Origin of the sequence: Neorhizobium populisoli (genome assembly GCF_019430945.1) — a bacterium.
GTDB lineage: Bacteria > Pseudomonadota > Alphaproteobacteria > Rhizobiales > Rhizobiaceae > Neorhizobium > Neorhizobium populisoli.
In genome coordinates this window covers 1-57,269 of record NZ_JAHYCB010000003.1, presented here as the reverse complement: position 1 = coordinate 57,269, position 57,269 = coordinate 1, and the positions used below count along the sequence as shown (strand labels likewise).

General features: G+C 60.2%; 52 protein-coding genes and 2 pseudogenes (1 of these 54 running past the window's edge). 31 read left to right on the top strand and 23 right to left on the bottom strand.

The genetic code is table 11. The features are described from left to right. From KX729_RS08050 to KX729_RS08020, 7 genes are all read left to right on the top strand, one after another. Nucleotides 1-435: the 3' portion of a sarcosine oxidase subunit gamma gene (locus tag KX729_RS08050; RefSeq protein WP_312990603.1), read on the top strand. The gene continues 72 nt to the left of window position 1, outside the view; only the last 435 of its 507 coding nucleotides appear in the window; the start codon falls outside the window, past its left edge; it ends in the stop codon at nt 433-435. A 291-nt stretch (nt 436-726) separates the two neighbouring features. Next, on the top strand, nt 727-1,629 hold the full coding sequence (locus KX729_RS08045; protein ID WP_219741934.1) for a branched-chain amino acid ABC transporter permease: 903 nt from the start codon (nt 727-729) through the stop codon (nt 1,627-1,629). A gap of 1 nt (nt 1,630) precedes the next feature. Continuing rightward, nucleotides 1,631-3,019: a high-affinity branched-chain amino acid ABC transporter permease LivM gene (livM, locus tag KX729_RS08040; RefSeq protein WP_219741933.1), complete on the top strand. Its 1,389-nt coding sequence runs from the start codon at nt 1,631-1,633 to the stop codon at nt 3,017-3,019. After that, nucleotides 3,019-3,885, top strand: a complete 867-nt coding sequence (locus KX729_RS08035; RefSeq protein WP_246617483.1) for an ABC transporter ATP-binding protein — start codon at nt 3,019-3,021, stop codon at nt 3,883-3,885. The genes livM and KX729_RS08035 overlap by 1 nt, the downstream gene beginning before the upstream one ends. Then, nucleotides 3,885-4,613, top strand: a complete 729-nt coding sequence (locus tag KX729_RS08030; RefSeq protein WP_219741932.1) for an ABC transporter ATP-binding protein — start codon at nt 3,885-3,887, stop codon at nt 4,611-4,613. The genes KX729_RS08035 and KX729_RS08030 overlap by 1 nt, the downstream gene beginning before the upstream one ends. Before the next feature lie 10 nt (nt 4,614-4,623). Beyond that, nucleotides 4,624-4,977 carry a DUF6867 family protein gene (locus KX729_RS08025; protein WP_025603246.1) on the top strand — a complete coding sequence of 118 codons (354 nt, stop codon included), beginning with the start codon at nt 4,624-4,626 and terminating at the stop codon, nt 4,975-4,977. Nucleotides 4,978-5,117: 140 nt separating this feature from the next. Further along, the gene (locus KX729_RS08020) at nt 5,118-6,242 is read left to right on the top strand and encodes a branched-chain amino acid ABC transporter substrate-binding protein (RefSeq protein ID WP_219741931.1); all 1,125 of its coding nucleotides are present in this window, start codon (nt 5,118-5,120) and stop codon (nt 6,240-6,242) included. Nucleotides 6,243-6,315: 73 nt separating this feature from the next. On the opposite strand, the gene KX729_RS08015 is transcribed toward KX729_RS08020, so the two are convergent. The 6 genes from KX729_RS08015 to KX729_RS07990 all read right to left on the bottom strand — a co-directional run bounded on the left by KX729_RS08015 (nt 6,316) and on the right by KX729_RS07990 (nt 14,196). Continuing rightward, nucleotides 6,316-6,846: an AAA family ATPase gene (locus tag KX729_RS08015; protein WP_219741930.1), complete on the bottom strand. Its 531-nt coding sequence runs from the start codon at nt 6,844-6,846 to the stop codon at nt 6,316-6,318. Between the two features lie 88 nt (nt 6,847-6,934). After that, nucleotides 6,935-7,441, bottom strand: a complete 507-nt coding sequence (locus tag KX729_RS08010; protein ID WP_219741929.1) for a chemotaxis protein CheD — start codon at nt 7,439-7,441, stop codon at nt 6,935-6,937. A 169-nt stretch (nt 7,442-7,610) separates the two neighbouring features. After that, on the bottom strand, nt 7,611-8,840 hold the full coding sequence (locus tag KX729_RS08005) for a hypothetical protein (protein WP_246617482.1): 1,230 nt from the start codon (nt 8,838-8,840) through the stop codon (nt 7,611-7,613). Between the two features lie 177 nt (nt 8,841-9,017). Next, a complete protein-coding gene (locus KX729_RS08000; RefSeq protein WP_219741928.1) occupies nt 9,018-9,956 on the bottom strand; it encodes a response regulator transcription factor in 939 nt (312 codons plus the stop codon). After that, complete coding sequence (locus KX729_RS07995) at nt 9,949-13,335, bottom strand: hybrid sensor histidine kinase/response regulator (RefSeq protein ID WP_219741927.1); 3,387 nt, start codon at nt 13,333-13,335, stop codon at nt 9,949-9,951. Before KX729_RS07995 ends, KX729_RS08000 begins: the two co-directional genes overlap by 8 nt. A gap of 126 nt (nt 13,336-13,461) precedes the next feature. After that, nucleotides 13,462-14,196, bottom strand: a complete 735-nt coding sequence (locus tag KX729_RS07990; protein ID WP_219741926.1) for an SDR family oxidoreductase — start codon at nt 14,194-14,196, stop codon at nt 13,462-13,464. A gap of 256 nt (nt 14,197-14,452) precedes the next feature. Here KX729_RS07990 and olsC point away from each other — a divergent pair, with 256 nt between their 5' ends. Continuing rightward, the gene (gene olsC / locus KX729_RS07985) at nt 14,453-15,289 is read left to right on the top strand and encodes an ornithine lipid ester-linked acyl 2-hydroxylase OlsC (protein ID WP_512699452.1); all 837 of its coding nucleotides are present in this window, start codon (nt 14,453-14,455) and stop codon (nt 15,287-15,289) included. Nucleotides 15,290-15,312: 23 nt separating this feature from the next. Here olsC and KX729_RS07980 read toward each other — a convergent pair whose 3' ends face one another. Next, nucleotides 15,313-15,909, bottom strand: coding sequence for a LysE family translocator (locus tag KX729_RS07980; RefSeq protein ID WP_219741924.1), 597 nt, complete (start codon nt 15,907-15,909; stop codon nt 15,313-15,315). A gap of 84 nt (nt 15,910-15,993) precedes the next feature. After that, nucleotides 15,994-16,437, bottom strand: coding sequence for a DUF488 domain-containing protein (locus KX729_RS07975; protein ID WP_446692518.1), 444 nt, complete (start codon nt 16,435-16,437; stop codon nt 15,994-15,996). 90 nt (nt 16,438-16,527) lie between these two features. On the opposite strand from KX729_RS07975, the gene KX729_RS07970 reads away from it, so the two are divergent. Further along, nucleotides 16,528-17,490, top strand: coding sequence for a GlxA family transcriptional regulator (locus KX729_RS07970; protein WP_219741923.1), 963 nt, complete (start codon nt 16,528-16,530; stop codon nt 17,488-17,490). Here KX729_RS07970 and KX729_RS07965 read toward each other — a convergent pair. The 4 genes and pseudogenes from KX729_RS07965 to KX729_RS07950 all read right to left on the bottom strand — a co-directional run bounded on the left by KX729_RS07965 (nt 17,491) and on the right by KX729_RS07950 (nt 21,770). Then, nucleotides 17,491-19,152: pseudogene (locus tag KX729_RS07965) on the bottom strand (alpha-amylase family protein). Between the two features lie 115 nt (nt 19,153-19,267). Continuing rightward, the gene (locus KX729_RS07960; RefSeq protein WP_219741922.1) at nt 19,268-19,972 is read right to left on the bottom strand and encodes an SDR family oxidoreductase; all 705 of its coding nucleotides are present in this window, start codon (nt 19,970-19,972) and stop codon (nt 19,268-19,270) included. Nucleotides 19,973-20,020: 48 nt separating this feature from the next. Further along, entirely contained in the window at nt 20,021-20,341 is a 321-nt protein-coding gene (locus KX729_RS07955) for a putative quinol monooxygenase (protein ID WP_219741921.1), read from the bottom strand. Between the two features lie 121 nt (nt 20,342-20,462). Beyond that, nucleotides 20,463-21,770 carry a flagellin N-terminal helical domain-containing protein gene (locus KX729_RS07950; protein WP_219741920.1) on the bottom strand — a complete coding sequence of 436 codons (1,308 nt, stop codon included), beginning with the start codon at nt 21,768-21,770 and terminating at the stop codon, nt 20,463-20,465. 295 nt (nt 21,771-22,065) lie between these two features. Here KX729_RS07950 and urtA point away from each other — a divergent pair, with 295 nt between their 5' ends. The 19 genes and pseudogenes from urtA (at nt 22,066) to KX729_RS07855 (ending at nt 40,381) form a co-directional block, all read left to right on the top strand. Next, complete coding sequence (gene urtA / locus KX729_RS07945; protein ID WP_219741919.1) at nt 22,066-23,355, top strand: urea ABC transporter substrate-binding protein; 1,290 nt, start codon at nt 22,066-22,068, stop codon at nt 23,353-23,355. A gap of 200 nt (nt 23,356-23,555) precedes the next feature. Next, nucleotides 23,556-25,160, top strand: a complete 1,605-nt coding sequence (urtB, locus tag KX729_RS07940) for an urea ABC transporter permease subunit UrtB (protein ID WP_219741918.1) — start codon at nt 23,556-23,558, stop codon at nt 25,158-25,160. After that, entirely contained in the window at nt 25,157-26,320 is a 1,164-nt protein-coding gene (gene urtC, locus KX729_RS07935) for an urea ABC transporter permease subunit UrtC (protein ID WP_219741917.1), read from the top strand. Before urtB ends, urtC begins: the two co-directional genes overlap by 4 nt. A gap of 11 nt (nt 26,321-26,331) precedes the next feature. Further along, nucleotides 26,332-27,093: an urea ABC transporter ATP-binding protein UrtD gene (urtD, locus tag KX729_RS07930; protein ID WP_219741916.1), complete on the top strand. Its 762-nt coding sequence runs from the start codon at nt 26,332-26,334 to the stop codon at nt 27,091-27,093. Between the two features lie 74 nt (nt 27,094-27,167). After that, nucleotides 27,168-27,686 (top strand): hypothetical protein, encoded by a 519-nt coding sequence (locus KX729_RS07925; protein ID WP_219741915.1) that lies wholly within the window; start codon nt 27,168-27,170, stop codon nt 27,684-27,686. A gap of 20 nt (nt 27,687-27,706) precedes the next feature. Beyond that, on the top strand, nt 27,707-28,402 hold the full coding sequence (gene urtE, locus KX729_RS07920) for an urea ABC transporter ATP-binding subunit UrtE (RefSeq protein WP_219741914.1): 696 nt from the start codon (nt 27,707-27,709) through the stop codon (nt 28,400-28,402). Nucleotides 28,403-28,504: 102 nt separating this feature from the next. Next, nucleotides 28,505-29,779 (top strand): CE1 family esterase, encoded by a 1,275-nt coding sequence (locus KX729_RS07915; protein ID WP_246617481.1) that lies wholly within the window; start codon nt 28,505-28,507, stop codon nt 29,777-29,779. Continuing rightward, nucleotides 29,719-30,540, top strand: coding sequence for an urease accessory protein UreD (locus tag KX729_RS07910; protein ID WP_219741913.1), 822 nt, complete (start codon nt 29,719-29,721; stop codon nt 30,538-30,540). Before KX729_RS07915 ends, KX729_RS07910 begins: the two co-directional genes overlap by 61 nt. Nucleotides 30,541-30,559: 19 nt before the next feature. After that, the gene (locus tag KX729_RS07905; RefSeq protein WP_219741912.1) at nt 30,560-30,862 is read left to right on the top strand and encodes an urease subunit gamma; all 303 of its coding nucleotides are present in this window, start codon (nt 30,560-30,562) and stop codon (nt 30,860-30,862) included. A gap of 10 nt (nt 30,863-30,872) precedes the next feature. Next, a complete protein-coding gene (locus tag KX729_RS07900) occupies nt 30,873-31,124 on the top strand; it encodes a DUF1272 domain-containing protein (protein WP_219741911.1) in 252 nt (83 codons plus the stop codon). 20 nt (nt 31,125-31,144) lie between these two features. Then, the gene (locus KX729_RS07895) at nt 31,145-31,450 is read left to right on the top strand and encodes an urease subunit beta (protein WP_219741910.1); all 306 of its coding nucleotides are present in this window, start codon (nt 31,145-31,147) and stop codon (nt 31,448-31,450) included. A 94-nt stretch (nt 31,451-31,544) separates the two neighbouring features. After that, the gene (locus KX729_RS07890) at nt 31,545-31,901 is read left to right on the top strand and encodes a lysozyme inhibitor LprI family protein (protein WP_312990784.1); all 357 of its coding nucleotides are present in this window, start codon (nt 31,545-31,547) and stop codon (nt 31,899-31,901) included. A 67-nt stretch (nt 31,902-31,968) separates the two neighbouring features. Continuing rightward, a complete protein-coding gene (ureC, locus tag KX729_RS07885; RefSeq protein ID WP_219741908.1) occupies nt 31,969-33,678 on the top strand; it encodes an urease subunit alpha in 1,710 nt (569 codons plus the stop codon). Nucleotides 33,679-33,705: 27 nt separating this feature from the next. Continuing rightward, nucleotides 33,706-34,377 carry a TIGR02117 family protein gene (locus KX729_RS07880; RefSeq protein WP_219741907.1) on the top strand — a complete coding sequence of 224 codons (672 nt, stop codon included), beginning with the start codon at nt 33,706-33,708 and terminating at the stop codon, nt 34,375-34,377. A gap of 12 nt (nt 34,378-34,389) precedes the next feature. Further along, nucleotides 34,390-34,873 (top strand): annotated as a pseudogene (ureE, locus tag KX729_RS07875) (urease accessory protein UreE). Nucleotides 34,874-34,879: 6 nt separating this feature from the next. Next, nucleotides 34,880-35,551, top strand: coding sequence for an urease accessory protein UreF (locus KX729_RS07870; RefSeq protein ID WP_219741905.1), 672 nt, complete (start codon nt 34,880-34,882; stop codon nt 35,549-35,551). Between the two features lie 44 nt (nt 35,552-35,595). Continuing rightward, nucleotides 35,596-36,207, top strand: coding sequence for an urease accessory protein UreG (gene ureG / locus KX729_RS07865; protein ID WP_219741904.1), 612 nt, complete (start codon nt 35,596-35,598; stop codon nt 36,205-36,207). Nucleotides 36,208-36,223: 16 nt separating this feature from the next. Next, nucleotides 36,224-36,895, top strand: a complete 672-nt coding sequence (locus tag KX729_RS07860; protein ID WP_219741903.1) for a DUF6891 domain-containing protein — start codon at nt 36,224-36,226, stop codon at nt 36,893-36,895. Between the two features lie 537 nt (nt 36,896-37,432). Then, nucleotides 37,433-40,381 (top strand): ExeM/NucH family extracellular endonuclease, encoded by a 2,949-nt coding sequence (locus KX729_RS07855; protein ID WP_219741902.1) that lies wholly within the window; start codon nt 37,433-37,435, stop codon nt 40,379-40,381. 181 nt (nt 40,382-40,562) lie between these two features. Here KX729_RS07855 and KX729_RS07850 read toward each other — a convergent pair whose 3' ends face one another. From KX729_RS07850 to KX729_RS07815, 8 genes are all read right to left on the bottom strand, one after another. Further along, on the bottom strand, nt 40,563-41,246 hold the full coding sequence (locus tag KX729_RS07850) for a Crp/Fnr family transcriptional regulator (RefSeq protein ID WP_219742506.1): 684 nt from the start codon (nt 41,244-41,246) through the stop codon (nt 40,563-40,565). A gap of 184 nt (nt 41,247-41,430) precedes the next feature. Next, the gene (locus KX729_RS07845; protein ID WP_219741901.1) at nt 41,431-44,781 is read right to left on the bottom strand and encodes an efflux RND transporter permease subunit; all 3,351 of its coding nucleotides are present in this window, start codon (nt 44,779-44,781) and stop codon (nt 41,431-41,433) included. 23 nt (nt 44,782-44,804) lie between these two features. Next, nucleotides 44,805-46,040 (bottom strand): efflux RND transporter periplasmic adaptor subunit, encoded by a 1,236-nt coding sequence (locus KX729_RS07840; protein WP_219741900.1) that lies wholly within the window; start codon nt 46,038-46,040, stop codon nt 44,805-44,807. Between the two features lie 291 nt (nt 46,041-46,331). Beyond that, nucleotides 46,332-47,309 carry an ABC transporter substrate-binding protein gene (locus KX729_RS07835; RefSeq protein WP_219741899.1) on the bottom strand — a complete coding sequence of 326 codons (978 nt, stop codon included), beginning with the start codon at nt 47,307-47,309 and terminating at the stop codon, nt 46,332-46,334. Nucleotides 47,310-47,365: 56 nt separating this feature from the next. Further along, complete coding sequence (locus KX729_RS07830; RefSeq protein ID WP_219741898.1) at nt 47,366-48,493, bottom strand: ABC transporter permease; 1,128 nt, start codon at nt 48,491-48,493, stop codon at nt 47,366-47,368. Continuing rightward, nucleotides 48,490-49,374: an ABC transporter permease gene (locus KX729_RS07825; protein ID WP_219741897.1), complete on the bottom strand. Its 885-nt coding sequence runs from the start codon at nt 49,372-49,374 to the stop codon at nt 48,490-48,492. The genes KX729_RS07830 and KX729_RS07825 overlap by 4 nt, the downstream gene beginning before the upstream one ends. Further along, on the bottom strand, nt 49,371-49,751 hold the full coding sequence (locus tag KX729_RS07820) for an endonuclease domain-containing protein (RefSeq protein ID WP_219741896.1): 381 nt from the start codon (nt 49,749-49,751) through the stop codon (nt 49,371-49,373). Before KX729_RS07820 ends, KX729_RS07825 begins: the two co-directional genes overlap by 4 nt. A gap of 229 nt (nt 49,752-49,980) precedes the next feature. Further along, nucleotides 49,981-50,772 (bottom strand): ABC transporter ATP-binding protein, encoded by a 792-nt coding sequence (locus tag KX729_RS07815; protein ID WP_219741895.1) that lies wholly within the window; start codon nt 50,770-50,772, stop codon nt 49,981-49,983. A 65-nt stretch (nt 50,773-50,837) separates the two neighbouring features. Here KX729_RS07815 and KX729_RS07810 point away from each other — a divergent pair, with 65 nt between their 5' ends. Continuing rightward, entirely contained in the window at nt 50,838-51,251 is a 414-nt protein-coding gene (locus tag KX729_RS07810; RefSeq protein WP_219741894.1) for a cupin domain-containing protein, read from the top strand. A gap of 2 nt (nt 51,252-51,253) precedes the next feature. On the opposite strand, the gene KX729_RS07805 is transcribed toward KX729_RS07810, so the two are convergent. From KX729_RS07805 to KX729_RS07795, 3 genes are all read right to left on the bottom strand, one after another. Continuing rightward, entirely contained in the window at nt 51,254-51,628 is a 375-nt protein-coding gene (locus tag KX729_RS07805; RefSeq protein ID WP_219741893.1) for a hypothetical protein, read from the bottom strand. A gap of 4 nt (nt 51,629-51,632) precedes the next feature. Next, a complete protein-coding gene (gene hydA, locus KX729_RS07800) occupies nt 51,633-53,087 on the bottom strand; it encodes a dihydropyrimidinase (protein ID WP_219741892.1) in 1,455 nt (484 codons plus the stop codon). A 303-nt stretch (nt 53,088-53,390) separates the two neighbouring features. Continuing rightward, complete coding sequence (locus tag KX729_RS07795) at nt 53,391-54,644, bottom strand: Zn-dependent hydrolase (RefSeq protein ID WP_219741891.1); 1,254 nt, start codon at nt 54,642-54,644, stop codon at nt 53,391-53,393. A gap of 254 nt (nt 54,645-54,898) precedes the next feature. On the opposite strand from KX729_RS07795, the gene KX729_RS07790 reads away from it, so the two are divergent. Then, nucleotides 54,899-55,543 carry a TetR family transcriptional regulator C-terminal domain-containing protein gene (locus KX729_RS07790; RefSeq protein ID WP_219741890.1) on the top strand — a complete coding sequence of 215 codons (645 nt, stop codon included), beginning with the start codon at nt 54,899-54,901 and terminating at the stop codon, nt 55,541-55,543. Between the two features lie 278 nt (nt 55,544-55,821). Next, nucleotides 55,822-57,030 carry a TCR/Tet family MFS transporter gene (locus KX729_RS07785; protein WP_219741889.1) on the top strand — a complete coding sequence of 403 codons (1,209 nt, stop codon included), beginning with the start codon at nt 55,822-55,824 and terminating at the stop codon, nt 57,028-57,030. Nucleotides 57,031-57,269 lie beyond the last annotated feature (239 nt).

The window sequence follows — 57,269 nt, the reverse complement described above, 5'->3', positions numbered from 1 at the left end:
CTGGCCGCCGCGGGACAGGAGACTTCCGTCGCGGAAGCGCTGCATGCCGTGGAAAACGCCGCGCCGCGCTTCTGCGGCCCGTCGGAATGGCTGCTCGTTTCCCGTACGCTTAGTGCCGAGCACCTGGCTGATGCTCTCTTCGATATCCGGGGCGCATTGGTCGTCGATCAGAGCGAAGGGAAGGTCTTGCTGTCAATCTCAGGCCCGGCGGTGAGGACCGTTCTGGCAAAATGCGTGGCCGTCGATCTGCATCCCGAGGCCTTCGCGATGGGACAATCCGCCAACGCCTTGATCTGCCATTTGCCGGGAAATATCGCCCGCACCGGCGATGATGAATTCGAGATCGTAACGCCGCGTTCTTTTGCTGTTTCAGTCTTCGAAGAATTGTTGGAAATGGGTCGTGAACACGGCCTCACGCGTAATTTTACGGAATAGGCGGCGGTAAAATCCGCGGTTGCGATTTTAGTTATGTAAGAGATGCGGTTTTAAATTTCGCCGACGATTTTCGCTGGCTAATTTTTCGTCGAAAACTGCCTGATTTTTGGAATTTGTGATCTTTGTCGCGCCAGGGTGTTGAGAAATGCCGCGATTTCGCCGCCCTCTCGGCTTTTTGTCTTCACATTTCTTACGAAACCGTTATGGAATGCCGCTAAGAATGCAAGAACCCGCAAGGGCCAGAATACAGAGATGCGACCCAATAAGAGGTCCGCATCCGGGGGAAAATATATGGAGTATTTTATCCAGCAGCTCATCAACGGGCTGACTCTTGGATCCATCTATGGCTTGGTGGCTATCGGCTATACGATGGTTTACGGCATCATCGGCATGATCAACTTTGCCCATGGTGACATTTTCATGCTCGGCGGCTTCGCTGCCCTGATCGTCTTCCTCATCGCGACATCCTTCTTCGCCGGCATTCCGGTGGCGCTGCTCCTGTTGCTGATGCTGGTCGTCGGCATGCTGATGACGGGCCTGTGGAACTGGACGATCGAGCGCGTTGCCTATCGTCCGCTGCGCGGTTCGTTCCGGCTCGCGCCGCTGATCACCGCGATCGGTATGTCGATCGTGCTGTCGAACTTCATCCAGGTAACGCAGGGTCCGCGCAACAAGCCGATCCCGCAGCTGGTGACCGACGTCTACCATATCGGCGACATCACCATCTCGCTGAAGCAGATCATCATCGTCATCATCACGGCGGTGCTGCTGTTCGCCTTCTGGTACATCGTCAATAAGACGCCTCTCGGCCGTGCCCAGCGCGCCACCGAACAGGACCGCAAGATGGCGGCACTGCTCGGCGTCGACGTCGACAAGACGATTTCGATCACCTTCGTGATGGGCGCCGCACTCGCCGCCGTCGCAGGCTGCATGTACCTGATGTATTACGGTGTCGCCTCGTTCAACGATGGCTTCATTCCGGGCGTCAAGGCGTTCACCGCGGCAGTTCTAGGCGGTATCGGCTCGCTGCCGGGCGCGGTTCTCGGCGGGCTGATGATCGGTCTCATCGAGTCGCTCTGGTCGGCCTATTTCACGATCGCCTACAAGGACGTCGCGACCTTCGGGCTCCTCGCTTTCGTCCTGATCTTCAAGCCGACGGGTATTCTCGGCCGGCCGGAAGTGGAGAAGGTCTAACATGACGACCCAAGCTGAAAACACTTCTTCCGGTCTGATGGCAAAGGCCGTCAAGGAGGGCATCTTCGCGGGCTTCATCGCCTTCGGCATGTTCCTCCTCTATGTCGGCATCGAGACCTATCAGAACATCGACAACCAGCTCGTTTGGCGCACCCGCTGGGGTCTGCTGGCGGTCTTTGTGGTCGTCGCGGCAATCGGCCGGTTCCTGACGGTTGCCTTCTTCAAACCGATGGTCGATCGCCGCAAGCTCGCCAAGGCGAAGACCGGCGTTCTGGAAATTTCCAGCGAGAAGAGCTTCTTCCACAAGCACTTCCTGAAGATTGCACTGATCGCCCTGCTGCTCTACCCGATCGGCTCGGTCATGCTGTTCGGACCGCAGGGCTCACTGAAATATGTCGATAACTTCGGCATCCAGATCCTGATCTACGTGATGCTCGCCTGGGGCCTCAACATCGTGGTCGGCCTCGCTGGTCTGCTCGATCTGGGCTATGTCGCCTTCTATGCGGTCGGCGCCTATTCCTATGCGCTGCTGTCGGCAAACTTCGGCCTGTCCTTCTGGGTTCTGCTGCCGCTCGCCGGCATTCTGGCAGGCTTCTGGGGTGTCATCCTCGGTTTCCCGGTCCTGCGTCTGCGCGGCGACTACCTGGCGATCGTGACGCTTGCCTTCGGCGAAATCATCCGCCTCATCCTTATCAACTGGACGGATGTCACCCGCGGCACTTTCGGTATCTCGGGCATCGCCAAGGCTTCGGTTTTCGGCATCTGGTCGTTCGACGTCAGCTCGCCGAACTATTTTCCGAAGGCGATGGGCCTCGCGACCTCGTCTGCGTGGTACAAGATCTTCCTGTTCTACATCATCCTGGCGCTCTGCCTGATCACCGCCTACGTGACGATCCGCTTGCGCCGCATGCCGATCGGCCGTGCGTGGGAAGCGCTGCGTGAAGACGAGATCGCCTGCCGTTCGCTTGGCATCAACACGGTCGCGACCAAGCTTACCGCTTTCGCCACTGGCGCGATGTTCGGCGGTTTTGCCGGCTCCTTCTTCGCCACCCGCCAGGGTTTCGTTTCGCCGGAAAGCTTCGTCTTCCTGGAATCGGCCGTCATCCTGGCGATCGTCGTTCTCGGCGGCATGGGCTCGCTCACCGGCATCGCGATCGCGGCGGTGGTCATGGTCGGCGGCACCGAGCTGCTGCGCGAGATGGAATTCCTGAAGCTGATCTTCGGTCCGGACTTCACGCCCGAACTCTACCGCATGCTGCTTTTCGGTCTGGCGATGATCATCGTGATGCTCTTCAAGCCGCGTGGTTTTGTCGGCTCCCGTGAACCGACCGCCTTCCTCAAGGAGCGTAAGGCAGTCTCCGGCAGCTTCACCAAGGAAGGTCACGGCTGATGGCTTCCGGAACGAATACGATGAACGATACGATCCTCAAGGTCGAACACCTGTCGATGAAGTTCGGCGGCCTGATGGCCATCAACGACCTCTCCTTCGAGGCCAAGCGCGGTGACATCACCGCGCTGATCGGTCCGAACGGCGCAGGCAAGACGACCGTCTTCAACTGCATCACCGGCTTCTACAAGCCGACGATGGGCATGATCACGATGAAGCAGCGCGAAGGGAAGGATCACCTTCTCGAGCGGCTGAGCGATTTCGAGATCACCAAACATGCCAAGGTCGCCCGTACCTTCCAGAACATCCGCCTGTTTTCCGGCCTCACGGTTCTGGAAAACCTGCTGGTGGCGCAGCACAACGTGCTGATGAAGGCGTCGGGATACACGATCCTCGGCCTGCTCGGTCTGCCGGCCTACAAGAATGCGGCCAAGGCTGCGATCGAGAAGGCAACTTACTGGCTTGAAAAGGCCGATCTGGTCGATCGCGCCGATGATCCGGCCGGCGACCTTTCCTATGGCGCGCAACGCCGTCTGGAAATCGCCCGCGCCATGTGCACCGGTCCCGAGCTGCTTTGCCTCGACGAACCGGCCGCTGGCCTGAACCCGAAGGAATCGCTGACGCTGAACGCGCTGTTGCGTGGCATCCGCGACGAAGGCACCTCGCTGCTCCTGATCGAGCACGACATGTCCGTCGTCATGGAGATTTCCGACCACGTCGTGGTTCTGGAATACGGCCAGAAGATTTCCGACGGTACGCCGGACCATGTGAAAAACGACCCCAAGGTGATCGCCGCCTATCTCGGCGTTGAGGACGACGAGGTGGAAGAGGTGATTGCGGAAGTCGAGAGCGAAGGAGGAGCGCACTGATGGCCGGTGAGAACCTCCTGAAGGTCCAGGGTGTCGAGACCTATTACGGGAATATCCGTGCGCTTTCGGGCGTCGATGTCGAAGTCAACAAGGGCGAGATCGTCAGCCTGATCGGCGCCAACGGCGCCGGCAAGTCGACGCTGATGATGACCATCTGCGGCAGCCCGCAGGCGAAGACCGGTCAGGTCATCTTCGACGGCGAGGACATTACCCGCCTGCCGACGCATCTGATCGCCCGCAAACGCATCGCCCAGTCGCCGGAAGGTCGTCGCATCTTCCCGCGCATGACCGTTTTGGAAAATCTCCAGATGGGCGCCAACCTGGACAACCTGAAATACTTCAAGGAAGACGTGGAGAAGATTTTCGTGCTCTTCCCACGCCTGAAGGAACGTCAGAGCCAGCGCGGCGGCACGCTTTCGGGCGGCGAGCAGCAGATGCTGTCGATCGGACGTGCGCTGATGGCGAGGCCGAAGCTGCTTCTCCTCGACGAACCGTCGCTCGGCCTTGCACCGCTGATCGTCAAGGGCATTTTCGAAGCGATCAAGAAGCTCAATCAGGAAGAGGGCCTCACCGTCTTCCTCGTCGAGCAGAACGCATTTGCCGCGCTGAAACTGTCCGACCGGGCTTATGTCATGGTCAACGGACGCGTGACGATGTCGGGATCCGGCAAGGAACTTCTGGCCAATCCGGAAGTCCGTGCCGCCTATCTCGAAGGCGGAAGGCACTAGGAGATCGAAGATGCAGGGACTTTTCTTTGAAGAAGGTGACGGCGTCCACCTGGTGTTGCGCTTTGCCGTGGTGATCCTCGGCTTCTGGACCGCATGGCGCACCGGCAAGGCCGTCGCCGAAGGCTGGGGCGGTCTGGCAACCGTCGTGATCTATACGCTGCTGCTCGGCGTCGTGATGCGTTTTCTGCATTACGCCCTGTTCCAGGGGCCGTTCATCAGCCCGTTCTATTACGTCATCGACGTAGTGCTGCTGCTGGCGTTTTCGATCTCCGGCTTCCGCATCCGCCGGACGCGACAGATGGTGCAGAACTACTATTGGCTGTATGAGTCTGCATCCGCTTTTTCCTGGAAGAAGAAAGATTGACAGGCAGGCCGATCTGTTCTCAGATTGCTGCAGGTCAATCCTGAATGGAACCTAGAGTGGAACAGTTTCCGGCATGATCGCGGTGGGTATCGCGCCGGCATATCAAAATCTAACCCGCTTAAAAAACTGGGAGTAAATCAATGAAGAAGTCTCTTCTTTCCGCTGTTGCGCTGACCGCCATGGTCGCTTTCAGCGGCAACGCATGGGCCGACATCATCGTCGGCGTCGCTGGCCCGCTCACCGGCCCGAACGCAGCTTTCGGCGCCCAGCTCCAGAAGGGTGCTGAACAGGCAGCTGCCGACATCAACGCTGCTGGCGGCATCAACGGCGAGAAGATCAAGATCGTTCTCGGCGACGACGTTTCCGACGCCAAGCAGGGCGTTTCGGTTGCCAACAAGTTCGCGTCCGACGGCGTCAAGTTCGTCGTAGGTCACTTCAACTCGGGCGTTTCCATCCCGGCTTCGGAAGTCTACGCTGAAAACGGCATCGTTCAGGTGACCCCGGCTTCCACCAACCCGACCTTCACCGAGCGCGGCCTGTGGAACACCTTCCGTACCTGCGGCCGTGACGACCAGCAGGGCGGCGTTGCCGGCAAGTACATCGCCGACAACTTCAAGTCCGGCAAGGTTGCCGTCGTTCACGACAAGACCCCGTATGGCCAGGGCCTCGCTGACGAAACCAAGAAGGCCATGAATGCCGCTGGCGTCAAGGAAGTCCTGTACGAAGGCGTCACCCCGGGCGACAAGGACTACTCTGCTCTGATCGCCAAGATGAAACAGGCTGGCGTCACGCTCGTCTACTGGGGCGGTCTGCACACCGAAGCCGGCCTGATCATGCGTCAGATGAAGGACCAGGGCATCAAGGCTCCGATGATGTCGGGCGACGGTATCGTTTCGAACGAACTCGCTTCCATCGCTGGCGACGCTGTTGACGGCACGCTGATGACGTTTGCTCCGGATCCGCGCAAGAACCCGGCTGCCAAGGAACTCGTCGAGAAGTTCCGCAAGGCTGGCTTCGAGCCGGAAGCCTACACGCTGTACTCCTACGCTGCCCTGCAGATCATCGCTCAGGCTGCTACCAAGGCAAAGTCCACGGACGGCCAGAAGGTTGCTGAAGCCATGAAGGCCTCCGGCCCGTGGAAGACCGCGATCGGCGATATCGGCTTCGACAAAAAGGGCGACATCACCCGTCCGGACTACGTCATGTACAAGTGGGGCAAGGGCTCCGACGGCAAGTACACCTACACCGAAATGGCCGGCAAGTAAGACTTGGCCGCCATCTTGGATGGAACAGGAAGCCCGGCAATGCCGGGCTTCTTTGCGTTTGGGACCGGCACAGCTACCGGCGAAGCCGCTCCAGAATGAAATCGGCCCGCTCGGCAACAGTGACTTTGGGCAGGATCACCGCCTCGTAACCGAGCAGGGCATAGGCGCCGAGCAGGCGGTCGTATTCGGCAATCGCGTCCGTGAGGCCATGCCGGCGGTCGGCGTCGGTTCGATAGATTTCCGGCCAGGGCGGGGTGAGGAAGACGCGGTGGTGGTATCGGTGAAGCTCGCCGAATTCTGCTAACGCCGGTTCGCCGGTGGCGTGCTGCAGCGCGCCGGCCGCGTCGATGAGGCCGCGATCGAAAAAGGTCCAGCCGGAAAGGCCAGCCGCAGCAGCTCTGTCCGCCAGCGCCATGTCGACGGCGCGCCGGGCGAAGGCAGACAGATCGATCCAGGGGAGGGCGTCGCCGCCGGCTGCCGTCTCTTCGGCGAGGATGCGCCGGCCGGGTTCTTCGACAGTGGCGTAGCCACGCTGGGCAAACTCGGCGCGCAATGTTGATTTCCCGCCGCCGGAGCAGCCGGACAGGATGACGAAATTGTCCATTCGTCGTCTCTTTCAAAAGTCATGGATGGGAGCGCGCCAAGCCACGCATGGACCGGGTTCGCGCAAGAGGCCGGTTTCCAGCAGGTGATTACCGCAGGCGCCGCGACACCATTTTCGTCGCGGGGAGGTGGAGGCCGACATCCTCCGTTACCTTCAACCATACTCTGCCGCTGGCCGGATGGAAAGTGACCCAGCGGGCAAGATCGTCGCCGAGGCTTTCGTCAGTGATGTCGATGCCCTCTGCCTGCAGGAAGTCGCGCGCGAAGGCGGCGTTCAGCGCGCCCGCGTCCTCACCATTGGGGCAGCGGGTTCGGCCGCCATACAGTTTTGCCCTTAGGGGCCGGCGGTTCGATCTGCGCCCACGCACGGCGTCCACCAGTGAACGCATGGCGACGTCGCCATAACGCTGCTGCCGTTCCGTTCTGTCCTGATGTCCGCCGTTCGGAAGGATGAAATGGTTCATGCCGCCGATGCCGCTTTCGGCATCATAGATGCAGGCGGAGACGCAGGAGCCGAGAACGGTAATGAAGATCGTCTTCGGATGTTCGGAAATCGCCGACTGGCCGCCAAGGATGTGAACAGGCTGGTAATTCATCAGATTCATCGGACCGCCAATGCAAGACAATGGCCGTCAGTCTTGTCTCAAAGCATGAATCGCGCGGTTGCAACCCTACCACTAACTATCAGTGGTAATAAGTGCGTTCTTGCACTCGTTTTATAATTGTAGCGCCTTGTTGCGGGCGGAGCGCGTAAACATCCGTTTTTCAGCCGTCGACGCGGCTGCACGTGCCGGCAAGATTCTCGGGTTTGAAATTGGCAAAATCCGCCGCCGGTAGCGGGCCTGCGGTCATCAAGGTGAAGTCGAAATTGGACCGGCTGTCGGATCCCAGCACATACTGGCGGTGTACGCGCAGGAAGTTGAGCTTGATCCGCTTGTAGCGTTCCGGGGAAACCATACGCTTGATGCGCAGGAAGGCGAGGCTTGCCTGCGGCGCGTCGGGATGGCCGGCGAGCGCGACGACGCGGCTTTTGTAGAAGCTGATACTGTCGGTGAGGCATTGGATTTCGAGCCAGAATATTTCCGGCGTCCGGGCAATCCTGCCGATCGCTTCTCGCAAGGTGGCTGCCGATCGCAGCAGCGAACATTGCAGGATGGCGCCGCCCAGGGTGACGAAAGCGACCCGCTTGCCCTGCAGGATATCGGGGTTTTCAGCGAGCAGCCGGCCGATCGTGTGGGCCGCGACCGTTGATCCCATGCTGTGGGAGGTGATGACATATTCGTCGGCGTCGTCTTCCAGCACCGTCCGGATGTCCGTGATGCAGGTTTCGATCCACTGGTTGACTTCGGGCCTGTCGAGCCTTGCCATGGCGACGGCCAGTTCCCAGTCGGCTAGAAGATGCAGGGTATGGAGCCTGCGCAGAGCCGGTGCATAGACGAAGCCGTGGACCGCCACGGCGAGCGGCAGGCTCCAGGCGTAATTCCACACCCCGATATTCAGGAGAAACGGCAGGCCGGCGATAACCAAGCCTGACAGGCCGATCAGCATCAGCATCAGGAAAGGGAAAATGAAGAATAGGCCGAAACGCCAGGCGTGACGGAAATATCCGGACAGTCCGCCTTGCACCACGACGCGGAATGCTGCGGCATAACCGGCGAGGATGCGGGTTCGCATCGGCTTGCCGTTGAGGCTTGCGACGAGCGAGGCGTGGTCGAAGCAGTAGACACGGCTTTCCGTCAGATGGCCGGCATGCTGGCACGATATGTCGAAATATGCCGTGGACGCGGCGCGCTGAACCGGGCCGACATTGGCGGCGAACCCCCAGGTCTTTCCACTTTGCGCCGCCGAGCGCGCATATCGGTCATGATGCAGATTGGCGTCCAGCGGCTCGAAGCCTGGAAAATGCAGCACGATACGCTTCTTGACGAGCCTTTCCGGACAGTCTTGGTCGGGGTGCGCGGAAGGGATGCGCGGCTGCAGCGCTGTGGGGCTCATGATGACTCTTACGCTTTTCCAGGTTCACGTCTGGCAAGATAAAGGATACCGACCGTCGGCGAAATCCCTGTGGCGACAGCCTTGCATGTTTCGGATTAAGGCGGGCTTAACCATGGAATTGGGGCAAAACATCGCTGATCCGATGAAAGTCCCGATTATGCATCTGCCGGGAAGGTTCTAGCCGGATCGCTCCTCGCCGTGAAGCACATGGGCGGCCTTGACTGCGGCAGAGGCGCGGTTCTCGACGCCGAGCTTCACATAAATCTGTTCCAGATGCTTGTTCACCGTGCGGGCGGATAGGCCGAGGATATCGCCGATATCCTTGTTCGCCTTGCCCTTGGCGATCCATAAAAGCACCTCGGATTCCCGCTGGGTGAGGGGGAAATGCCGGCGCAACACCTCGTCGTCCGGACGGCGAATAACGGCGGCGGCCAGCCGGAACAGATATTCGTCGGCACCGATCGCGCCGAGGAAGGAAAATTGTAGTCCGGCTTTTGCATCGTCTGCCAGTGCGAAGGCCGCTTCGCGGGCAAAGCCCGGCCTGTCGCGCTCCGCCATCCACAGCGCGATACGGCGGGCGACGATATCGAGCCCGTCGTCGCTGCCGGTTGCGGCGTTGACCAGTCGCGTGGCCTGCGGCGTCGACCAGTGGATCGCGCCATTCGCCTTGACCGCCAGCAAATGCCGCCCGGCGGCATCGAGCGCCACGCGAGCACTCTGGGCGGAGCGGGCGTTGGAAAGGTGGACGCGGATGCGGGCGCGCAGTTCGTCGATATTGATGGGCTTGGTCAGGTAGTCGACGCCACCGGACTCGAGCGCGTTGACCACGTGCTCGGTTTCGGTGAGGCCGGTCATGAAGATGACCGGCACCTGCGTCACAGCGGCATTGGTTTTAAGCTTGCGGCAGGTCTCGAACCCGTCCATGCCGGGCATGACCGCGTCGAGCAGGATGAGGTCCGGCGTGATGCGCTCGACGATGTTGAGCGCCGCCTGTCCGGATGTGGCGATCAGAACCGAGAAGCCGGATTTTTCCAGGGCCTCGGTGAGGAAGCCAAGCGCCTCTGGGCTGTCGTCCACCAGGAGGACGATGTCGCGGGGCAGGGCGGCCTCAGCCATCGGTCGTCTTCTCCATATCCAGCCTAGTCAGGAATTTCATGTAGCCGGCGATATCGAAGGCTTTCACATAAGCTCCGGCCTCTTCGGCAAAGCGCCGATGTTCCTCCGTCTGGGCGAGATCGGCGAGCTTGGCTTCGATACCGCGCACATAACCGATTTCCCCCAGCCGCAAAAGGTCTTGCACGTGGTTGGCGCCCGGACTTCTGACCGGTGGCCTGGGACCGGCCGGTATTGGCAGCGCCGTTTCGTTTTCATAGACCCAGACGAGACCGAGATGGGCCGCAAGCTTGTCGGCCAGCCGGCGGATATCGACCGGCTTGGCGATCGCGTCATTGTGGCCGTCGGTGCCGGCATTCGCACTGGCGCCATCGCCAATATTGGCCGACAGCATGACGATCGGCGCCGTCTGGCCGGTCTCGCGCAGCTTTTCGACCAATTGCCAGCCGCTCATGCCGGGCATGGAGATGTCGACGAGGAAAAGGTCCGGTGTGACGCCTTCGATCAGCGTCAGACAGTCCGGGCCGCTATTGGCGGTGAGCACGACGAAATCCATCGGCACCAGTACTTCGCGCATCAGGTCGCGATGGTCCTCGTTGTCGTCGACCACGACGATGGTGCGGCGTGGGCCGGTATAAGAGACGATCTTCTTTTCCGGTGCCGGCGCGGTGTTTGGCCGTTCGATGGCCGAGAGCATCAGTCGCACCTTGAAGATCGAGCCTTCGTCCTTGATGCTGGCGACGGCGATCTCGCCGCCGAGTGTATTGGTCAGCAGCCGGGTGATGGTGAGGCCCAGCCCGAGGCCCGGCATCGGGCGGATATTGTCGGCTTCGCCGCGTTGGAAGGGTTCGTAGATTCGCGTCAGGTCCTTTTCGGCAATGCCACGGCCGGTATCCGAAATGGTGAAGGTGGCGACCTGGCTGCGATAGGCGACCTCGAAGCGCACCTTGCCTTCGTCGGTGAACTTTATGGCATTCGACAACAGGTTGACGAGGATCTGGCGCAGTCGCTTTTCGTCGGTGCGGACATATTGCGGCAGCGCTCGCGCGCGTTCGTGCTCGAAGCTCAGGCCCTTGGCCTGAGCCTGCAGGCCGAACATCTCGACGATCTGGTCGAGGAAGTCCTGGATGTTGATCTCGTTGGAATAGACCTGCAGACGGCCCGCCTCGATTTTGGAAATGTCGAGCAGGCCATCGATCAGGCCGGATAGGTGGTCGGCGGAGCGCTTGATGACCTTGATCGCCGACTGGCGTGGGGCGGGAATGGTCTCATCGCGCTCGAGGATCTGGGCGTAACCGAGCACGGCGTTCAGCGGCGTGCGCAGCTCGTGGGAGAGGCCGACGACGTAGCGGCTCTTGGCGCGGTTAGCGGCTTCAGCGGTTTCCTTCGCGTCCTGGAGTGCTGCGTCGGTCTTCTTGTGGGCGGCGATTTCCTTGAGGAGCAGCGTGTTCTGGCGGGAGGATTCCTCTTCCGCTACCACACGGCTGTCATGGGCCAGCACATAGAACCACGAGACGATGCCGGCGAAGATGGCGAAGACGAAAAAGACGATGAAGATCGTGCCGTAAATCACCTCCGCATTGGCGGGTGCGGCAAGCCCGACCTGATAGGCGATCATGGCAAGCACGGCGCCGATCGCCGAAATCGCCAGAACCGCAGTTGTAGCGTAGCGGCCGAGCCTTGTTGTCAGCCGAGCGATGACGCTTTCCGGCAGCACCGCGCGAGCAACCGTGCCGACCTGGGTGTTCAGTCGTGCATGCGGCTTGCACATGTCGTGGCAGCGGCTGTCCAGTGAACAGCAGAGCGAACAGATCGGCGCGGCATAGGCCGGGCACCAGGCCATATCCTCGTGCTCGAACGTGTGCTCGCAGATCGAGCAGGTGATCGAGCCAAGGGTTTTCCAGCTCTGGCGCGGCTTGCGGGCGAGGTAATATTTGCCCTTGGTGGCGAAGGCGATGGCGGGCGACAACAGGAAGGCGATCAGCGTCACATAGGTGGCGAGCGATGCCATCAGCTGCCCGAACAAGCCGAAATGCGCCGCAAGCGCCACGCCGGCGGAGCCGAACATCGAGCCCAGGCCTACCGGATTGATGTCGTAGAGATGGGCGCGCTTGAACTCGATGCCTTCTGGCGACAGGCCAAGTGGCTTGTTGATGAACAGGTCGGCCGAAATGGTGCAAAGCCAGGCCATGGCGACGATCGAGAAGATGCCGAGCGTCGCTTCCAGCAAGCGATAGATGCCAAGCTCCATCAGGAGCAGGGCGATCACCACGTTGAAGACCAGCCAGACGACGCGGCCGGGATGGCTGTGAGTGAGGCGCGAGAAGAAGTTCGACCAGGCGAGCGAGCCCGCATAGGCGTTCATCACGTTGATCTTCAGCTGCGACACGACGACGAAAGCGGCCATCAGCAGAAGAGCGGCCGTCTGGTTCGGGATCATATAGCCGAAGGCGGCGAGATACATATGGGCCGGGTCTGCTGCTTCTCGAATTGGCGTTCCGGTCGCGAGCGTCAGAACGGCTAAGAAGGAGCCGGCGAGTAGTTTCGGCACGCCGACGACGACCCAGCCGGGGCCGGCGAGAAACACCGCCAACCGGTGCCGCCATTTGCGCACACCTTCGGACGGCAGGAAGCGCAGGAAGTCCACCTGCTCGCCAATCTGCGGCATCAGCGCCAGGATGACGGCGGAGGCGGCACCGAACTCGACGAGATCGAAAGGGGCGGGGCCAGCGACCTGCGCATTGGAATGGCCGATACCGGCAAAGGCCCGCCAGAGGTCGAATTTTTCCCAATCGAGAAAGGCGATGAACACGAAGGGCAGAATGTTCAGCACGATCCAAAAGGGCTGGGTGACGAGCTGGAACCGCGAGATCAGCTGCACGCCGTAGATGACGAGCGGGATGACCACTGCGGCGCTGATGATATAGCCGATCCAGGGCGGGATGCCGAAGGCGAGATCCAGCGCGCCGGTCATGATTGAGGCTTCGATCGCAAACAGCATGAAGGTGAAGCTCGCATAGATCAGCGAGGTGATGGTCGAGCCGATGTAACCGAAGCTCGCGCCGCGGGTGAGCAGATCGATATCGACGCCGTGGCGGATCGCATAACGGCTGATCGGCAGGCCGATGATCAGCATGGCGACGGCGGCGGCGCAGATCGCGAAAAACGCGTTGGTGGTGCCGTAGGAAAGCGTGATCGCCCCGCCGATCGCCTCCAGCGCCAGGAAAGAGATGGCGCCGATCGCTGTCTGCGAGATGCGGCTTGAGGAAAAGCGGCGGGCGCTCTTGGCAGTGAAGCGCAGTGCATAGTCTTCCAGCGTCTGGTTGGCGACCCAACGATTGTATTCACGCCGGATGGGGATGATGCGTTGCCGCGCTGCCATGCCTATTTTCTAGCGCCCCGAAAGAAATGTCTGTCCTTTGGGCACTTTCGGATTTGGCGTCGGGTTTTGCAAGCAAAGATGATGCGGTGCGAAAAATCGTCACCGCATCATCGGGTCGGTTTCGGCTTAGACTGTGCTGCGCGTCGGGCTGATGACGATCTCGTTGGTATCCACATCTTCCGGCTGGTCGATGACATGCAGGATGGCGCGGCCGATGGCGTCCGGCTTCAGGGCAATGCTACGGAAGCCGGTCATCATATCGGCTGCGGCTTGATCGGTGATCGTTTCGGCAAGTTCGGATTCGACCACGCCGGGATAAACGCAGGTAACCCGCAGCTTGTCACTTTCCTGGCGCAGTCCATCGGAAATGGCGCGCACGGCATATTTCGTCGCACAGTAGACGGCCGAGGTCGGATAGACTCTGAGACCGCCGATCGACGAGATGTTGATGATTTGGCCGAAACCCTGAGTGTCCATCACCGGCAGGACGGCGGCCACGCCGTACAAAACGCCGCGGATGTTGACGTCGATCATCCGGTCCCATTCCTCGACCTTCAGCGACGCCATCGGCGAGAGCGGCATCAGGCCGGCATTGTTGACGATCACGTCGATGCGGCCGAACTCGGCCATTGCTGCATCGGCAAAGGCTTGGAAATCCTGTCGGTCCGTGACGTCGAGCCGCTTTACCAGGACCGTGCCGCCAAGAGCACGCAGTTCCGTGGCAAGGTTTTCAAGGCGATCAAGCCGGCGGGCGCCGAGCACCAGTTTAGCGCCGGCAGCGGCCAGCACGCGGGCGATACCTTCACCGATGCCGCTGCTGGCACCGGTGATGAGGATCACTTTTTCGGTAATGTCGGTCATGTTGTTTTCCTCTGTGAGCAGCGGGATGCGCTGCAGGCAGAGGGGTTATGAACCGTATGAGGTGGCAGGCGGTATCAAGCTTGTCCGGACTTGTTGCCTGATCGTCCGTATGCTCGGTAAATCCTACAGGCCCGGGGCGCTGCTGCAATATCGCCACGAATTTGCACAATCTCTTGCAAGGCCTTGCAACTGCGCAGCCGGCTACCATGTGAAAGCATGGAACCTTCTAAACCTTCGCAATTCAATCAACCTTTAAGTGGCTCCCGTGAAACCGTCTTCTCCCAGCCTCCCAGAACCCCAACAGGATTTCGCCACCACCGGCATCGCTCCCATGGACCGCCCGAGCGCGGTCACACGCTTCTTCATGGGCATCGTCGCTTGGGCCGAGCAACTGAATTTCAAATATGCCAAGCTCGGCAATCCGCCGGTCTATGACAACGCCACCTTCCCATGGGCGAAGGACATCGAGAAAGCCGCGCCGGCGATCCGCGCCGAACTCGACCGTATCCTGCTGCGCAAGGACGAACTGCCGACCTTCCAGGACATTTCCACCGACGTGAAGACGATCTCGAGCGACAAGGGCTGGAAGACTTTCTTCCTTCTCGGTTTCGGCGTGAAGTCGGAGCAGAATATCGCTGCCTGCCCGGATACGTGGACGGCGATGCAGAAGATTCCTGGCCTGACCACCGTGATGTTCTCGATCTTCGAGCCGGGCAAACATCTGCCGGCGCATCGCGGGCCTTATAATGGCGTGCTGCGCCTGCATCTCGGCATGATCGTGCCGGAGCACAAGGGCGATGAACTCGCCATCCGCGTCAAGGACCAGATCTGCCACTGGGAAGAGGGCAAGGTGTTGATTTTCGACGATGCCTACGAGCACGAGGCCTGGAACCACACGGACAAGACCCGTGTCGTTCTGTTCGTCGACTTCGTCAAGCCGCTGAAATTCCCGGCCCGTTTCGTCAACTGGGCGCTGATGCACATGGCGATCTTCACGCCCTTCATCAAGGAAGGCCTGGATAATCACAAGGAATGGGAAAAGAAGTTCTATGCCCAGGCCGAAGCTTGGCGCAATCGGCCGGGCACGAATTGAACGACTGCTAACTACTCTGGCCGTTACTTGAGCAACGGCCAGAGTGACGCGACGAGCAGCAGGCCCATGGCGATATTGAACCATTTGAGCCGTGCCGGATTCGTCAGGAAGCTGCGCAACGCCACGCCGAAGCCGGCCCAGACCGCGACGCTCGGCAGATTGACGATGGCGACGACAAGCGTGATCAGCAGGACCGACACGAACGGGTTTTCAGCGCTCGCATAGGCTGCCATGGCGGTGAGGCCGGCGATCCAGGCCTTCGGATTGACCCATTGGAAGGCAGCCGATTCCAAAAGAGTAAGTGGGCGTGCGCTGTCGGATTCGCTGTTCGGCACGGCGCGGGACATGGCGATGCGCCAGGCGAGATAGAGAAGATAAGCTGCGCCGGCGATTTTCAGCGCCACGCCGATCGGCGGATAGGCGTGGATCAGCGCCCCGAGACCGAAGCCGACCGCCAGCAGGACCGACGAGAGACCGACCGTGATGCCGAGGATTTGCGGCACGGTGCGCCAGAAGCCGAAATTGGTGCCAGAGGCAAGAAGCATGAAATTGCTTGGACCCGGCGACACGGAACCGACAAGCGAAAACAGGGCGATGGCGAGGATGGTCTCGTAAGTCATGGTAAAAGCTCCCCGCGCGGGGAGTGCGTGTCCCAGCGGCGTTTGAATCTCGAATGTTTGGGTCAGGTCAGAGCAATTTTTGCTCTATAGATGGCGGACGCTCAGCTTGCCGCCCCATTTGCCGTTCAGATAGTCGCAGACCAGCGTACGGTGGCAATGATGTGGCTTGTCTTCCGAGCAGAGAAGGCAAGAGCTGTCGAAGGCTTCCGGCTTAAAGTGATTTTGCACCTGACGTTCCACCATCAGGCTCATGAAATCGTTCCGGAAAACGTCCCAGTCGCCCTTTTCTTTCTTGAAGGCAGTCATCAATTCTTCCGTCGGCGCGAGCAGCGGTTCATGGACGTAACCCGCACCGCAGATCGTCTTCAGAAAGTAGGCGAGGTCATCGGATTTGGCAAAACCTGCAAGCTGCGAGGTGTTGTGAAGGCGCACATCGAGAACGCGCTTGACGCCGGCCGCCTTGATACGACCGAAGAAATTCTCCGCGGTCGTCTTGGTGAACCCGATCGTCGTCACGTTCATGCTCATGCGCCAATTCCTCTTTCGATACGAGCATCATGGCGTAGCGGGGTTCAGCCTGCTACTGTCAATATTGACATTCGCGATAGGGATTTTGCCATGAAGATTCAGGTTCTGGCGCCGGAGGGCGTGTTCGATACCGGGCTCAGCGCCATCCTTGATGTTCTGGGGACCGCAAACGACATGGCGCCGGCCACTTCGCTTGGGCGGGCACCGTTCGAAATCTCCGTCGTCGGCCTGCGCGAAAAAGCGCTGACGGCACAAGGTTTTACGGTGCCGCTTTCAGGCGCTTTCGATCCGCAGGCGGGCGGTTGGCTGATTATTCCCGGCATTGGTTACCGGACGCCGGAAACGCTGGTGCCGGTGCTCGACCGGCCGGATATTCGCGATGCCGTGCCGGCGATCCGCGAGGGAAGGGAGGCGGGAATGAACATTGCCGCTGCCTGCATCGGCACATTCATTCTTGCCGAAACCGGAGCTCTCGACGGCGAGAAGGCGACGACGACCTGGTGGCTCGCGCCGCTGTTTCGCCAGCGCTATCCGAAAGTTCGTCTGGAGGATGGCAATATGCTGGTAAAGTCCGGTTCGTTCATCACGGCTGGCGCAGCACTTGGCCATATGGATATGGCGCTGTGGTTCGTGCGGCAGGTCAGTCCGGAGCTTGCCAGTCTCGTCGCAAATTACCTGATCGTCGACGCCCGCCCGGCGCAATCGGCCTATGTCATTACCGATCATCTGGCGCATGCCGATCCGATGGTGGAACGTTTTGAGCGCTGGGCTCGGGGCAATCTCTCGGAAGGCTTTTCTCTGAATGATGCGGCCGATGCGGTCGGGGCCAGCAAGCGGACGCTGGCGCGGCGTCTGCAGCAAGTGCTGGGTAAAACACCGCTCTCCTATTTTCAGGATCTGCGCGTCGAAAGGGCCGTGCATCTGTTGAAGACCAGCGACAAGAGCCCGGACGAGATCGCCGACCTCGTCGGTTATGCCGATGGCGTGACGTTGCGAGCGCTCATTCGCCAGAAGCTCGGGCGCGGGGTGCGTGAAGTCAAGGCGATGAACTGATCAGACTTCCTTGCGCCTCAGCAGGTAATCCAGGCCGCCGACCCGGAACCAGCGATAGGCGTATCCATCCAATAGCAGCCGGTGCTCGCTGTTGTTTTCTGCCTCGCTATTGCCGCCATCGGCTATGTCGATCAGCCGCTCGCCATGTTCACCGAGGCCTACGGTGAAGGTCACTTCGATCGGCTTGGAGTGGAGATTGTGGATGACCAGCACCGAATTGCCGCGCCAGTCGTAACGCAAAGCCAGCACGCCGTTGTCGCTGGTTTCGATCGGTACGCATTCGCCCCAGCCGATTTCCGGGGCTTCCTTGCGCATGCGGATCAGCCGTTCGGTCCAGTTGAGCATCGAGTTTGGATCGCGCCGCTGGTGGGCGACGTTGAGATATTGAAAACCAAGCGGCCCTTCGCTGATGACCGGCAGGACCGGTTTGTCATTCTTGGTGAAGCCGCCATGCGGTTCCGTCGACCATTGCATCGGTGTGCGGGCGCAGTTGCGCTCCGGCAGCGACAGGTCGTCGCCCATGCCGATCTCGTCGCCGTAACGAATGACCGGCGTGCCGGGCAGTGAGAACATCAAGCTGTAAGCGAGTTCCAGTCGCCGGCGGTCGTTGTCGAGCATCGGCGCCAGCCGGCGGCGGATGCCGCGGTCGTAAAGCTGCATGTCCTTGTCCGGGCCGAATTCCTCGAACACCTTCTGGCGCTGCTTTTCGGTCAGTCGGCCAAGATCGAGTTCGTCGTGGTTGCGCAGGAACAGGCCCCATTGGGCGGTTGCCGGGCGCTCGTAGGTTGCCTCGATCGCTTTCGCCAGGGGGCGGGCATCGGCGGCGGCCAGAGCGTAGAAAAGCGACTGGTTGACGTGGAAATTGAACATCATCTGCATCCGGTCGCCGTCTTCGCCGAATTATTTGAGGTTCTCTTTCGGCACGACATTGGCTTCCGCGAGGATGATGGAATCGCCGAGCCGCCATTGCAGGAATTCGCGGAAGGTGCGCAGCATCTCGTATTGCGGCTTGGGCGTGGTGACGTCGGCGCCCTTTTCGGCGATCACGAAAGGTACGGCATCCATGCGGAAACCGGAGACGCCGAGCTGTACCCAGAAACCCATGATCTTCAAGATTTCCGCCTGCACATGCGGATTGGCGGTGTTGAGGTCCGGCTGGAAATTGTAGAAGCGATGGAAGTAATATTCCTTGGCTTTCTCGTCATGGGTCCAGGTGGTTTTCTGAACGCCCGGAAACACCATGCCTTCATCGGCATTGGCGGGCTTCTTTTTCGACCAGATATACCAGTCGCGATAGAAGGAGTCCGGATCGCTGCGGGCTTCCTGGAACCAGGGGTGCTGGTCGGAGGTGTGGTTGACGACGAGGTCGATCAGCACTCGGATGCCACGCTGCTTGGCGCCGTGGGTGAATTCGACGAAATCGCCGAGCGTGCCGTAACGCGGATCGACGTTGTAATAGTCGGCGATGTCGTAACCGTCGTCGCGCTGCGGCGAGGTCTGAAACGGCATCAGCCAGATGGCGGTGACGCCGAGGCCGGAGAGGTAATCGAGCCTGCGCTGCAATCCCTGGAAGTCGCCGATCCCGTCGCCATTAGCATCCATGAATGTCTCGACCGACAGGCAATAGATGACGGCATTCTTGTACCAGAGATCGTTGATCACAAGCGGGCTCCTCGGGCGGTTGGCAGGTCCGGGAAGGCAAGCGCATAAACGGAGGAAAGGTTCCCGCCATGGAACCGAATTGGTTCCGGTTCGCATGGCGGGTTTTATCGTCGGATCAGACCGAGCGGGTCAGGCCGCCGTCGACCTTGAGGTTCTGGCCGGTAATGTAGCCGGCGCCCTCGGATGCGAGGAATGCGACGGTCGCGGCGATTTCGGCGCTGGTGCCGTAACGTTTCATCGGCACGCTGTCGCGGCGCTGCTCCGTTGCCGGCAGGCTGTCGATCCAGCCGGGCAGCACGTTGTTCATGCGGATATTGTCACCGGCATAAGTGTCGGCGAAGACCTTGGTATAGGAGGCGAGGCCGGCGCGGAAGACAGCTGAGGTCGGGAACATGGCCGAGGGTTCGAAGGCCCAGGCCGTCGAGATATTGACGATCGAACCGGATTTCTGCGCTTTCATGATCGGCGTGATGAGGCGGACGGGACGGATGACGTTCATCAGGTAGACGTCGAGGCCGGTATGCCATTGTTCGTCGGTGATCTCGGTAATCTCCGCACGCGGGCCATGGCCGGCGCTGTTGACCAGCACGTCGACCCGGCCCCACTTTTCCATCGTGATGTCTACCAGTCGCTTCAGATCATCGTTCGACTGGTTGGAGCCGGTGACGCCGAGACCGCCGAGTTCGTTGGCCAGCGCCTCGCCCTTGCCGGAGGAGGAGAGGATAGCAACCTTGTACCCATCTGCTGCAAGCCGCTTTGCCGTTTCGGCGCCCATGCCGCTGCCGCCTGCGGTTACGATCGCTACTTTTTCCGTCGCCATGTGATGCTCCTCAAGAATGGAAAACCGCGCCGGAAGCGGCGCGAGCCATTATCGGTTGATAGCACCACGGCGATCGTCGCGCACGGGATGCCAGATGGAAATCTCACGTTCTTTCGCGAGCAAATCCGGAAGCGCGGCATGCCAGGTTTCACGATAGGGACGGTTGATCTGGACGTTCAGCACGTCGTCATGGTCTTCCCAGGTCTCGTAGAGCATCATCTGGTTTTCGTCCTGCGGGTCGACATGCAGCATGGCGTTGTGGAACATCGGTTCGTGGCGCATGGCATCCAGAATGCCGTTGAGAAGGGTCATAAAGCGGCTGCGTTGTTCGGCACGGATATGGAAACGGATGAGATAGGTGACGGGCATGGCCGATCCTTTCGTGTTCGGGAACTGCCATTTGGGATAGAGGCCGGAATGCGCCGGGTCGATTACCTGAGAGGTAATATGTATCGCGCTGAAAAGACCGCGACGGGGCAGGCGTTGGCCGTTACCCGAAGAGGGTCAGGATGGTCTGGGCGTCGGAATTGGCGATCGAAAGCGATTGTACCGCAAGCTGCCTCTGCGCCTGCAGCGCTTTGAGCCTTGTCGACGCCTCGTTCATATCGGCATCGACAAGGCGGCCGATACCTCGTTCAAGGCTGTCGGTCAGCCTGTTTCCAAACGCCTCCTGCATTTCGATCCGCGACTGAAGCGATCCCAGATAAGCGCCCGCCGATATCGACTTCTGGTGCATCTGGTCGAGAACGTAGGTCATCGTCGGAAAGTCGATATTGGGATCTGTGACGTCGATATCGAGGATATCGATACCTTCCGGCGGCAGCGTGCGGGTCAGAACTGGTTGCTGAATGGTGATCTGTTGTCCAGCGAGCGATGGGATGGCCCGGAAGAAGATATCCGGCGCTCCGCCGACGGTTTCCATCAGCACGTCGGATGATGGCTTGTTGAGAACCGTTGCCTGATAGAGGACTTTCAGCCAATCGGCGGTGTTTTCGATGTCGCCATCATAGGCGTATCCCGGCTGACCTCCCAGCGCCTGATCGACGACGCTCTTGGTGACCACGAATGCGTCATCGAATGTGCCGACCGAAAACGAGACGGTGATGACATCGAACTGCGTGATCGTGAAAGGCTGGCCCAATGAAGGGCCGGGCACGTCGCCGTAACCCGAGTTGAAGTATCCCTGCAGCCCGCCCATCGTGCCGATGCCATGGCCCAGATTCGGATCCGGCGTCTTTTGCAGAAGGCCGCCGCCGCCATCCTTGAACAAAGCGAGTTTCGACAGATCGACATCGAGGGTCTTGACCGAGACGTTTCCGTTTACGCTGCGGATGAAAGATGACGGGACGGTGGTCCTCGCCGCATTGTTGCTTGCCGGGCTTCCGAGATCCGGCCGCAGCCAGTTCTGTCCGGCGAAGCTGGCGGAGTTGGAGATCGTGACGATCTGCTCCTTCAGTTGCTCAAGTTCTTCTTGGATTTTCTTGCGGTCTATGCCGTCTTGCTGGGCGGTAACCACCTTGGACATGAACTTCGACAATATATCGGCCGTCGTCGCCATGCCTTGATAGGCCGTGTCGACCTTGGCGGCTCCCAGGCCGAGAGCATCCTGAGCTGCCGAGAGAGCGCCCTTGTCTGATCGCATCGTCGTCGCGACCGACCAATACGCCGCATTGTCGGAGGCACGGCCGACCCGCAGGCCGCTGGAGACCTGTTGCTGTGTATCGAACATGTGTCGGTCGATGGAGCGCAGCGTTTTGAGCGCAGAAATAGCTCCAGCATTCGTCACGATGCTGGTCATAGAACCTCGGTACTGTAAACAACTCCTCAGGCTCTATACGAGCTGGTTACTTATACAGCAGATTTGTGGTTAATATATCGTGAGGGTTGTAGCTGACATTTGAGTTTTTGCTCCCCTCCGGCCTAAAAGCTCCGCCTTGGCCACACGAACCCAGCGCCTGAGCCGGCGCTTCCAACTTCTCCCCCTCATGTACGTCATTTTGCGTATGTGGTTTTGCGCTGCAGCAACCGATAGTCGCCTTAAGCAACGGTTAAGGTCTTCGTTGCTTGAGCGAACAAGAAGAGGGGTTCGACCAATGAATTTCAAAAAGAAACTGGGCGGCGCGATGCTTGCCGCCGTGATGTCGACGACGGCGTTTCACGGCGCTTTCGCGGCCGACGACACGATCAAGATCGGCGTTCTCCACTCGCTGTCCGGCACGATGGCGATTTCCGAGACGACGCTGAAAGACGTCATGCTGATGCTCGTCGAGCAGCAGAACAAGAAGGGCGGCGTTCTCGGCAAGAAGCTCGAAGCCGTCGTCGTCGACCCGGCTTCCGACTGGCCGCTGTTTGCCGAAAAGGCCCGCCAGCTGATCTCCAAGGACAAGGTCGCCGCCGTGTTCGGTTGCTGGACTTCGTCGTCGCGCAAGTCGGTCCTGCCGGTCTTCGAAGAGCTGAATTCGATCCTGTTCTACCCGGTCCAGTACGAGGGGGAAGAATCCTCGCGCAACATCTTCTACACCGGTGCCGCTCCGAACCAGCAGGCTATTCCAGCCGTCGATTACCTGGCGAAGGAAGAGGGCGTGAAGCGCTGGGTTCTGGAAGGAACCGACTACGTCTATCCGCAGACGACCAACAAGATCCTCAAAGCCTACCTGATGTCGAAGGGCGTTGCCGAAGCTGACATCATGATCAACTACACGCCGTTCGGCTTCTCCGACTGGCAGACCGAAGTCTCCAAGATCAAGGCCTTCGGTTCCGCCGGCAAGAAGACCGCCGTCGTCTCCACCATCAACGGCGACGCCAACGTGCCGTTCTACAAGGAACTCGGCAACCAGGGCATCAAGGCCGAAGACATTCCGGTCGTCGCCTTCTCGGTCGGTGAAGAAGAACTCGCCGGTCTCGACACCAAGCCGCTGGTCGGCCACCTTGCCGCCTGGAACTATTTCCAGTCCGTCGATGCGGACGTGAATGCCGAATTCATCAAGGAATGGCACGCGTTCACCAAGAACGACAAGCGCGTTACCAACGACCCGATGGAAGCTGCCTATATCGGCTTCAACGCCTGGGTTAAGGCCGTCGAAGCGGCCGGCACGACCGATACCGACAAGGTTCTCGACTCGATCATCGGCGTTTCCGTTCCGAACCTTTCTGGCGGCACCTCCACCGTCATGCCGAACCACCACATCACCAAGCCGGTGTTGATCGGTGAAATCCAGGCGGACGGCCAGTTCGACATCGTCCAGGAGACGGCTCCGGTCGTCGGCGACGAATGGTCCGACTACCTGCCGGACTCCAAGAACCTGATCTCCGATTGGCGCAAGCCGATGGCCTGCGGCAACTTCAACGTCGCTTCCGGCAAGTGCGGCGGCAAGGGTAGCTGATTGGGAAATTGGGCGCTGATAGCCCCTCACCCTAACCCTCTCCCCGTAATAACGGGGAGAGGGGACGTGCCCTGCTCGACGTTGAGATGGAGGGCACGGTTGCGTCAAATGTCCTTCTCCCCGCTCGCGGGGAGAAGGTGCCGGCAGGCGGATGAGGGGCCATTGAGCCCTCCAACCGCAGCCACACGGGGGACAACAGCATGCTTATCCGTCTTTTCAGCCTGATTTTTCTGATCCTATCCTTCGCCGCGCCATCCTTCGCGCAGAGCGACCCGAAGCCGTTGATCAACCATCTTGCCAAAGCTGACTTCGCCGAGGCCGAAGCCCTGCTCGGCCAGATCGCCGCGACCGGCGATACGCGCGTCGTCCCGGCGCTGCAGGCCTTCTCCGACGGCGATCTCTATTTCCGCAAATCCGACAATCTCGTCTTCATCGGCAAGGCGGCAGGGGCCGGGTTCGACCTGATCGACCCGGTTACTGGTGCTTCTGCCGGCCAGGCAGCCAAGAATGCCGTCACCAAGATCAAGATCAACAACAATCTCCGTCGCGTTATACGTTCCGCCATGGGCGGGCTGACGCTGATGAGCCCGGATCGTGGCGTGCGCCTTTCGGCTGCCGATGCCGTGCTACGTTCGCCGAGCGCCGAAAACCTCGATCTTGTCGAAGCCGCGCTCGCCAAGGAAACCGACAGGGAAGTCAAGGCCCGCATGGAGGAGGCGCGTGCTGTTTCGGTTCTTTCGTCCGACCGTTCCGTCGATGAGAAGCGCGGTGCCATCCAGACCATCAAGGCTCTCGGCGGTCGTAATGCGCTCGGTATTCTGGGCAGTGTATCGGGTTCGATCGATGCCAGCCTCAAGCCGGATCTCGATGCGGCGATTTCCGCGATCCAGAGCGAACAGCAGCTTTGGGACATGGGCCAGAACGTCTGGTACGGACTGTCGCTCGGTTCGGTCCTGCTGCTGGCAGCGATCGGGCTTGCCATCACCTTCGGCGTGATGGGCATTATCAACATGGCGCATGGCGAAATGGTCATGCTCGGCGCCTATTCCACATTCGTCGTGCAGCAACTCATCCGCGACCATGCACCCGGCCTTTTCGACTGGTCGCTGGCGATCGCGCTGCCGGTGGCCTTCCTCGTCACCGGTGCCGTTGGTTTCGTCATCGAGCGCGGTATTATCCGCTTTCTCTATGGCCGGCCGCTCGAAACCTTGCTTGCCACCTGGGGTGTTTCACTCATCCTGCAGCAGACGATCCGCTCGATCTTCGGCCCGACCAACCAGGAAGTCGGCAATCCGTCCTGGATGTCCGGTTCTTTCCCCATCGGCGGCATGACGATCACCTGGAACCGCATGTGGATTATCGTCTTCTCGCTGACGATCTTCTTCGCTCTGCTCTTCGTCATGAAGAGGACAGCCTACGGGCTCAACATGCGCGCCGTCACCCAAAACCGCCGCATGGCGTCTTCGATGGGCATCAAAACTCCCTGGGTCGATGCGCTCACCTTCGCGCTTGGCTCCGGCATTGCAGGCATTGCCGGCGCGGCGCTTTCGCAGATCGACAACGTCTCGCCGAACCTCGGCCAGAGCTACATTATCGACAGTTTCATGGTCGTGGTGTTCGGCGGCGTCGGCAATCTCTGGGGCACGCTGATCGCGGCGCTGTCGCTCGGCGTCCTGAACAAGTTCCTCGAACCGGTCACCGGCGCCGTGCTCGGCAAGATCCTGGTTCTGGTCCTCATCATCCTCTTCATCCAGAAACGTCCGCGCGGCCTCTTCGCGCTCAAGGGAAGGGCGGTCGAAGCATGATCACCAGCTTCATTCATCGCGCGCTCGAAGGAAAGATCGTCGTCGCCGTTGCCACTCTGCTCGGCATTGCGGTTCTCGTGCCGGCGCTCAACCTGCTGACCCCACCTGACAGCGCTTTCCACATTCCCACCTATGTCATGGCGCTGTTCGGCAAGTATCTCTGCTATGCGCTTCTGGCCTTGGCGCTCGATCTGGTCTGGGGTTATTGCGGCATCCTTTCGCTTGGCCACGGTGCCTTCTTCGCGCTCGGCGGTTATGCGATGGGCATGTATCTGATGCGCCAGATCGGCCCCCGCGGCGTCTATGGCAACCCGATCCTCCCGGATTTCATGGTGTTCCTGAATTATAAGGAACTGCCGTGGTTCTGGCATGGGTTCGACTGGTTCGTCTTCGCCATGGTCATGGTTCTGCTGGTGCCCGGTCTGCTCGCCTTTATCTTCGGCTGGTTCGCCTTCCGCTCCCGGGTCAACGGCGTGTACCTGTCGATTATCACCCAGGCGATGACCTATGCGCTGCTGCTGGCCTTCTTTCGCAACGATATGGGTTTCGGCGGCAATAACGGCCTGACCGATTTCAAGGATATCCTCGGTTTCTCGGTGCAGGCCGACGGCACTCGTGCGGTTCTATTTGCGATCTCGGCGATCATGCTGTCGCTTTGCCTGATCGTCGCGTCCGCCATTACCCGCTCGAAGTTCGGCAAGGTGCTGGTCGGCGTGCGCGATGCGGAAAGCCGGGTGCGCTTCCTCGGCTTCCGGGTGGAAAACATCAAGCTGTTCACCTTCGTGGTTTCCGCGATGTTTGCAGGCATTGCCGGCGCGCTGTTCGTGCCGCAGGTCGGCATCATCAATCCGGGTGAATTCGCGCCGGCCAATTCGATCGAGGTCGTCGTCTGGACGGCAGTCGGCGGGCGCGGCACGCTGATCGGCCCGATCATCGGTGCCATCCTCGTCAATGCCGGCAAGAGCTTCTTCACCGGCGCTTTCCCGGAATTCTGGCTGTTTGCATTGGGCGGCCTGTTCATCGCGGTAACGCTGTTTCTGCCGAAGGGCATCGTCGGAACGATCCAGCATGGGTTCAGGACCCGCAGGGCTTACAAGGCCGCCGCCGAGGCCGAAAAGGGCAGGGATGCTCCGGTGGCCATCGCCCAGGCCGCGGAATAAGGGAGCGCAAGATGAACACGATTGCCGAAACCAGAACCAAAAGCCTGCTCTATCTCGAAAACGTCTCGGTCGCCTTCGACGGCTTCAAGGCAATCAACTCGCTGTCCTTCGTGGTCGAACCCGGCGAACTCCGTGCGATCATCGGCCCGAACGGCGCCGGCAAGACGACGATGATGGACATTATCACTGGCAAGACCCGGCCGGACAGCGGTACGGTGCTTTTCGAGGATTCGATCGATCTCACCAAGAAGGATGAGGCAGACATCGCCCAGCTCGGCATCGGCCGCAAGTTTCAGAAGCCGACGGTATTCGAAAGCCATACGGTCTGGGACAATCTGGAACTGGCGCTGAACCGTGATCGCGGCGTGTTCGGCACGCTGTTCTACCGGCTGACTGCGGAAGATAAGACACGCATTGAGGAGATCCTTGAAACCGTTCGCCTGACGCATCGGAAAGACGAATACGCCGCCAACCTGTCGCACGGCCAAAAGCAATGGCTGGAAATCGGCATGCTGCTGGCGCAGGAGCCGAAGCTTCTGCTGGTCGACGAACCGGTGGCTGGCATGACGGACGCCGAGACGGTGGAGACCGCGATCCTGCTCAAGGAAATCGCCAAGACGCGCTCGGTGGTGGTCGTCGAGCATGACATGGGCTTCATCCGCGATCTGGGTGTGAAAGTAACGTGTCTGGCGGAGGGCTCGGTGCTGGCGGAAGGATCGATCGACTTCGTGTCGAGCGATCCGAAAGTGATCGAAAATTATTTAGGACGGTGACGTGAAACTTCCAGTCTTGAACCTCACGGTAGAAAACGCTCTAAAACGGTCGGGTTTTGCTTTGGGGTTTCAGCATGGCTTTGCTTGGTATTCTGGTTATGGCGATCGGCGGCGCTGCCGTCTGGTACTGGCGTTTGAAAATGGCGCGCGAGGCGGGAAGCGAGATCATCGATTCCGTCGAGCGGATGCGGGGTGCCTATAAGCGCCGGCAGTTCCGCAAACAGGCTGAAGCGGCACCGCTGGCTTCGATTGCCGATCCGGCGATTGCAGCGGTCGCCTTCTTCTTCTGCCTGGCGAAGGAAAAGCCGATGTATCTCGATGCGGCGAAGGGCGTCATCCGCAACCGCATGACCGGGATCATCCGCCCGGCGGATATGGATGAAGTGCTTGTGTTCGGAGAATGGGCCTCAAAGAACGTCACCAGTCCGGAAGATCCGATCCGCCGCTTCCGCGACCTCTGGATGAAGGCGCTCGACATGCATGAGCGGCAGCAGTTGATCGGCATGGCCGAGGAAGTCGCCGAGGTCGGTGGCGAAAGAACGAAGGAACAGGAGATCGCCCTGCAAACGCTGAGGCGTACTCTGATGAACTGATACGATAACGGGTGAACGGGATGCTGACAGTCAACAACGTCAATCTACATTACGGCGCGGCACAGGCTCTGCGCGGTGTCTCGATCACTGCGGAAATGGGCAAGATCACCTGCGTGCTCGGCCGCAACGGTGTTGGCAAGAGTTCGCTTCTGCGGGCTGTCACCGGCCAGCATCCGGTCAGTGCCGGCACGATCAGCTTCCAGAACGAGGTGCTGAACGGACTGCCGCCTTATGTTCGCGCCAAGCATGGCATCGGCTATGTGCCGCAGGGCCGCGAGGTCTTTCCGCTCTTAACGGTGCAGGAGAACCTGCAGAGCGGTTACGCGCCGCTGGCCCGCAAGGACAAATTCATCCCCGACGAGATCTTCTCGCTCTTTCCGGTCCTGAAAACGATGCTCGGCCGGCGCGGCGGCGATTTGTCCGGTGGCCAGCAGCAGCAATTGGCGATCGGTCGGGCGATGGTGACGCGGCCGCGTATCCTCGTTCTCGATGAACCGACCGAAGGTATCCAGCCGTCGATCATCAAGGATATTGGCCGGGCGATCCGATACTTGCGCGATTCTACCGGCATGGCGATCCTGCTTGTCGAGCAATATCTCGACTTCTGTCGCGAGCTTGCCGACCAGGTTTACATCATGGATCGCGGCGAGATCGTCCATGAAGGAGCGGCCGAAACATTGGATACGCCGGAGGCTAGACGCCACCTTACGGTATAATCCGTACCCTATTTTCATATGTGAAAGTTTGGAGTGCGTCGCAGCAAATCAATTGTATGCAGGGGTATGACCTTGTGCTAATTAACGGTCGTCGAAGCAAAATTGATAAAGATCAATGTTTTCGACGCCGAGTTCCTGCACATTGATGAAAACCCCTGCACCCATGATGAGGCGCTGATGGATTTTGCTTGCGTAGCCGGTACCTTCTCTCGTTCCGCTCTTAGCCGCATGATGGCGGTCGGAGCTGTTTTTCTGGGCGCCATGACCGGTAGCGCCCTTGCAGGCTGCGGCCAGCCGATGCAGCCGGGCCGTCACCAGATGACCATTGATGCCGATGGTATCGATCGCACTGCCATCTATTTCATTCCGTCTTCCTATACCGGCAAGAGCAAGGTTCCTGTCGTATTCGATCTGCACGGCAGTCACAGCAATCCGAGTTCGCAGCTCGACCGCAGCTCGTGGGACAAGGTTGCGGAAAAGAACGGTTTCATCGTCGTGGCGCTGCAGGGCAGCCTGACGGTCGGACCTAATCAGAACTATGCCTGGAATGTCCCGTTCGTGACGGCGCAGCAGGGCGGCCTCGACGAGATCGAATATATCGAAGACGCCGTGGAAGAGGTGAAGGAAGACTTCTGCGTGGATTCGGCTCGCATCTATGCTTCCGGTTATTCCGGCGGCGGCCGCATGCTCTCGGCTTTTCTTTGCTCCGGCCATGACGAATTCGCCGCTGCCGGCTTCGTGCATTCGCTGCGCGCCGGCCGTCCGGTTGAAACCGACGGCAAATGGGGTCCGGAAGCGGCCAACTGCAATCCGGCGCGGCCGATCTCGATCATGGCGTTTGCGGGCGTCAAGGACGAGTCCAACCCTTATGCGGGCGGTGGCAGCACCTATTGGCAATACGGCTTCAAGACGGCGATCCAGCGCTGGACCGAACTCGACGGATGCAAGGGCGCCGCGGAAGCGAAGACGATCGATGGTGTGACCTTCAGCACCTACGGCACCTGCAAAAACGGCGCGCGCATCGCATCCTACGTTTTCGCTAATGGCACCCATGACTGGCCGAAGCCGGCGCCTGCGACAGAAGCCGTGCTGGCTTCCGCCAAGGAAAGCTCGGCCGCGGTTACCAAGGTTGCCGCCATCGTGCCGGCCAAGCCTGCCTTCGACGCCAATGTTGATCCGGCTTTCCGGATGTGGGACTTCTTCGGCAAGGCCGACAATACGGAAGTGCTCGCCACTGCTGCCCCGGCCAAAGTCGTGAAGTCTGGCACGGGTGTTGCATCGGCCTGCACGACCGAAGACGAAATCCAGGGACGCACGTGCAGCAACGAGCCGATGAATATGCGCCGCAGCGGGCAAGGGGTACAGGACGCCTTGTAACCAAGGCGTTCGGCGGGCGCACAAGGCTTGCCGAATTCTTCCAGGAAGGCTGCTCAAAAATTCGCCTTCCGGAAACTTTTTCGCCTGAAATGGAGGCGATCCTCATCAATACGTCAGGGGGACTGACGGGCGGCGACGTGATCGAATGGTCCGTCGCCGCATCCGATTCCACCCATGTCTCGGTCACCACCCAGGCGAACGAGAAGATCTACCGGGCTGCTGCTGGTGCGGCATCCGTTTCCACCCGAATTACCGTCGGCGAGGGCGCCTCCGTCCATTGGCTGCCGCAGGAAACCATTCTTTTCGACCGGTCCTCGCTGACGCGGCGGCTGGATGTCGATCTTTCCGAAAATTCCGAATTTCTGGCCGTCGAAGCGGTGCTGCTCGGCCGCAAGGCGATGGGTGAGGCGGTGGCGAACGGCACGTTTCGCGACCGCTGGCGCGTGCGCCGTTCGGGCCGGCTGATCCATGCGGAAGAGATGAAGTTCGAAGGGGAGATCGAGCGGCTTTCTCAAGCCGCGGCGGTGCTTTCCGGGCAGGTGGCGTTTGCCACGCTATTCTATGCCGGGCCGCTCGCCGAAGCGCTTTTCCCGAAATTGCGCCAATGCCTGGATGGCACGGCCGGCGGAGCAAGCCACTGGAACGGCAAGCTGATCGCACGTCTTGTCGCGCCGACTGGCTATGAGTTGAGAAAAATTCTGACACCGGCAATTTCCGTATTGCGTAACGGAGCGCCAGTGCCGAAAGTCTGGAATATCTAGAGTTTAACGCGGTGCCCTGATGAACCTGACGCCCAGAGAAAAAGACAAGCTTCTGATATCCATGGCGGCGATGGTCGCCCGCCGCAGGCTGGAGCGCGGCGTCAAGCTGAACTATCCGGAAGCGATCGCGCTGATCACCGATTTTGTCGTCGAAGGTGCGCGCGACGGCCGTTCGGTCGCCGACCTGATGGCGGCCGGCGCCGGTGTCGTCACCCGCGACCAGGTGATGGAGGGCATCGCGGAAATGATCCACGACGTACAGGTGGAGGCGACGTTTCCGGATGGGACGAAGCTTGTGACCGTACACGAGCCGATCCGCTGAGGAGGACGTCATGCTGGAACTGCGACCCAATTGCGAATGCTGCGACAAGGATTTGCCGCCCGAAAGCCGGGAGGCGATGATCTGCACGTTCGAATGCACTTATTGCGTCGATTGCGCCACCGGCACGCTGGCCGGCATCTGCACCAATTGCGGCGGTGAACTGGTGCGTCGCCCGGTACGTCCATCGGAGAAGCTCACGAAGTTTCCGGCATCCACGAAACGTGTTCTGAAGGCCGAGGGCTGCGCGCCCAAGGCGGCCTGACCCGCCTGAAGGAGACCATCATGATTCCCGGTGAAATCATTGCCGCAAAAGGCGAAATCGAGCTGAATGCCGGCGCCGAGACAATAACGATCGAGGTGTCCAATACCGGCGACCGGCCGGTGCAGGTGGGCAGCCACTACCATTTCTTCGAAACCAACAATGGGCTTGTTTTCGACCGCGACAGTGTGCGCGGCATGCGGCTCGATATTCCGGCTGGTACGGCGGTGCGGTTCGAGCCGGGACAGAAGCGGCAGGTCACGTTGATCCCGCTTTCCGGTAGCCGTACGGTCTATGGGTTCCAGCAGAAGGTCATGGGCAAGCTTTGAGGTTTGCGCAGGCAAAATTGGTCAAGGGAGATACCAATTGAAGATCGTTTTCACGGGCGCGGTTGTTTTCGGCGCGTTGTTCGCATTGCCGGCCATGGCGCAGCAACCGAAGGTCAATTGCAAGAAGGCCGAGACGCAGATGGAGATGACCTACTGCGCCGAGCAGGATTACAACGCGGCAGATAAGGCCTTGAACGCGCAGTATCAGGCTGCGCGCAAGGCGACGAAGAAATGGGATGTGGATGCCGCCACGGAGCAGCCGGCATCGGATGCGGCGCTGGTCGCGGCCCAGCGCGCCTGGGTCGCCTATCGCGACGCCCATTGCGAGTCCTACGCATGGCAGTCGCATGGCGGCAGCATGGAGCCGCAGTTGATCTACGACTGCTCGGCTGACCTGACCCGCAAGCGTACGCTCGACCTCAAGGAATTGACCGAAGCCTTTGGAAACTAAGTTTTCCTGAGCATTGAATTTCCAAACCGAACGAATGCTTTTTGAATAAGTCCGAGGTAGACTAACCATGCCCCACAAGATGTCCCGTGCCTCTTATGCCTCGATGTTCGGCCCGACCACCGGCGACAAGGTGCGGCTCGCCGATACCGAACTGTTCATCGAGGTGGAGAAGGATTTCACCATCTATGGCGAAGAGGTGAAGTTCGGCGGCGGCAAGGTCATTCGCGACGGCATGGGACAGAGCCAGGCAACACGCGCCGAAGGAGCGGTCGATACCGTCATCACCAATGCTCTCATCGTCGATCATTCCGGTATCTACAAGGCGGATGTCGGCCTGAAGGACGGCCGCATCCACGCGATCGGCAAGGCCGGCAATCCGGATACGCAGCCGGGCGTGACGATCATCGTCGGCCCTTCGACCGAGGCGATTGCCGGCGAGGGCAAGATCCTGACAGCCGGCGGGATGGACGCGCATATCCACTTCATCTGCCCGCAGCAGATCGAAGAGGCGCTGATGAGCGGCATCACCACCATGCTCGGCGGCGGTTCCGGCCCGGCGCACGGGACGCTGGCGACGACCTGCACCGGTGCATGGCATATCGAGCGGATGATCGAAAGTTTCGACGCTTTCCCGATGAACCTGGCGCTTGCCGGCAAGGGCAATGCCTCGCTGCCGGCGCCGCTGGAAGAGATGATCCTTGCCGGCGCCTCGTCGCTGAAGCTGCATGAGGACTGGGGCACGACGCCGGCGGCGATCGACAACTGCCTCACGGTGGCAGACGCCTTCGACGTGCAGGTGATGATCCATACGGATACGCTGAACGAGAGCGGTTTCGTGGAAGACACGGTCGCGGCCATCAAAGGCCGCACCATTCATGCCTTTCACACGGAAGGTGCTGGCGGCGGGCATGCGCCCGATATCATCAAAATCTGCGGCAATCCGAACGTCATTCCGTCCTCCACCAATCCGACCCGGCCTTACACGATCAACACGCTCGACGAACATCTCGACATGCTGATGGTCTGCCATCACCTGTCGCCGTCGATCCCGGAAGACATCGCATTCGCCGAAAGCCGCATCCGCAAGGAAACCATCGCGGCGGAAGATATCCTGCACGATATCGGCGCCTTTTCGATCATCTCCTCCGACAGCCAGGCTATGGGCCGCGTCGGCGAGGTGGCGATCCGCACCTGGCAGACGGCCGACAAGATGAAGCGCCAGCGTGGACAGCTTGCGCAGGAAACCGGAGACAACGACAATTTCCGTGTGAAGCGCTACATCGCCAAATATACGATCAATCCGGCGATCGCGCATGGCGTTTCGCATGAGATCGGCTCGGTCGAAGTCGGCAAGCGCGCCGATCTCGTGTTGTGGAGCCCGGCTTTCTTCGGTGTGAAGCCGGATATGGTGCTGATGGGCGGCTCGATCGCGGCGGCCCCGATGGGCGATCCGAATGCCTCGATCCCGACACCGCAGCCGATGCATTACCGGCCGATGTTTGCCGCCTATGGCAAGCTCAGAACCAACTCCTCCGTCACTTTCGTGTCCCAGGCTTCGCTCGATGCCGGCCTTGCCCACAAGCTCGGTGTCGCCAAGAAGCTGGTGGCGGTAAAGAACGTGCGTGGCGGCATCTCCAAGGCCTCCATGGTCCACAATTCGGCAACGCCATTTATCGAGGTCAATCCGGAGACCTATGAAGTGCGTGCCGACGGCGAACTGCTGACCTGCCAGCCGGCCACGGTTCTGCCGATGGCGCAGCGTTATTTCCTGTTCTAGGGTGATTTCGCACCTCGGACATATGGAATGATAAAAGTCTTTCGCCGATTTCTGGTCGCGATCCTGGCGGTGATCCTTATCATGGCGGCCGGGACATTCGTGCCGCGACCGCTGTTTGCACCGGCGCGAGAGGCTGCGTCGGCGGGGAGCCGTCGGATCCTGGTTCTGTCCAATCCCATTCACACCGATATCGCCATCCCCTTGTCGGACGATACCCGTGCGGCCTTTGCTTTCATCGGCGAAGCCGGTGTTCCAACCGCCGATCCGGCGGCCAAATGGCTGATCCTCGGCTGGGGCGGCCGCGCCTTCTATCTGGAAACGCCGACCTGGGCGGAGCTCAAGCCGCTGCCGCTATTTCGTGCCCTGACGATCGACAATTCGGTGATGCATGCGGAGGTCTTTGGCGGCATCGACGAGACGCATCCGCTGGTCACGCCGCTGGATTTGAGTGCAGCGGAATTCCAGCGGCTCGTGGAATTCATCCAGGCGAGTTTCACGCGGGAAGCGGGTGAGGTCGCGGTGATACCGGGTGCCGGTTATGGCGCCTCTGATCGTTTCTTCGAGGCGAACGGATATTTCAACGCCGTCGTCGGCTGCAACACCTGGACGGCCGCGGCCCTGCGCGCCGCCGGTTTGCGCACCGGCCTCTGGAATCCGTTGCCGCAGACGCTTAACGTGTCGCTCAAGCTTTTCAATTGACCGGAGTTTTCCATGCAGCACATCCATTCCTATCGTCCGGCCGGCGAAGTGTCCGATCCGCCCGTCGATATCGTCACCTTGCCGCATGACCTGCGCCACCTGCGCCGCAAGCTGCTGCATCTGTCGAATGGCGACATGGTGATGCTCGATCTCAAGGAAGCGGTACTCTTCCATCACGGCGACCGGCTGGTGCTCGATAATGGCGATACGGTCGAAGTGCAGGCGGCGCCCGAAAAGCTCTTCGAAGTGAAGGGTCGCGATATCGTTCATCTGATCGAACTTGCCTGGCATCTCGGCAACCGGCATCTTTCGGCGCAGATCGAGGAAGGCCGCATCCTGATCCTGCGCGACCATGTCATCCGTTCCATGCTGCAGGGGCTCGGTGCCACCGTGACGGATGTCGAAGAAGGCTTTCAGCCGGCTCGCGGCGCCTATCATTCGCATGGCGGCCACTCACATGACCACGGACATGAGCCATGACCATCACCATGATTGAGCCGGCATGAACCAGGGCCTCGATACCCGGGCGCTGCTGCGGCTGATGGCATGGCTTTCCCCGGCTTTCCCGATCGGCGGTTTCGCATGGTCGGGCGGGCTGGAAAGGGCTGTTGCCGATCAGCTGGTGAAAAATGCGACCGATCTCGAAGACTGGCTTGCGACGCTGATGCGGCACGGCTCGTTATGGAATGACGCGGTGCTGTTTTCTGAAGCCTGGCGGCATTTCGAGGATGCAGCAGCGCTGGCGGAAATCGCCGAACTCGGCCTGGCGATGGCGGGTTCGGCGGAGCGGTTTGCCGAGACGGCATCGCTCGGCAGCGCTTTCGTGACGGCCGCCTCCGCTTGGCCGGCTCCGATGTTGGAATGCTTGCCGGCGGACCTGCCGTTTCCGGTTGCGGTAGGGGCGATTGCCGCCGGACATGGCGTGCCGGCAGACAAGGCGCTGGCCGCCTTTCTGCATGCCGCGGTGTCACAGGCGGTGTCGGCCGGTATCCGGCTCGGTTGCTGCGGGCAGGCGGATGGCGTGAAAATCCTGGCGGTTCTCGAAGCTTCGATCGCGCAGCTTTCCGAGCGGGCTCCAAGCCTGACGCTAGACGATCTTGGCGGTGCAGCGGTGCAGGCAGAAATCGCGTCCTTGCGGCATGAAACCCAGCATTCGCGGCTTTTCCGCAGTTGAGGGCGCGCGTAAAGCTCTTCTCGAAAATCATGAAAGGAAGACCCATGAAATCGGCAAACGGACCGCTTCGCGTCGGCATCGGCGGACCTGTCGGCTCGGGCAAGACGGCGCTCACCGAAAAACTCTGCAAGGCGATGCGCGAAGATTATTCGGTCGCCGTCGTCACCAACGATATCTACACGAAGGAAGATGCCGAGGCGCTGGTCCGGATGCAGGCCCTGACCTCGGACCGCATCGTCGGCGTTGAGACGGGCGGCTGCCCGCATACCGCCATCCGTGAGGATGCGACGATCAATCTGCAGGCGATCGCCGGATTGAACCAGCGTATTCCCGATCTAGATGTGGTCTTCATCGAATCCGGCGGCGACAATCTGGCCGCGACCTTTTCGCCGGATCTCGCCGATATCACCATCTACGTCATCTCCACCTGCCAAGGCGAGGAAATCCCGCGCAAGGGCGGGCCCGGCATTACCCGCTCTGACCTGCTGATCATCAACAAGAAGGACCTGGCGCCCTATGTTGGCGTCGATATCGACGTGATGGACCGCGACGCATCGCGCATGCGCGAGATGAAGCCGCACGTATTTACCGACCTGAAGCGCGGCGAGGGTGTTGACCATGTCGTCCGGTTCCTGAAAGAGCAGGGCGGGCTCTGAAGGGAACGGACCGCCGATGCTTGAACTTCTGAAAATCCTGCTGGCGCGCTGGTTTCCGCCGAAGCCGGTGGAGCCGGCCGAAGACGTTCCGGCCATGATCGACCGGCAGGATGCGGCGGTTGAAATCCGCAGACTCGTCTGGAGCGGGTTCGAGCCGCAGGATGCGGTGCTGGATATCGTGCTGGAAGGTTATCCGGCCTCAGCGGTCGTGACCGATATCGACCGGCAATGGTTGAGAGCGGATATCGACCGTCAGTTCGGGGAGAAGCGCGACGAGGAGCGCAGCTGGCCGGCGCAGACGGACTGGGACCGGCTGGATGCAGCCTTTGTCGAGCTTCGCGCATCCGGCATCGTCGCGCTGCACGATGCGGGGATGACCCAATCGGATGGTTTTGCGGATGTGGCCGAAGAGTTCCAGATGCGGCGTGAGGTGAATGTCGCCTCTTCCGGTTTCGTCTTCTACGGCGGTGAAGACGTCCAGGCCGCGCTTTCCGACGAAGAACTCTATCTGACATTCGGCGCCTTCGAGAAGCGCAACGAGAACACGCCGGCCATTGCCCGGGAGATCACCGCGGCACTGACGAAGCAAGGGCTTCGCTCCAGCTGGAGCGGCGATATCGGCAAGCGAATGCTGCTCAGCCCGTTCGAATGGCAGAAGCGCAGCCCGGAAGGCGAAACCGCCAACTGACGTTATCGCGATCAAACCAGCCGGATGATTCCTCAGTTATTCGTCAGATGAGACGCCGCAACAACCCAGAATATGGCGAAGGCGTGACCGCATTATGTTTTGCTTAAAAACTCAACGGCTGATTGAGAGGCGCGCAGGCGAGAAAAAGTAGCGCCGCCCCGATTTTTTTCGAGCGTGGTATCCACAATCTTCGCGATCATTTTAAATCGTTTGAATTGTTGATTTGTCGGGATTTTCCCGCACAGGTGGATTTGCAGGGATCGGCCTCGCGGGCTCCTTGAAAATCGTTAGCCAGTTAACATTTGTCAATTTTTTACATCGCTGCCATTTTTTGCATGGTAGATCATTTCTGGTTGCCGCCGGTAAGGCACGCCAGGAGGGTGGATTTTCCGGGGATCGAGCAATTTTGTTTTTTCATACCCTATCCGCGAGGATGTTTGTCCTCTCGGGTAGCAACCGTTGTTTTTAATTCCGGCACCGGCGTGAAGTCCTGGCTCGGCCAAGGTTCGGTGTGCGTGAACAAACCGGAGGATGATCATGACGAGACCTGTTGCAGTCGACGACGATTTTTCCATGAACGTGAAGAAGCAGATTTTCAAAGGTAATCTGCTGAAGAACGACTATGACGTCGACGGAGACGACGTCTTTTTACGTTTCTTCGACGGTGTCCGGGTGGGCGACAAGGGTGTTCCAACCGTCGACGGCACTTATGGCACCTTCACCTTCGATGCCAACGGCAAATTCACCTATGAACTCGATCTTGATAACCCTGCCGTTGCCGGTCTTGGCAAGGGCGAGGCGCTGATCGAGAAGGCGACCTACAAGATTTCCGACGGCCATGGCGACACCGATGTCGGTTATTTCTCGCTGGTGATCAACGGCCGTAACGATGCGCCGGTCATCACGTCTGCGACAGACATCATGGTCGCCGAAAACGAGATCGATACAGGCCTGACCGTCACAGCGACCGATCCTGATGTCAACGACACGCTGACCTATGGCATTGTCGATGGCGGCGATTCCGATCTGTTCACGATCGATCCCACGACCGGCAAGCTGAGTTTCATCAATGCGCCGGATTTCGAGAACCCACTCGATGCCAATGGCGACAACAGCTATCAGGTCACGGTTTCCGCCAATGACGGCCACAAGACTGTGGTTTCGGCAGTCAGCGTCGAAGTGACGGATGTCATCGAACAGGTGGCGACGCCGCGGATCAACGAGATTCATTACGACAATGCCGGCGCCGATAGCGGCGAATTCGTCGAAATCCGGGTAACCGCTGGCGAAGACGTCTCAGGCATGCAGGTCGAGTTCTACAATGGCAGCAACGGTGCGCAATATGGCAACGTGGCGCCTGTTTCCGCGATGAGCATGACCTCTGACGGCACCTATGACTATTACGTCCTGAACCTGCCGCAGGACGGTATTCAGAACGGTTCGCCGGATGCCCTTTCGCTTTCGAAGAATGGCGAGGTGATCGAGTTCCTGAGCTATGAAGGAACGCTCACCGCCACGAACGGCACTGCAGCCGGTATGGCGTCCACGGATATCGGCGTTTCGGAAACCACGTCGACGCCGGCAGGCCAGTCGCTGCAACGCACCGGTGATGGCCCGACCGAATGGACCGGTCCGGTGGATGCAACGAAGGGCGGCGCCAATGACGGCGATACCGGGCCGGGCGAACCCGGCACCCCGATGCTGATCTCCGAGATCCAGGGCACTGGCACTGCCAGTCTGGTCGAAGGCCAGACCGTCAAGGTTTCGGCGGTCGTCACCCACATGGTCGCCGACGGTTTCTTCCTGCAGGAGGAAGCATCCGACAACGACGGCAATGCGCTGACGTCCGAAGGCATCTTCGTCTTTACCGGCGGTACGCCGACGGTGGCGATCGGTTCGCTGGTGGAATTGAGCGGCACGGTCGATGAATATTTCGGCCTGACCGAACTCACCGACATTTCCGGCCTGACGACGGTCTCGACCGGTCATGCCCTGCCGGACTATGCCGATGTCGTACTGCCGAACGCGACGGCGGATGCGCTTGAAAAATTCGAAGGCATGCGCGTCTCGCTTTCAAGCTCGAATGGCGAAGATCTCACTGTCACCGGCAATTTCAATCTGCAGCGTTACGGCGAAATCGAAGTCAGCGCCGGCCAGAAGGTTCAGCCGACGCAGGTCTACGATGCGCAGACGCAAAGCGGCGAGATCGATGCGCTGACCGAACAGAACTCGCTGAACCGCATCATCATCGATGACGGCATTACCGCCCAGAACCCGGACGAGTTCAAATATATCGGTGTCGATGCGGCCCATGGCGACAACGGCAATGGGTATCTCGACAGCGGCGACCATTTCACCGGCGATGGCCCGACATTGCGCAACGGTGCCGAGATCACCGCGCCGATCAAGGGCGTGATGACCTACGGCTTCGACAGCTACCGTATGAATGTCGATGGCCAGCTTTCCGTCGATGAGGCCACGAATTCCGGCGTCCGCACGGATGCTCCGGCCGATACCGGTGGCGACCTCACCGTGTCGAGCTTCAACGTGCTCAACTATTTCACCACGCTCGGTGATCGCGGCGCGGTGACGGAAGCGGATTTCGCCCGCCAGACTGCAAAGATCGTCGATGCGATGAAGACCATTGATGCGGATGTTTTCGGCCTGGAGGAAATCCAGAACAACGGTTTCGGCAGTGAATCGGCGATCGCCACATTGGTGGATGCGCTGAACGACGCCTATGGCTCGGACGTCTATGAATACGTCACCTACGAAGACCACGCCACCGGCGCCACGGCCACCAAGCTCGGTACCGACGCAATCACCTCCGGCCTCATCTACAAGACCGGCGAGCTGACCCTGACGGGCAGCGATTATCTCGAGTTCGACGACGGGGCGATGCAGCGCAATCGTCCGTCGGTCCTCGGCACGTTCGAGGACAAGGATACGGGCGAGGTCTTCTCCGTCAACGCCAACCACTTCAAGTCGAAGGGGGCAAGCGGACTGACCGATGCCAGCGACCCGAACTACGATCAGGATGATGGGCAGAGCTTTTGGAACGACGTGCGGACAGACGCGGCCAATCAGCTGACCGAATGGCTTGCCTCGGACCCGACAAAGTCCGGCGATTCCGACGTGCTGGTCATCGGCGACCTGAACTCCTACATGAACGAGGATCCGATCCAGGCGATCGAGGCTGCGGGTTACGCCAATATCGTCAAGGACATGATCGGCGACGATGCCTTCAGTTATATCTTCGATGGTCAGTGGGGAACGCTGGATCATGGCCTGGCCAGCGAAACGCTTGCAGGGCAGGTCACCGGTGCCACCGAGTGGCACATCAATTCCCAGGAGCCAAACCTGCTCGCCTATTCGACCGAGTTCAAGGATCCCGGTTTCTACAGCGCCGATCCCTATGCCGCTTCCGACCATGATCCGCTGATCATCGGCCTGAAGCTCGGCCAGAACGACTGCGTACTCGCTTAAGCGGGATCGCAAAAAAATTGAGGCCGGTGGCCCCTCGAGGACCACCGGCCTTTTTGCATGCCATCACCACCCGCCCGTGGAACGGCACGCAGCTCGAGACGACCGGATCCGCCAATCCGGTGTCGTCTCACTCTTGCCTCATGAACTCAAACTGAACTTGGTGCTGTCTAAAGCGCGTGCCTTAGATTTCGCGCAGCGCGCCGACGTCACCGACTTGGATGACACGGCCGCGGACTGTGACGCCCGTCTTGCGGAGCGTCGAGAAGGCGCGCGACAGAGCTTCCGGTGCAAGACCGAGCTGGCCTGCCAGCAGGCTCTTCTGGAAGGGCAGGCGGATCGCCGCCGGACCACCATCCACCGGACAGCGATTGAGGATGTAATTGGCTACCCGTTGGGGTGCCGTATGCAACCTGTCGTTGGCGATGCAGTCCATGGAGGCCTGCAGGTGACTGGAGAGGGACATCATTACCGCCTTGGCGACATCCTTCTCCTGCTCGGCCAAGTCTCGAACGGCTTGCATGTCGAATTTGGCGAGCGTCACCGCTTCCGCCGTCTGGGCGTGGTAGCGATATTTGGTGCCGCCGTAGAGCTGGCATTCGGCGAAAGTATCGCCGGGCGCGCAGATGCGAATATCGGCTTCGCGACCTTCACGGTTCAGGCGATAAAGTCGTACGTAGCCACTGAGAACACAGTAGAAAGCGTCCGCATTGTCACCTTCGCGGAAGATCGATTTCCGGTTCGGCAGACTTGCTACGCTCATCGCGGAGAGCATCCGGACGAGGGAACTGCCGCTCAGGCCGGTGAGGAAAGGAGTCTTCATCAAGACCGCCCGATCCCGGCTGCTGAGCTTGAGGTTTCCGTTCATCATGTCGGTGATCGCTTCCATTTTCCGTGTGCCGCTACGCATTCCTGATGGTTCATAAATAACAGGATTATGAAAGCGCGTTTTGACATCGATCAAATTTGAGAAATTTTTCTGCAATTTCTGCGCGCGCACGAAAACGCCGGGCGTTTAGCCCGGCGTTAATGGAAAACTCGTTCCGACTGGTTTATTCGGCGGCCATCGGCGGCAGGCGCAGCACGTTGCTGCTGGCCTGATTGCCCGGCTGCGCTCCGGAGCGGTCGTCGTTGGCGCCGGTCTGGCGTTCGAGCTGGTTGAGGCGTTCCTCCAGCGTCGAGATCGACTGGGCCTGGCGACGCGTTTCCTTGCTGAGATCCTCGTTGGAGAGACCGAGGTCTTCCTGTTCCTTCTTGCCGACGAGGCGGCCGAACAGCCAGCCGAGCAGGCGGGACAGGTCGTCCATGATCAGGAAGAAGGACGGCACGACGAGCAGCGACAGCACGGTCGAGACGATGATGCCACCGATGACGGCGATCGCCATCGGAGCGCGGAACGAACCGCCTTCGCCGACGCCGAGCGCCGAGGGCAACATGCCGGCCGACATGGCGATCGACGTCATGATGATCGGCTGAGCGCGCTTGCGGCCGGCCTCGACCATGGCATGGACACGTTCCAGGCCATGACGCTTCATCTCAATGGCGAAATCGACGAGCAGGATGGCGTTCTTGGTGACGATACCCATCAGCATCAGGATGCCGATCAGGACCGGCATGGAGAGCGCGTTCTGGGTAACGATCAGCGCCACCGCCACACCGCCGATTGCGAGCGGCAGCGAGAACAGGATGGTGAAGGGCTGGATGACGTCCTTGAAGAGCAGGATCAGTACCACGAGCACCAGCATCAGGCCGAGGATCATGGCGTTGACGAAGCCCATGACCATTTCGTTCTGCACCTTCGCGTCACCGGCCGCGGCGAGGCGCACCGACTTCGGAAGCTGGGTTTCCGCAACGATGCGCTGGAACTCGGCAGTGGATGTATCGAGCGCGGTGCCGAACGGCACATCGGAACCGATGGTCACGACGCGGTTGCGGTCGTTGCGCTTGATCGAGCTCAAACCTTCCGCATAGTCGATATCCGCAACCGTATAGAGCGGAACGCTGGCGCCGGATGCCGTCTTGATCTTGACCGCACGGATGGCTGCCAGATCGCGCCGCATATCAAGCGAGGCCTGGACGCGGATCGGGATCTGCCGATCGTCGAGCGAGATCTTCGCAAGGTTGGCATCCGCATCGCCGATCGTGGCAACGCGGACCGTCTGCGAAATCTGCTGCGGCGTGATGCCGAGGCGCGAGGCCTCGTCCATGCGCGGGCGGATCTGCAGTTCCGGGCGGGGCAGGGCACCATCCGATGACACGTTGGCAAGTACCGGCGAGGCGCGCAGCTTCGATTCCAGAATGCCGACAGCCTCGTTCAGATCTTCCGCGTTGGAAGACAGGAAGTTGAACGACAGATCGCGTTCCGCACGGTCGTTGACCTTGGAGATACGAACATCGGGAATATCTCGAACCGCCGCGAAAATATCCTTTTCGACATCCCATTGCGGACGCGTGCGGCCGTTCTCCTTCATCTTCGGAACGAAGTCCCTGACGATCGGGATCGAGCCGAGCCCCTTGTTGACGAGGGTCTTGACCAGCGAATGGTCGATATTGCCCAGGATGACGCGCACGGTTGCGCGTCGCAGTTCGAGATCGCCCTTCGGCGAGGCGCCGCCGAGGATGAAGACGCTTTCGACGCCGTCGATATGGCGAACCGCATTATAGATGATGTCGGTCGAGGCCGCAGTCTCATCCAGCGTGGCATTCGGCGGCAGTTCGACGGAGAGAACGACGCGCGAGGAATCATCCGGCGGTAGGAAGCTGCCGGGAACCTGCGAGAGCAGCATCATCGAGCCGATCAGGAAGCCGATGGCGGCCAGAAGGGTCGTATAACGCCAGTACCATTTGCGGGTCGTGCCGGTGACGAGCCGGGTATAGCCCTTCATGATCCAGCCATCGTTGTCGTGGTGGTCGTCATGCGCCATGCCGTCTTCCGAACGCATCAGATAGGCGGCCATCAATGGCGTGATGAGGCGCGCGACCGCGAGCGAGAAGAACACGGAGAAGGCGACTGTCAGGCCGAACTGGATGAAGTATTGGCCCGGAATGCCCGGCATGAACGAGACCGGCACGAAGACCGCGATGATCGTGAAGCTGGTGGCGATAACGGCAAGGCCGATTTCGTCCGCCGCTTCGAGCGCTGCCCGATAGGGCGTTTTGCCCATCTTGATATGTCGTGCGATGTTCTCGATCTCGACGATCGCGTCGTCGACGAGAATACCGGTCGCCAGCGTCAGCGCCAGGAAGCTGACGAGGTTGAGCGAGAACCCCATCAGGTCCATGATCCAGAAGGTCGGGATCGCCGACAAGGGCAAGGCTACCGCCGCGATCAGCGTGGCGCGCCAGTTCCGCAGGAACAGGAAGACGACGATGACGGCGAGGACCGAACCTTCCACCAGCGTATGCAGGGCTGCTTCGTAGTTGCCGTAGGTGAAGTAGACAGAGTCGTCGACCATTTCGATCGCGACATTTGGGTTGGCTTCGCGCACGCTCTTCAGGCTCTCGGCGACCGTCTCGGACACCGAGACTTCGCTGGCACCCTTGGCGCGGAAGACGGCGAAAGTGACAGACGGCGTGCCGTTGAAGCGCGAGAAGGACTTCTGCTCTTCGTATGTATCGGTGACCGTGCCGAGCTCGCGCAGCTTGACGAACTGGCCGTTCGGCAAGGTGATCGTCGTCGCGGCAAGCTGTGCGACATTGCGGGCGTCGCCTAGCGTGCGGATAGTCTGTTCGTTGCCGGCCACCTGGCCTCGGCCGGAGCCCAGATCGACGTTGGTGCCGCGCATCTGGGTGTTCACGTCGGCAGCGGTAATGCCATAGGCATCGAGCTTGGCCGGGTTCAGTGCCACACGGATTTCACGGTCGGCGCCGCCGTAACGGTCGATCTTGCCGATGCCCGGCTGTCCCTGAAGCGCGCGCTTGACGGTGTCGTCAACGAACCAGGACAGTTCTTCGAGTGTCATGTTTGGCGAGGAGACGGCGAAGGTCTGGATTGCCTGGCCCTCGACGTCCACCTTGGAAACGATAGGTTCCTCGATGCCGGCCGGCAAGTCGCCGCGAATCTTGTCGATCGCGTCCTTGGTGTCCTGAACGGCTTCTTCCGTCGGCTTTTCGATGCGGAAGACCACGACCGTCTGGGACTGGCCGTCGGTCACCGTCGACTGGACTTCGTCGATACCGCTGATCGAGGCGACCGCGTCTTCGACTTCCTTGGTGACTTGCGCCTCAAGCTCGGATGGCGCGGCACCGCTCTGGGTGACGGTGATCGAGACGACCGGCACGTCGATATTCGGGAAACGGGTGATCGGCAGCGAATAGAAGGACTGGATGCCGACGTAAAGCAGCAGCGCGAAGGCCAGCAGAGGCGCAATCGGATTGCGGATCGACCATGCGGAGAAGTTCATGGGGAGGTAACCTCGGTTCGCGCTTAGTTCGAAATCGTGCCGGGTTCGGCGGGTACGGGAGCGATCTTGTCACCGTCGCGCACAAACGCGCCGGCCTTGGCAACGACGAGGTCGCCGGCCGTCAAACCGCTGACGACCTGAATGAAGCCGCCATCCTGGATGCCGGTCTCGATCTTCACCTGCTTGACGACGTTATCTTCCACCTTGCGAGCGGTCGAGCCGTTGCGGCCACTGGTGACGGCGGAGAGTGGCAGGGCCAGCGCATTGGCTTCGCTGATGACGATCTCGGCACTGGCATACATGCCCGAACGCGCGCCGCTTTCATCGTCGATGACTATATGCACCGCGCCAAGGCGGGTCGTCGCATCGACCGTCGGCGAGATGAGGCGGACCTTGCCCTCGATCTTGGTGCGGCCGCCGGCAAGGGTAACCGTCGCCTTCTGACCGAGCTTGATCTTCGGGAGATCCGATTCCGACAGATCGGCCACGAGTTCGATCGCGCCGTCCTTGATAATGGTGAAGAGCGGCGAGGTTGCCGCGCCGCTGGCAATCGCGCCGACCTTGGCGCTGCGGGCGGAGATGATGCCGGCGACCGGCGTCTTCACGCCGGTGCGGGCGAGCCTCAGGTTGACGTCGTCGATCTGCGCATCAACCACCTTGATGTCGGACTGGCCGACGGTGACGGCCTGCTTGGCGGCGTTGAGGCGCGCTTGGGATACTTCGAAAAGCGCCTGGGACTGTTCGACCTGCGACTGGGTGCTGGTGCCGCTCTGGCTCAGGCGCTGGGTGCGGTCGCGCTGTCGGCTGGCATCGGCGAGGTTGGCTTCCGCCTCGATCACCTGCGCCTGGTATTGCGCGACGCCGGCTTCGGCCTTCGCCTTATTGGCTTCGTACTGGCTCTTCTGCAGAAGAAGTGCGTCCTCGTTCAGCGTCGCAAGCACGCTGTCGGCCTTCACTTCGTCACCTACGTCTGCCTTCAGCGTCTTGATCGACAGGCCATCGACCAGCGGCTGCACGAAGACTTCCTCAATCGGCTTGACGGTGCCGGTGGCGATGACGCGATCGGTGAGCGGTTTCTGGACCGCTTCCGTCACGATGATCGACGGCAGCTTGATTTCCTTCTGGGCCGGAGCGGGTGCGGCAGCCTCCTGCGCGAGCGCCGTGGACGCGCAAAGCGCAATCGCGAGGCTCACGGTGATCGAGAGAATCGGAGCGCGGGCAGACTTCGGGCGAGCGACATTCTGGGACGTGCGAAACATGCGATAACTTCCGACCTGAAAAGGGGCAAATATCTCGCTGGGAACCTATCCGGTTTTGCGTGCCCCCTCCAGCACGCGATATCCCGAAATCAAGGTGGTAACCGTTAAAAACAGTTACAAGACCGGCAGCGAAAGATTCATCAAGGCTGCCCTTTTACGTGTTTGCGTTGCACAAATCAATCCGCATCCGTTATGGGATGGATGAGTTTTGGTTATGCTTTACGTAAATAAAATTCGAAAACGCGCAACCGTGTGGTCGCGCGTTCTCTTAAAGTGAACAATCGGCAATTATTATTTCAGCGCGGCCTCGGTTACATCGGCCGTATAGGCGCCTTCCGGCTTCTTGGTGATGATCTTCTGATCAAGAAGCGCCTTCACGGTGCGATCATAGGTCGCCATGTCGAGCTTGCCGGTGCCGATCAGTTTGGCGACTTCGCCCATCATGCGCTTCTGGTGGTTTTCGTCCTGGCCGCCATTGTCCATGACGATGCCGGCGGCTTCATCCGGATTGGCGATCGCGTATTTCCAACCCTTCATGGAAGCACGGACGAACTTGACCATGGTTTCCTTGAACTTCGGATCCTTGAGCTTGGTTTCGTTGACGTAAAGGCCGTCTTCGAGCAAGTCGTTGCCAAGCGCCGTATAGTTGAAGACGAGCAGGTCGCTTGCCTTGAAGCCGGCATCGATCGCCTGCCAATATTCGTTATAGGTCATGACGGAGATGCAGTTTGCCTGTTTCTGGACGAGCGGCTGCACGTCGAAGCTCTGCTTCAGCACCGTTACGCCGCCGGTGCCGCCTTCGGTCGGGAGGCCGAGCTTGTTCATCCAGGCAAAGAACGGATATTCGTTGCCGAAGAACCAGACGCCGAGCGTCTTGCCCTTGAAGTCGGCCTCGGTCTTGATCGGGCCATCCTTCGGGCAGATCAGTTCCAGGCCGGATTTCTGGAACGGCTGGGCGATGTTGATCAGCGGCACGCCCTTCTCACGGGCGACCAGTGCGCCACCCATCCAGTCGACGATGACGTCTGCACCACCGCCGGCGATCACCTGCTCCGGGGCGATGTCCGGGCCGCCCGGTTTGATCGTTACGTCGAGGCCTTCATCCTTGTAGAAGCCCTTGTCCTTGGCGACAAAATAACCGCCGAACTGGCCCTGGGCGACCCATTTCAGCTGCAGCGTCACCTTGTCGGCAGCCATCGCCTGGGCTGCCGCCAGCGACATTGCAATACCCATGCTTCCGGCCATGAGCGCCTTCATGATCTTCTTCATTGTCGTTTCCCTCTGTGGTTATGCCGGCTCCGTTGGGTCGTGCCGGATTTTATCGCCTAACCCCCACGGTTAGACGGATGCCAGAACGTCGTCGCTCTTTCGAGAAGTGCCACGACGCCATAAAAAACCGATCCGGCCAGCGCCGCAACCGCGATCTCGGCCCAGACCATGTCGACATTCATGCGGCCGATCTCGGTGGAGATGCGAAAGCCCATGCCGACGATTGGCGTGCCGAAAAATTCCGCGACGATCGCGCCGATCAGCGCCAGGGTGGAATTGATCTTCAGCGCGTTGAAGATGAAAGGCATCGCGGCCGGCAGGCGCAGTTTCATCAGCGTCTGCCAATAGTCCGAAGCATAGGAGCGCATCAGGTCGCGCTCCATGGCGCCCGAGGCGGCGAGGCCTGCGACCGTGTTCACCAGCATGGGGAAGAAGGTCATGATGATGACGACGGCGGCCTTGGAGTGCCAGTCGAATCCGAACCACATGACCATGATCGGCGCCACACCGATGATCGGCAGAGCCGAGACCATGTTGCCGATCGGAATGAGGCCGCGGCGCAGGAAAGCGAAACGATCGGCTAGGATCGCGACGACGAAGCCGGAGGCGCAGCCGACGATGTAGCCGATCAGCACGGCCTTGAAGATGGTCTGCTGGACGTCGGCCCAGAGGATCGCAACGGAGCCGGCAATGCGCGTGCCGATCGAGGAGGGGGGCGGAAGGAGGATGAAGGGAATGCCGAAACCGCGGGTAATGGCTTCCCAGATGATCAGCAGCCAGGCGCCGAAGATGGCCGGGATGAGCAGCTTGAGAAGCCAGCCGAGGCCGGTCGAACGGGTTTCGATCTGTGAAAGCTCGGACACCGACGCCCAGGCCAGCAGCCAGCTTGCCGCGATCAACAGGAAGAAGCCGGCGGACATGTAACCTTCATTGCCGGCAACGCCTGAAAGCAGCATTGCCGCTGGAATGTGGGCGCCGAGAAAAAGCACTACGGCACGCAGGGCAGGGCCGCTTTCTTCTATTGCCTGCATGAGGACCACGACGACAACCAGTATCGCCGCGATCGTCATGCCGTTGCCGACGGGATTGGCGGCTTCGGGCAAGGTGAGCGGCAGGCGGGTTAGCGCGGCCACGGCCAATATGCCGGCGAGGAGGGATTGCCAGTGCCGAACGAGCCTCTTCATGCCGGCCTCCCGCCCATGGCGCGATCGACGATTTTGGCGATGATCCCGACGATAGTGACGAGCAGGGCGGCCAGTACCGAACCGGCGATCAGCGCCGACCAGATGTCAATGGTCTGGCTGTAATAGGCGCCGGCCAGCAGTTTCGAGCCGATGCCGGCGACCGCACCTGTCGGCAGTTCGCCGACGATCGCGCCGACAAGGCTTGCCGCGATCGCCACCTTCATCGAGGTGAAGAGGAAAGGGATCGAGGCGGGCACACGCAGCTTCCAGAAGGTTTGCGCGGCGCTGGCATGATAGGTGCGCATCAGATCTAGCTGTATGAGTTCGGGCGAACGCAGGCCCTTCACCATGCCGACTGCCACCGGAAAGAAGGACAGATAGGTCGAGATGATCGCCTTGGGGATGAGGCCGGTGATGTTGATTGCGCCCAGCACGACGATGACCATCGGCGCGATCGCCAGGATCGGTATGGTCTGGGAAGCGATGATCCATGGCATCAGGCTGCGGTCGAGCGCCTTCACATGCACGATGCCAACGGCGATCAGGATGCCGAGCAGCGTGCCAAAAGTGAAGCCGGCGACCGTCGAAGAGAGCGTAACCCAGGCGTGATAGACGAGGCTGCGGTTCGAGGTGACGCTGCGCATAAAAGTGTTCTCGACGAAATTGCTGACCACCTGATGCGGCGCCGGCAGGATCGGTTTCGGCTGCGACATGGTCTTGCCGATGAATTCCATCGTGGTCGAGGTGACATTGCCGCGCCGGTCGAGATCGCGCTGGAAGGGGGCGTTCATGAAGTAAGCGCCGACATACCAGATGGTGACGATGACGAGGAGAATGGTGAGGACAGGGATGATGCGGTCGCGGAGGGTGTCAGGTTTCATGCGAGCTCCTTTTTCAGAAAAGGAGTGACGTGCTGTTCGATTGAAGTGAAGACGTAGTCGGGGCCGTCGAGAACTTGATCGTTGTCGAACCGCAAGATGGTGAAACCCTGGCTTTTGAGGAATGCATCTCTGCTGATGTCATGCAGACGACCATGGGCCGTTTCGTGGCTATCACTGTCTACTTCGACAACAATGCGAGCAGCCAGCCAAGCAAAATCGGCAATATAGGAGCCGATTGGGGTTTCACGCCTGAAGCGTGCGCCATAAGGGCGGAAGTCGCGTAACATATCCCACATTGCTGCTTCGGCTTTAGTAAGTTCGCGTCGAAGTGTTTTGGCGCGTGTTCTGGTTTTAAAGGCGATGTTGGAGTGCGGCATCTACGCTCGCTCCCGTATATCGGAAAGGAAGACCCCTCCCCAACCCCTCCCCACAAGGGGGAGGGGCTTCCCGTGCAGAGCCGCACTGCCCCAATCAATCGTTCCTTCTGGTCGCGCCATTTTTAGGGAGATGATGAAGGCGCGGCAGGTTAAGCCCCTCCCCCTTGTGGGGAGGGGTTGGGGAGGGGACTTGCCTCTGTCACAAAGAGAAGCGATCTGTCGATACAAACTATTCCTCATAACTATGCCCCGCTCTCAGTCCCTCGCGCACCCGATGCGCGATCTCCAGAAACTCCGGCGTTTCGCGGATTTCCAGTGGCCGTTCCTTGGGTAACGTTGACTCGATCACATCCGTCACGCGCCCCGGCCGCGGTGACATGACGACGATCTTGGTGGAGAGATAGACGGCTTCCGGAATGGAGTGCGTCACGAAACAGATGGTCTTTTCCGTCCGCGCCCACAGCTTCAGAAGCTGCTCGTTGAGGTGGTCGCGGACGATCTCGTCCAGTGCGCCGAAGGGTTCGTCCATCAAGAGCAGATCGGCGTCGAAGGCGAGCGCGCGGGCGATCGAGGCGCGTTGCTGCATGCCGCCGGAGAGCTGCCAGGGATATTTCTTGCCGAAGCCCGCGAGATTGACGAGGTCGAGGGTACGTTCGATGCGGCTGGCGCGATCCGCCGCCGAATAGCCCATGATTTCCAGCGGCAGGGCGATGTTCTTCTCGATCGTGCGCCAGGGATAAAGCGCCGGTGCTTGGAAGACATAACCGTATGAGCGGGATTTTCGTGCTTCTTCCGGCGACATTCCGTTGACGGTGATCTCGCCGGACGTGGCCTTTTCGAGGTCGGCGATGACCCGCAGGAACGTCGTTTTGCCACAGCCGGACGGGCCGATGAAGGAGACGAAGTCGCCCTTTTTCACCTCCAGATCGACATTCGACAGGGCATGGACCGGCCCGTCACTGGTCTCGAAGGTGAGACCAAGTTTTTTTGCCGAGACGACGGAAGACTGATTTTCTGCCATGTTCACCCAGTGTATCTGATGGTCGTTCCCGGACTTTCCGTCCCATTATTATTGGAGCCTGCACCATGTCATCTATTCACGACCCCGATTGCAAGCTGATCCGGCCAAGCGAGACCTATGCGGGAAAGCAGGGCTTTTCCTATATCGAAGGCATTTCTGCCGAAAGCGCCGGCGCCAAGGGTATCGCGATGATGCTGCTCACGGTACCGCCGGGCGGCCGCGCCAAGGCACATATGCACGAAGCGCATGAAACGGCGATCTATGTTCTGTCCGGCGAGGTCGATACCTATTACGGCGACCGGCTGCAGCACTTCGTCGTCACCAAGGCCGGCGACATGTTCTACATTCCCCCCGGCATGCCGCATCTGCCCGTCAACCGCGGAAAAGAGCCCGCCGTTGCGGTGATTGCCCGGACAGATCCGAACGAGCAGGAAAGCGTCGTCTTGTTGCCGGAGCTGGAAGCGCTGGTGCCGGCTTGAGCCTATCTGCATAATGCAAGCGGTCCCCAGTGGATGGCTGCGTCCGAAGTGAAGCCGATCATATATCCTTTCGGACCGAATGAGAGCTTGGCGGTATCATCCGTGCCGCCTTCCTCACCCTCTTCCTGGCAGGAAACCGTTGCCGTGAAATTTTTGCCGTCGGTTTTGAGGATCTTCTTGAACTCGCAATAGGAGGCGGCCGTGGTGATCGCCTCCGATGTCAGCAGGAAGAAGTCGTCCGATCCGCTGGATTCGCCGGTTCGCGCATAGGTGCAACCATCCTTGTTCCCATAGCTGCCCTTGATCGGCAGGGTTTCGGCCGCAGCGCTTGTCGCTGCGGCAGACAGAAGAAGCAAGGTCAGAAAGCCGCTGCGCATCGGTTCACACCCCGCTCGCCGGAATACCCGTCCGCTCCACCTTGCGCGGTGCGGTCAGTTCCTTCCAGGTCGACAGCGCCTTGTTGACGGCCTGGAACGGCTCGCGCTTGACGAAGGACCCATGCCCTTCCTGCGTCTTCACCGTTGATTCCTCGATCGCCACCACGCCGCGGGTCAGCGTATAGCGAGGCAGGCCGGTCACCTGCTTGCCTTCGAAGACGTTGTAGTCGATGGACGATTGCTGGCTCTTGGCCGCGATCGTCTTCGAGCGCTTCGGATCCCAGACGACGATATCCGCATCGGCCCCGACCAGGATCGCGCCTTTACGCGGATAGACGTTCAAGATCTTGGCGATGTTGGTGGAAGTCACCGCCACGAACTCGTTCATGGTGATGCGGCCGGTGGCGACGCCATAGGTCCAGAGCATCGGCATGCGGTCTTCAAGCCCGCCGGTGCCGTTCGGGATCTTGCGGAAGTCGCCGAGGCCTGTGCGCTTCTGTTCGGTGCTGAAGGCGCAATGGTCGGTCGCGACAACCTGCAGCGAGCCGGAAGCGAGGCCGGCCCAGAGACTGTCCTGATGCTGTTTGTTGCGGAAGGGCGGTGACATGACCCGGCGGGCCGAATGATCCCAGTCCTTGTCGAAATATTCGCTCTCGTCGAGCGTCAGGTGCTGGATCAACGGCTCGCCGTAAACCCGCATGCCATTCTGGCGCGCTCGGCGGATCGCTTCGTGGGACTGTTCGCAGGAGGTGTGCACGACATAGAGTGGCACGCCAGCCATGTCGGCGATGATGATGGCGCGGTTGGTCGCTTCGCCTTCGACTGACGGGGGACGCGAATAGGCATGTCCTTCCGGCCCGTCATTGCCTTCATCCATCAGTTTCTGCTGCATTGCGGCGACGACATCGCCGTTTTCGGCATGCACGAGCGGCAGGGCGCCGAGTTCAGCGCAGCGCTGGAAGGAGGCGAACATCTCGTCGTCGTTCACCATCAGCGCGCCTTTGTAGGCCATGAAATGCTTGAAGGTGTTGATGCCGTGGTTGAGTACGACAGCCTTCATCTCGTTGAAGACCTGCTCGCCCCACCAGGTTACCGACATGTGGAACGAGTAATCGCAATTGGCGCGCGTCGCCTTGTTGTCCCAGCGCTTCAGCGCGTCGAGTAGCGACTGGCCGGGATCGGGCAGACAGAAATCGACCACCATCGTCGTGCCCCCGGCAAGGGCTGCCCGCGTGCCGCTTTCGAAGTCGTCGGAGGAATAGGTGCCCATGAACGGCATTTCGAGATGCACATGCGGATCGATACCGCCCGGCATGACGTAACAGCCGGTAGCGTCGAGCGTGGTGTCACCGGAGAGGTTCGGGCCGATCTCGATGATCCTCCCGCCTTCGATCTTGACGTCCGCCTTGTAGGTCAGGTCGGCGGTAACGATGGTGCCGCTTTTGATGACTGTGGTCATGGTTATTCCCCTGTCTTGAATTGCTTATCTAGTCCAAGGTTTGAAGGTGCCATTGCGCATCAGTTGACCGTCGTTCTGCCCAAGCTCTCTCGGGCAAATCGAGAGTTTTGATGATGTCCGGATGGCGATCCACCACACACTCCAGACATGCCAGACGACAAGTCGATTCATCGAAGTGGTTGTCGCCACCGCATAGGAACTGCCAGTCTCCGCCTTCATCGTGAACAACGTGGAGGATGGGTAAGCCATCTTCCATCACGTGAGTGCAGATGAAACACTCCAGATGGTGATGAGTGTGGGCACTCACCCCACAATCTCCGCTGTCTCCACCACAGCGTGAAACAGCACGTCACATCCGGCGGCAGCCCATTCCTTGGAGATTTCCTCCGCCTCGTTGTGGCTGAGCCCACCGACACAGGGACACATGACCATCGTCGATGGCGCGACCTTGGCCGCCCAGCAGGCGTCGTGGCCGGCGCCGGAGATGAGGTTCATGTGGCTGTAGCCGAGCCTGTCGGCGGCGTTGCGGATGCGCTCGACCAGTGTCGGGTCGAAAGTGACCGGGTCGAAATGGCCGACGGCCTCGACCGAACAGCCGACGCCGAGCGGGGCGCAGATTTCCGCGGCACCCGCCTCGATCTTGGCGCGCATGCGGTCGAGCTTTTCCTGGCTGGGCGTGCGCAGATCGACGGTGAAGACGACCTTGCCGGGCAGGACGTTGCGGGAATTCGGGGAGAAGAACACCTGACCGACACCGGCGACAGCGCCCGGCTGTTCGGCCATCGCCACTTCCTGCACCATTTCCAGAATACGGCCCATCACCAGGCCTGCGTTAACGCGCATGGTCATCGGCGTCGAGCCGGTATGGGCTTCCTTGCCGGTCAGCGTAAATTCCAGCCACCACAGGCCCTGACAGTGGGTGACGACGCCGATCTGCTTGTTTTCTGCCTCAAGGATCGGGCCCTGTTCGATATGATATTCGAAATAGGCGTGCATCTTTCGGGCGCCGACCTCTTCGTCGCCCACCCAGCCGATGCGCTTCAACTCGTCGCCGAAAGTCTTGCCTTCTGGATCCTTGCGGGCATAGGCGTAATCCATGGAATGCACGCCGGCGAAAACGCCGGAGGCGAGCATGGCGGGGGCGAAACGGGCGCCTTCCTCGTTGGTCCAGTTGGTGACGACGATCGGGTGTTTCGTCTTGATGCCAAGGTCGTTCATGGTGCGGACGACTTCCAGGCCGGCCAATACTCCGAGAACGCCGTCATATTTGCCGCCGGTCGGCTGGGTGTCGAGATGGGAGCCGATATAGACGGGCAGCGCATCGGGATCGGTGCCGGCGCGGGTGGCGAACATCGTGCCCATCTTATCGACGCCGATCGTCAAACCTTCGGCCTCGCACCATGTCTTGAAGAGGTTGCGGCCTTCTCCATCGGCATCCGTCAGGGTCTGGCGGTTGTTGCCGCCGGCAATGCCGGGGCCGATCTTCGCCATGTCCATCAGCATGTCCCAGAGACGGTCTCCGTTGACGCGCAGGTTCTCGCCCGGTGCTGCCACCATCTGATTGTCCTCACCTGTTCTCGCCCTTTTGCGGGCGGTCTGCTTTTACGTTCCCATCGGTCCCTTCCGTCTCACATCGGAGCGGCGGAAGTTCGGCATTGCGTTTGTTTGGCTTGTCGCCGATAATTTGACCGGTTGGTAAAACATTACAATTTCCGTGGCCTCACTCAAGCCGAAAATGACGAAAAATCCAGAGGAAAATCTGGCCCGTCCAAAGGGAATGTAGGCAGCGCGGAAACGAGGCGACTAGCGGCATGGCAGTTCCGAGAGCGGCGAAGACACAGCGGCGCACGCGCATTCAGGGGGAAAAAGAAGAGCTTATCCTCGAGGCGGCGCTGGACGTGTTTTCGGTCAGCGGTTTTCGCGGCACGACGATCGACCAGATTGCCGAAGCCGCCGGCATGTCGAAGCCAAACCTGCTTTATTATTTCCGCACCAAGGAGGCGATCCATCGCCAGCTGATCGACCGGGTTCTGTTCACCTGGCTGGAGCCGCTCAGGGCGTTTAATGCCGAGGGCAATCCCGAATCGGAAATCCGGTCCTATATCCGCCGCAAACTGGAAATGGCGCGCGACTTTCCGCGCGAGAGCCGGTTGTTTGCGAATGAAGTTCTGCAGGGCGCTCCGCATATCGAGGACGAGCTGAAAGGCCCGTTGAAGGAACTGGTCGATGAGAAGGCGGAGGTGATCCGCGCTTGGGCGCGCGCTGGCAAGATCGCCAAATGCGATCCCTATCACCTGATCTTCTCGATCTGGTCGACGACGCAGCATTATGCCGACTTCGACGTGCAGGTGCGGGCGGTGCTGGGGCAAAGCTATGCGGGCGAGGGGCGGTTCGAGGATGCCGCCCGGTTCCTGGAGCAGCTTTTCATGGATGGGTTGCGCGTTCGAACGAGCTGAACACGATCCCGCGTTGCGGGCAGCCGACTTGTCTCAAGTTGGTAACTCCTGTATTTGACGTCTGTCGCGAAAAGCGACCGCTTTCCTTGATCCGCCGACAGGCGCGAGTAAGCAGGTGAACGAATTGTCGTTCATGCGGTCGAGTACAAGCCATTCATGCTTTCCAGCGTGGATCGGCCAGCGTTTTCCAAAGCAACGAAACGCCTGAGATATCGGGCCTAATCGCAGGTTTTCCCGTGCCTTTCGGCATCGCGGACCTGCGTCGATCGGAACGCGTCATGAATAAACCGCTTGTCGTCATCTTCACCGCCATTGTCCTCGATGCCGTGGGCATTGGCCTCATCTTTCCCATCCTTCCCTCCCTGCTGCAGGAGGTTACCCATACCGATGATGTAGCCTCCTATATCGGCCTGTTGACTGCGCTTTACGCCGTCATGCAATTCGTCTTCGCGCCGGTGCTGGGTGCGCTCAGCGACCGGTTGGGGCGGCGGCCCATACTGCTTGTCTCGATGGCGGGTGCCGTCGTCAACTACCTGTTTCTGGCCTTCGCGCCCAGTCTCTGGATGCTGCTCATCGGCCGCATCATCGCCGGCCTGACCAGTGCCAATATCTCCGTTGCGACTGCCTACATCACCGATATATCACCGCCGGAGACGCGTGCTCGCCGGTTCGGGCTGTTCAATGCCATGTTCGGCATGGGGTTCATCGTCGGGCCGGTGCTCGGTGGCATTTTCGGCGACCATTGGCTGCGGTTGCCGTTCATCGTGGCGGCGATCCTGAACGGTCTGAATCTCTTGCTGGCCTACCTGCTTCTGCCAGAATCGCGCACGCCGACACGCGAGGCGATCGATTTCGCCGCGCTCAACCCGCTTCGACCGCTGCGTTGGGTCTTTTCGATGAAGACTGTCCTGCCGGTCGTTCTGATCTTTTTCATTTTCAGCGCGACCGGTGAGGCCTACGGGACCTGCTGGGCGCTCTGGGGGATGGATGCCTTTCACTGGAACGGGTTCTGGATCGGTCTTTCGCTCGGCGCATTCGGTATCTGCCAGGCGGCGTCTCAGGCGTTTCTGCCCGGTCCGGCGGTCAAGCTGCTCGGCGAGCGCGGGGCGATCCTGACCGGCATTGCCGGCGTCTGCGTGGCCCTGATGGTCATGGCGCTGGCGACCGAGGGCTGGATGACCTTTGCGGTCATGCCGCTTTTCACACTGGGTGGCATCGGTGTCCCGGCGCTCCAGTCCCTGGCGAGCCGGCAGGTCGAGGAGGGCCGGCAGGGGCAATTTCAGGGCGTGCTGGCCTCGGTGGTCAGCCTCGCCTCGATTGTCGGGCCGCTGGTGTTTTCGAGCTTCTATTTTGTCTTCCGGGAAGAATGGCCCGGCGCAATCTGGCTGGTGGTGGCAGCCGTCTATGCGGTCAGCATTCCGCTGGTAATAGGGCTCCCATTGGCGAAACCGACGGCATCCGCTGCCTCTTATACCAGTTGTCACTGATGCTGACTCTTGGGGTTCCCAAAGCCGGACGAATCTGAATCGATGGCGCAAACAGGAGGTTTGCGATGGGTTCAGCGCTTTCATTACGGTCGGACTTCGACGGAGCCAGGTTGCGGCTTCTGGCTCGGCAGACACGCGATTCCGATCAGGCGCGGCGGCTTCTGGCAGTTGCATCGATCTATGATGGCGGCTCACGCGCCGATGCTGCCCGGCTCGGCAGCGTGACAGTTCAGATCGTG

Bases quoted from the DNA above. Each gene is read 5' to 3' on its own strand.
- KX729_RS08005 (WP_246617482.1), bottom strand. From the start codon at position 8,840: ATGAGCCCCACAGCGCTGCAGCCGCGCATCCCTTCCGCGCACCCCGAC.
- KX729_RS07810 (WP_219741894.1), top strand. From the start codon at position 50,838: ATGTCATCTATTCACGACCCCGATTGCAAGCTGATCCGGCCAAGCGAG.
- KX729_RS07960 (WP_219741922.1), bottom strand. From the start codon at position 19,972: ATGGCGACGGAAAAAGTAGCGATCGTAACCGCAGGCGGCAGCGGCATG.
- KX729_RS07795 (WP_219741891.1), bottom strand. From the start codon at position 54,644: ATGGTGGCAGCACCGGGCGAGAACCTGCGCGTCAACGGAGACCGTCTC.
- KX729_RS07825 (WP_219741897.1), bottom strand. From the start codon at position 49,374: ATGAAACCTGACACCCTCCGCGACCGCATCATCCCTGTCCTCACCATT.
- KX729_RS07870 (WP_219741905.1), top strand. From the start codon at position 34,880: ATGAACCAGGGCCTCGATACCCGGGCGCTGCTGCGGCTGATGGCATGG.
- KX729_RS07855 (WP_219741902.1), top strand. From the start codon at position 37,433: ATGACGAGACCTGTTGCAGTCGACGACGATTTTTCCATGAACGTGAAG.
- urtD (WP_219741916.1), top strand. From the start codon at position 26,332: ATGAACACGATTGCCGAAACCAGAACCAAAAGCCTGCTCTATCTCGAA.
- ureG (WP_219741904.1), top strand. From the start codon at position 35,596: ATGAAATCGGCAAACGGACCGCTTCGCGTCGGCATCGGCGGACCTGTC.
- KX729_RS08020 (WP_219741931.1), top strand. From the start codon at position 5,118: ATGAAGAAGTCTCTTCTTTCCGCTGTTGCGCTGACCGCCATGGTCGCT.
- urtA (WP_219741919.1), top strand. From the start codon at position 22,066: ATGAATTTCAAAAAGAAACTGGGCGGCGCGATGCTTGCCGCCGTGATG.
- KX729_RS07805 (WP_219741893.1), bottom strand. From the start codon at position 51,628: ATGCGCAGCGGCTTTCTGACCTTGCTTCTTCTGTCTGCCGCAGCGACA.
- KX729_RS08010 (WP_219741929.1), bottom strand. From the start codon at position 7,441: ATGAATTACCAGCCTGTTCACATCCTTGGCGGCCAGTCGGCGATTTCC.
- urtC (WP_219741917.1), top strand. From the start codon at position 25,157: ATGATCACCAGCTTCATTCATCGCGCGCTCGAAGGAAAGATCGTCGTC.
- livM (WP_219741933.1), top strand. From the start codon at position 1,631: ATGACGACCCAAGCTGAAAACACTTCTTCCGGTCTGATGGCAAAGGCC.
- KX729_RS07815 (WP_219741895.1), bottom strand. From the start codon at position 50,772: ATGGCAGAAAATCAGTCTTCCGTCGTCTCGGCAAAAAAACTTGGTCTC.
- KX729_RS08015 (WP_219741930.1), bottom strand. From the start codon at position 6,846: ATGGACAATTTCGTCATCCTGTCCGGCTGCTCCGGCGGCGGGAAATCA.
- KX729_RS07785 (WP_219741889.1), top strand. From the start codon at position 55,822: ATGAATAAACCGCTTGTCGTCATCTTCACCGCCATTGTCCTCGATGCC.
- KX729_RS07790 (WP_219741890.1), top strand. From the start codon at position 54,899: ATGGCAGTTCCGAGAGCGGCGAAGACACAGCGGCGCACGCGCATTCAG.
- hydA (WP_219741892.1), bottom strand. From the start codon at position 53,087: ATGACCACAGTCATCAAAAGCGGCACCATCGTTACCGCCGACCTGACC.
- KX729_RS07975 (WP_446692518.1), bottom strand. From the start codon at position 16,437: ATGAGCATGAACGTGACGACGATCGGGTTCACCAAGACGACCGCGGAG.
- urtE (WP_219741914.1), top strand. From the start codon at position 27,707: ATGCTGACAGTCAACAACGTCAATCTACATTACGGCGCGGCACAGGCT.
- KX729_RS07955 (WP_219741921.1), bottom strand. From the start codon at position 20,341: ATGCCCGTCACCTATCTCATCCGTTTCCATATCCGTGCCGAACAACGC.
- KX729_RS07860 (WP_219741903.1), top strand. From the start codon at position 36,224: ATGCTTGAACTTCTGAAAATCCTGCTGGCGCGCTGGTTTCCGCCGAAG.
- KX729_RS07980 (WP_219741924.1), bottom strand. From the start codon at position 15,909: ATGACTTACGAGACCATCCTCGCCATCGCCCTGTTTTCGCTTGTCGGT.
- KX729_RS07830 (WP_219741898.1), bottom strand. From the start codon at position 48,493: ATGAAGAGGCTCGTTCGGCACTGGCAATCCCTCCTCGCCGGCATATTG.
- KX729_RS07880 (WP_219741907.1), top strand. From the start codon at position 33,706: ATGATAAAAGTCTTTCGCCGATTTCTGGTCGCGATCCTGGCGGTGATC.
- KX729_RS07905 (WP_219741912.1), top strand. From the start codon at position 30,560: ATGAACCTGACGCCCAGAGAAAAAGACAAGCTTCTGATATCCATGGCG.
- KX729_RS07835 (WP_219741899.1), bottom strand. From the start codon at position 47,309: ATGAAGAAGATCATGAAGGCGCTCATGGCCGGAAGCATGGGTATTGCA.
- KX729_RS07850 (WP_219742506.1), bottom strand. From the start codon at position 41,246: ATGAACGGAAACCTCAAGCTCAGCAGCCGGGATCGGGCGGTCTTGATG.
- KX729_RS07990 (WP_219741926.1), bottom strand. From the start codon at position 14,196: ATGACCGACATTACCGAAAAAGTGATCCTCATCACCGGTGCCAGCAGC.
- KX729_RS08025 (WP_025603246.1), top strand. From the start codon at position 4,624: ATGCAGGGACTTTTCTTTGAAGAAGGTGACGGCGTCCACCTGGTGTTG.
- KX729_RS07925 (WP_219741915.1), top strand. From the start codon at position 27,168: ATGGCTTTGCTTGGTATTCTGGTTATGGCGATCGGCGGCGCTGCCGTC.
- KX729_RS07970 (WP_219741923.1), top strand. From the start codon at position 16,528: ATGAAGATTCAGGTTCTGGCGCCGGAGGGCGTGTTCGATACCGGGCTC.
- KX729_RS07840 (WP_219741900.1), bottom strand. From the start codon at position 46,040: ATGTTTCGCACGTCCCAGAATGTCGCTCGCCCGAAGTCTGCCCGCGCT.
- KX729_RS08000 (WP_219741928.1), bottom strand. From the start codon at position 9,956: ATGGCTGAGGCCGCCCTGCCCCGCGACATCGTCCTCCTGGTGGACGAC.
- KX729_RS08035 (WP_246617483.1), top strand. From the start codon at position 3,019: ATGGCTTCCGGAACGAATACGATGAACGATACGATCCTCAAGGTCGAA.
- KX729_RS07950 (WP_219741920.1), bottom strand. From the start codon at position 21,770: ATGACCAGCATCGTGACGAATGCTGGAGCTATTTCTGCGCTCAAAACG.
- KX729_RS08030 (WP_219741932.1), top strand. From the start codon at position 3,885: ATGGCCGGTGAGAACCTCCTGAAGGTCCAGGGTGTCGAGACCTATTAC.
- ureC (WP_219741908.1), top strand. From the start codon at position 31,969: ATGCCCCACAAGATGTCCCGTGCCTCTTATGCCTCGATGTTCGGCCCG.
- urtB (WP_219741918.1), top strand. From the start codon at position 23,556: ATGCTTATCCGTCTTTTCAGCCTGATTTTTCTGATCCTATCCTTCGCC.
- KX729_RS07995 (WP_219741927.1), bottom strand. From the start codon at position 13,335: ATGGCAGCGCGGCAACGCATCATCCCCATCCGGCGTGAATACAATCGT.
- KX729_RS07890 (WP_312990784.1), top strand. From the start codon at position 31,545: ATGGCGCAGCAACCGAAGGTCAATTGCAAGAAGGCCGAGACGCAGATG.
- KX729_RS07900 (WP_219741911.1), top strand. From the start codon at position 30,873: ATGCTGGAACTGCGACCCAATTGCGAATGCTGCGACAAGGATTTGCCG.
- KX729_RS07895 (WP_219741910.1), top strand. From the start codon at position 31,145: ATGATTCCCGGTGAAATCATTGCCGCAAAAGGCGAAATCGAGCTGAAT.
- KX729_RS07845 (WP_219741901.1), bottom strand. From the start codon at position 44,781: ATGAACTTCTCCGCATGGTCGATCCGCAATCCGATTGCGCCTCTGCTG.
- KX729_RS08045 (WP_219741934.1), top strand. From the start codon at position 727: ATGGAGTATTTTATCCAGCAGCTCATCAACGGGCTGACTCTTGGATCC.
- KX729_RS07820 (WP_219741896.1), bottom strand. From the start codon at position 49,751: ATGCCGCACTCCAACATCGCCTTTAAAACCAGAACACGCGCCAAAACA.